54 protein-coding genes and 1 pseudogene (1 of these 55 only partly in view) are annotated in these 55,604 nt (G+C 65.7%); 34 read left to right on the top strand and 21 right to left on the bottom strand.

Annotated features, from left to right (window positions below; genetic code table 11):
- The first annotated feature begins 36 nt into the window (after positions 1-36).
- The 8 genes from ACVIJ6_RS00525 (at position 37) to ACVIJ6_RS00490 (ending at position 8,328) form a co-directional block, all read left to right on the top strand.
- Positions 37-1,488, top strand: a complete 1,452-nt coding sequence (locus tag ACVIJ6_RS00525) for a 6-hydroxynicotinate reductase (RefSeq protein WP_456771017.1) — start codon at positions 37-39, stop codon at positions 1,486-1,488.
- Positions 1,485-2,372 (top strand): UPF0280 family protein, encoded by an 888-nt coding sequence (locus tag ACVIJ6_RS00520; protein WP_456771016.1) that lies wholly within the window; start codon positions 1,485-1,487, stop codon positions 2,370-2,372. The genes ACVIJ6_RS00525 and ACVIJ6_RS00520 overlap by 4 nt, the downstream gene beginning before the upstream one ends.
- A 42-nt stretch (positions 2,373-2,414) precedes the next feature.
- Positions 2,415-2,999, top strand: a complete 585-nt coding sequence (locus ACVIJ6_RS00515) for an amino acid synthesis family protein (protein ID WP_456771015.1) — start codon at positions 2,415-2,417, stop codon at positions 2,997-2,999.
- A gap of 42 nt (positions 3,000-3,041) precedes the next feature.
- Positions 3,042-4,229, top strand: coding sequence for an ABC transporter substrate-binding protein (locus ACVIJ6_RS00510; RefSeq protein ID WP_456776853.1), 1,188 nt, complete (start codon positions 3,042-3,044; stop codon positions 4,227-4,229).
- 185 nt (positions 4,230-4,414) lie between these two features.
- Positions 4,415-6,301: an ABC transporter permease gene (locus ACVIJ6_RS00505; protein WP_456771014.1), complete on the top strand. Its 1,887-nt coding sequence runs from the start codon at positions 4,415-4,417 to the stop codon at positions 6,299-6,301.
- Complete coding sequence (locus ACVIJ6_RS00500) at positions 6,298-7,089, top strand: ABC transporter ATP-binding protein (protein ID WP_456771013.1); 792 nt, start codon at positions 6,298-6,300, stop codon at positions 7,087-7,089. The genes ACVIJ6_RS00505 and ACVIJ6_RS00500 overlap by 4 nt, the downstream gene beginning before the upstream one ends.
- Positions 7,086-7,790 carry an ABC transporter ATP-binding protein gene (locus ACVIJ6_RS00495; RefSeq protein WP_456771012.1) on the top strand — a complete coding sequence of 235 codons (705 nt, stop codon included), beginning with the start codon at positions 7,086-7,088 and terminating at the stop codon, positions 7,788-7,790. Before ACVIJ6_RS00500 ends, ACVIJ6_RS00495 begins: the two co-directional genes overlap by 4 nt.
- A gap of 13 nt (positions 7,791-7,803) precedes the next feature.
- A complete protein-coding gene (locus tag ACVIJ6_RS00490; RefSeq protein ID WP_456771011.1) occupies positions 7,804-8,328 on the top strand; it encodes a MarR family winged helix-turn-helix transcriptional regulator in 525 nt (174 codons plus the stop codon).
- Positions 8,329-8,513: 185 nt separating this feature from the next.
- On the opposite strand, the gene ACVIJ6_RS00485 is transcribed toward ACVIJ6_RS00490, so the two are convergent.
- Positions 8,514-9,710, bottom strand: coding sequence for an amidohydrolase family protein (locus ACVIJ6_RS00485; RefSeq protein WP_456771010.1), 1,197 nt, complete (start codon positions 9,708-9,710; stop codon positions 8,514-8,516).
- A 319-nt stretch (positions 9,711-10,029) separates the two neighbouring features.
- Positions 10,030-10,935 (bottom strand): LysR family transcriptional regulator, encoded by a 906-nt coding sequence (locus ACVIJ6_RS00480; RefSeq protein WP_456771009.1) that lies wholly within the window; start codon positions 10,933-10,935, stop codon positions 10,030-10,032.
- A gap of 285 nt (positions 10,936-11,220) precedes the next feature.
- On the opposite strand from ACVIJ6_RS00480, the gene ACVIJ6_RS00475 reads away from it, so the two are divergent.
- The 11 genes from ACVIJ6_RS00475 (at position 11,221) to ACVIJ6_RS00425 (ending at position 21,842) form a co-directional block, all read left to right on the top strand.
- A complete protein-coding gene (locus ACVIJ6_RS00475) occupies positions 11,221-12,018 on the top strand; it encodes a 5-oxoprolinase subunit PxpA (RefSeq protein ID WP_456771008.1) in 798 nt (265 codons plus the stop codon).
- Between the two features lie 3 nt (positions 12,019-12,021).
- Entirely contained in the window at positions 12,022-12,261 is a 240-nt protein-coding gene (locus ACVIJ6_RS00470; RefSeq protein ID WP_012042631.1) for an acetyl-CoA carboxylase, read from the top strand.
- On the top strand, positions 12,258-13,640 hold the full coding sequence (locus tag ACVIJ6_RS00465; protein ID WP_456771007.1) for an acetyl-CoA carboxylase biotin carboxylase subunit: 1,383 nt from the start codon (positions 12,258-12,260) through the stop codon (positions 13,638-13,640). Before ACVIJ6_RS00470 ends, ACVIJ6_RS00465 begins: the two co-directional genes overlap by 4 nt.
- Entirely contained in the window at positions 13,640-14,509 is an 870-nt protein-coding gene (locus tag ACVIJ6_RS00460) for a 5-oxoprolinase subunit B family protein (protein ID WP_456771006.1), read from the top strand. Before ACVIJ6_RS00465 ends, ACVIJ6_RS00460 begins: the two co-directional genes overlap by 1 nt.
- Entirely contained in the window at positions 14,506-15,477 is a 972-nt protein-coding gene (locus ACVIJ6_RS00455) for a 5-oxoprolinase subunit C family protein (protein WP_456771005.1), read from the top strand. Before ACVIJ6_RS00460 ends, ACVIJ6_RS00455 begins: the two co-directional genes overlap by 4 nt.
- Positions 15,478-15,542: 65 nt before the next feature.
- A complete protein-coding gene (gene torT, locus ACVIJ6_RS00450; protein WP_456771004.1) occupies positions 15,543-16,604 on the top strand; it encodes a TMAO reductase system periplasmic protein TorT in 1,062 nt (353 codons plus the stop codon).
- 66 nt (positions 16,605-16,670) lie between these two features.
- Entirely contained in the window at positions 16,671-18,188 is a 1,518-nt protein-coding gene (locus ACVIJ6_RS00445; protein WP_456771003.1) for a sugar ABC transporter ATP-binding protein, read from the top strand.
- Positions 18,185-19,231, top strand: a complete 1,047-nt coding sequence (locus ACVIJ6_RS00440; protein ID WP_456771002.1) for an ABC transporter permease — start codon at positions 18,185-18,187, stop codon at positions 19,229-19,231. The genes ACVIJ6_RS00445 and ACVIJ6_RS00440 overlap by 4 nt, the downstream gene beginning before the upstream one ends.
- A 77-nt stretch (positions 19,232-19,308) precedes the next feature.
- On the top strand, positions 19,309-20,184 hold the full coding sequence (locus tag ACVIJ6_RS00435; protein ID WP_456771001.1) for an aldose 1-epimerase family protein: 876 nt from the start codon (positions 19,309-19,311) through the stop codon (positions 20,182-20,184).
- Between the two features lie 250 nt (positions 20,185-20,434).
- A complete protein-coding gene (locus ACVIJ6_RS00430; protein WP_456776852.1) occupies positions 20,435-20,833 on the top strand; it encodes a hypothetical protein in 399 nt (132 codons plus the stop codon).
- A 187-nt stretch (positions 20,834-21,020) separates the two neighbouring features.
- A complete protein-coding gene (locus ACVIJ6_RS00425) occupies positions 21,021-21,842 on the top strand; it encodes an aldo/keto reductase (protein WP_456771000.1) in 822 nt (273 codons plus the stop codon).
- Between the two features lie 70 nt (positions 21,843-21,912).
- Here ACVIJ6_RS00425 and ACVIJ6_RS00420 read toward each other — a convergent pair whose 3' ends face one another.
- Positions 21,913-22,146, bottom strand: coding sequence for a hypothetical protein (locus tag ACVIJ6_RS00420; protein ID WP_456770999.1), 234 nt, complete (start codon positions 22,144-22,146; stop codon positions 21,913-21,915).
- Positions 22,147-22,290: 144 nt separating this feature from the next.
- Complete coding sequence (locus ACVIJ6_RS00415) at positions 22,291-22,740, bottom strand: hypothetical protein (protein WP_456770998.1); 450 nt, start codon at positions 22,738-22,740, stop codon at positions 22,291-22,293.
- Between the two features lie 180 nt (positions 22,741-22,920).
- Between ACVIJ6_RS00415 and ACVIJ6_RS00410 the strand changes: the two genes are divergently transcribed.
- Positions 22,921-24,201 (top strand): amidohydrolase family protein, encoded by a 1,281-nt coding sequence (locus ACVIJ6_RS00410; RefSeq protein WP_456770997.1) that lies wholly within the window; start codon positions 22,921-22,923, stop codon positions 24,199-24,201.
- Between the two features lie 9 nt (positions 24,202-24,210).
- Here ACVIJ6_RS00410 and ACVIJ6_RS00405 read toward each other — a convergent pair whose 3' ends face one another.
- A complete protein-coding gene (locus tag ACVIJ6_RS00405; RefSeq protein WP_456770996.1) occupies positions 24,211-25,449 on the bottom strand; it encodes an aminotransferase-like domain-containing protein in 1,239 nt (412 codons plus the stop codon).
- A 178-nt stretch (positions 25,450-25,627) separates the two neighbouring features.
- On the opposite strand from ACVIJ6_RS00405, the gene ribB reads away from it, so the two are divergent.
- From ribB to ACVIJ6_RS00390, 3 genes are all read left to right on the top strand, one after another.
- Complete coding sequence (ribB, locus tag ACVIJ6_RS00400; protein ID WP_456770995.1) at positions 25,628-26,704, top strand: 3,4-dihydroxy-2-butanone-4-phosphate synthase; 1,077 nt, start codon at positions 25,628-25,630, stop codon at positions 26,702-26,704.
- A gap of 64 nt (positions 26,705-26,768) precedes the next feature.
- Entirely contained in the window at positions 26,769-27,983 is a 1,215-nt protein-coding gene (locus ACVIJ6_RS00395; RefSeq protein WP_456770994.1) for an acyl-CoA dehydrogenase, read from the top strand.
- A gap of 185 nt (positions 27,984-28,168) precedes the next feature.
- Positions 28,169-29,083, top strand: a complete 915-nt coding sequence (locus ACVIJ6_RS00390; RefSeq protein ID WP_456770993.1) for an MBL fold metallo-hydrolase — start codon at positions 28,169-28,171, stop codon at positions 29,081-29,083.
- Between the two features lie 91 nt (positions 29,084-29,174).
- On the opposite strand, the gene ACVIJ6_RS00385 is transcribed toward ACVIJ6_RS00390, so the two are convergent.
- From ACVIJ6_RS00385 to ACVIJ6_RS00375, 3 genes are all read right to left on the bottom strand, one after another.
- Complete coding sequence (locus ACVIJ6_RS00385; RefSeq protein WP_456770992.1) at positions 29,175-30,041, bottom strand: DUF1499 domain-containing protein; 867 nt, start codon at positions 30,039-30,041, stop codon at positions 29,175-29,177.
- A gap of 131 nt (positions 30,042-30,172) precedes the next feature.
- Positions 30,173-31,402, bottom strand: a complete 1,230-nt coding sequence (locus tag ACVIJ6_RS00380) for an MFS transporter (RefSeq protein WP_456770991.1) — start codon at positions 31,400-31,402, stop codon at positions 30,173-30,175.
- Between the two features lie 134 nt (positions 31,403-31,536).
- Positions 31,537-33,165 carry a fatty-acid--CoA ligase gene (locus tag ACVIJ6_RS00375; protein WP_456770990.1) on the bottom strand — a complete coding sequence of 543 codons (1,629 nt, stop codon included), beginning with the start codon at positions 33,163-33,165 and terminating at the stop codon, positions 31,537-31,539.
- A 127-nt stretch (positions 33,166-33,292) separates the two neighbouring features.
- Between ACVIJ6_RS00375 and ACVIJ6_RS00370 the strand changes: the two genes are divergently transcribed.
- Positions 33,293-34,489: an extensin family protein gene (locus ACVIJ6_RS00370; RefSeq protein ID WP_456770989.1), complete on the top strand. Its 1,197-nt coding sequence runs from the start codon at positions 33,293-33,295 to the stop codon at positions 34,487-34,489.
- 100 nt (positions 34,490-34,589) lie between these two features.
- Here the strand turns inward: ACVIJ6_RS00370 and ACVIJ6_RS00365 are convergent, their stop codons facing one another.
- On the bottom strand, positions 34,590-35,270 hold the full coding sequence (locus ACVIJ6_RS00365; RefSeq protein WP_012042652.1) for a L,D-transpeptidase: 681 nt from the start codon (positions 35,268-35,270) through the stop codon (positions 34,590-34,592).
- 338 nt (positions 35,271-35,608) lie between these two features.
- Between ACVIJ6_RS00365 and ACVIJ6_RS00360 the strand changes: the two are divergent.
- Together ACVIJ6_RS00360 and ACVIJ6_RS00355 are read left to right on the top strand one after the other, a co-directional pair.
- Positions 35,609-36,587 (top strand): annotated as a pseudogene (locus tag ACVIJ6_RS00360) (magnesium transporter CorA family protein).
- 386 nt (positions 36,588-36,973) lie between these two features.
- Positions 36,974-37,210 carry a hypothetical protein gene (locus ACVIJ6_RS00355; protein WP_456770988.1) on the top strand — a complete coding sequence of 79 codons (237 nt, stop codon included), beginning with the start codon at positions 36,974-36,976 and terminating at the stop codon, positions 37,208-37,210.
- Positions 37,211-37,547: 337 nt separating this feature from the next.
- Here ACVIJ6_RS00355 and ACVIJ6_RS00350 read toward each other — a convergent pair whose 3' ends face one another.
- Together ACVIJ6_RS00350 and pdxH are read right to left on the bottom strand one after the other, a co-directional pair.
- Complete coding sequence (locus tag ACVIJ6_RS00350) at positions 37,548-38,303, bottom strand: SDR family NAD(P)-dependent oxidoreductase (RefSeq protein WP_456770987.1); 756 nt, start codon at positions 38,301-38,303, stop codon at positions 37,548-37,550.
- Between the two features lie 137 nt (positions 38,304-38,440).
- Entirely contained in the window at positions 38,441-39,091 is a 651-nt protein-coding gene (pdxH, locus tag ACVIJ6_RS00345; RefSeq protein ID WP_456770986.1) for a pyridoxamine 5'-phosphate oxidase, read from the bottom strand.
- Positions 39,092-39,216: 125 nt separating this feature from the next.
- On the opposite strand from pdxH, the gene ACVIJ6_RS00340 reads away from it, so the two are divergent.
- Together ACVIJ6_RS00340 and ACVIJ6_RS00335 are read left to right on the top strand one after the other, a co-directional pair.
- Positions 39,217-39,621: an RT0821/Lpp0805 family surface protein gene (locus ACVIJ6_RS00340; protein WP_456770985.1), complete on the top strand. Its 405-nt coding sequence runs from the start codon at positions 39,217-39,219 to the stop codon at positions 39,619-39,621.
- 112 nt (positions 39,622-39,733) lie between these two features.
- Entirely contained in the window at positions 39,734-40,696 is a 963-nt protein-coding gene (locus ACVIJ6_RS00335) for a DnaJ C-terminal domain-containing protein (RefSeq protein WP_456770984.1), read from the top strand.
- A gap of 350 nt (positions 40,697-41,046) precedes the next feature.
- On the opposite strand, the gene ACVIJ6_RS00330 is transcribed toward ACVIJ6_RS00335, so the two are convergent.
- Together ACVIJ6_RS00330 and ACVIJ6_RS00325 are read right to left on the bottom strand one after the other, a co-directional pair.
- Complete coding sequence (locus ACVIJ6_RS00330) at positions 41,047-41,817, bottom strand: anti-sigma factor family protein (protein ID WP_456770983.1); 771 nt, start codon at positions 41,815-41,817, stop codon at positions 41,047-41,049.
- A 100-nt stretch (positions 41,818-41,917) separates the two neighbouring features.
- Positions 41,918-42,406: a sigma-70 family RNA polymerase sigma factor gene (locus ACVIJ6_RS00325; RefSeq protein ID WP_456770982.1), complete on the bottom strand. Its 489-nt coding sequence runs from the start codon at positions 42,404-42,406 to the stop codon at positions 41,918-41,920.
- A 205-nt stretch (positions 42,407-42,611) separates the two neighbouring features.
- On the opposite strand from ACVIJ6_RS00325, the gene fabI reads away from it, so the two are divergent.
- The 4 genes from fabI to ACVIJ6_RS00305 all read left to right on the top strand — a co-directional run bounded on the left by fabI (position 42,612) and on the right by ACVIJ6_RS00305 (position 46,484).
- Positions 42,612-43,445: an enoyl-ACP reductase FabI gene (gene fabI, locus ACVIJ6_RS00320; RefSeq protein ID WP_456770981.1), complete on the top strand. Its 834-nt coding sequence runs from the start codon at positions 42,612-42,614 to the stop codon at positions 43,443-43,445.
- Between the two features lie 13 nt (positions 43,446-43,458).
- Positions 43,459-44,058 (top strand): histidine phosphatase family protein, encoded by a 600-nt coding sequence (locus ACVIJ6_RS00315; RefSeq protein WP_456770980.1) that lies wholly within the window; start codon positions 43,459-43,461, stop codon positions 44,056-44,058.
- A gap of 102 nt (positions 44,059-44,160) precedes the next feature.
- A complete protein-coding gene (gene aroC, locus ACVIJ6_RS00310; RefSeq protein WP_012042663.1) occupies positions 44,161-45,246 on the top strand; it encodes a chorismate synthase in 1,086 nt (361 codons plus the stop codon).
- A gap of 62 nt (positions 45,247-45,308) precedes the next feature.
- The gene (locus ACVIJ6_RS00305) at positions 45,309-46,484 is read left to right on the top strand and encodes an adenylate/guanylate cyclase domain-containing protein (RefSeq protein WP_456770979.1); all 1,176 of its coding nucleotides are present in this window, start codon (positions 45,309-45,311) and stop codon (positions 46,482-46,484) included.
- A 9-nt stretch (positions 46,485-46,493) separates the two neighbouring features.
- Here the strand turns inward: ACVIJ6_RS00305 and clpS are convergent, their stop codons facing one another.
- Positions 46,494-46,799 (bottom strand): ATP-dependent Clp protease adapter ClpS, encoded by a 306-nt coding sequence (gene clpS / locus ACVIJ6_RS00300; RefSeq protein ID WP_456770978.1) that lies wholly within the window; start codon positions 46,797-46,799, stop codon positions 46,494-46,496.
- Positions 46,800-47,033: 234 nt separating this feature from the next.
- Here clpS and ACVIJ6_RS00295 point away from each other — a divergent pair, with 234 nt between their 5' ends.
- A complete protein-coding gene (locus ACVIJ6_RS00295) occupies positions 47,034-47,888 on the top strand; it encodes a DUF1194 domain-containing protein (protein ID WP_456770977.1) in 855 nt (284 codons plus the stop codon).
- Positions 47,889-47,933: 45 nt separating this feature from the next.
- Here the strand turns inward: ACVIJ6_RS00295 and ACVIJ6_RS00290 are convergent, their stop codons facing one another.
- On the bottom strand, positions 47,934-48,779 hold the full coding sequence (locus ACVIJ6_RS00290) for a nucleotidyltransferase domain-containing protein (protein ID WP_456770976.1): 846 nt from the start codon (positions 48,777-48,779) through the stop codon (positions 47,934-47,936).
- Positions 48,780-48,985: 206 nt separating this feature from the next.
- Between ACVIJ6_RS00290 and ACVIJ6_RS00285 the strand changes: the two genes are divergently transcribed.
- On the top strand, positions 48,986-49,564 hold the full coding sequence (locus tag ACVIJ6_RS00285; RefSeq protein ID WP_456770975.1) for a septal ring lytic transglycosylase RlpA family protein: 579 nt from the start codon (positions 48,986-48,988) through the stop codon (positions 49,562-49,564).
- A 93-nt stretch (positions 49,565-49,657) separates the two neighbouring features.
- Here the strand turns inward: ACVIJ6_RS00285 and ACVIJ6_RS00280 are convergent, their stop codons facing one another.
- The 6 genes from ACVIJ6_RS00280 to ACVIJ6_RS00255 form a co-directional block, all read right to left on the bottom strand.
- Positions 49,658-50,893 (bottom strand): class I SAM-dependent RNA methyltransferase, encoded by a 1,236-nt coding sequence (locus tag ACVIJ6_RS00280; RefSeq protein ID WP_456770974.1) that lies wholly within the window; start codon positions 50,891-50,893, stop codon positions 49,658-49,660.
- Entirely contained in the window at positions 50,886-51,623 is a 738-nt protein-coding gene (locus ACVIJ6_RS00275; protein WP_456770973.1) for a TlyA family RNA methyltransferase, read from the bottom strand. The genes ACVIJ6_RS00280 and ACVIJ6_RS00275 overlap by 8 nt, the downstream gene beginning before the upstream one ends.
- Positions 51,624-51,998: 375 nt before the next feature.
- Positions 51,999-52,565, bottom strand: a complete 567-nt coding sequence (locus tag ACVIJ6_RS00270; RefSeq protein WP_456770972.1) for a nucleoside 2-deoxyribosyltransferase — start codon at positions 52,563-52,565, stop codon at positions 51,999-52,001.
- A gap of 30 nt (positions 52,566-52,595) precedes the next feature.
- Positions 52,596-54,521, bottom strand: coding sequence for a 1-deoxy-D-xylulose-5-phosphate synthase (gene dxs / locus ACVIJ6_RS00265; RefSeq protein ID WP_456770971.1), 1,926 nt, complete (start codon positions 54,519-54,521; stop codon positions 52,596-52,598).
- Positions 54,522-55,068: 547 nt separating this feature from the next.
- Positions 55,069-55,299, bottom strand: a complete 231-nt coding sequence (locus ACVIJ6_RS00260) for a hypothetical protein (protein ID WP_456770970.1) — start codon at positions 55,297-55,299, stop codon at positions 55,069-55,071.
- Between the two features lie 180 nt (positions 55,300-55,479).
- Positions 55,480-55,604, bottom strand: partial view of an exodeoxyribonuclease VII small subunit gene (locus ACVIJ6_RS00255; RefSeq protein ID WP_456770969.1) — the final stretch only. The gene runs 127 nt beyond the window's last position; the window shows 125 of its 252 coding nt (coding positions 128-252); the start codon falls outside the window, past its right edge — the gene reads right to left on this strand; it ends in the stop codon at positions 55,480-55,482.

Here is a 55,604-nt window from a genome sequence, read left to right as displayed (position 1 = left end):
TCATCGCCGCCTCCGCTTCAAGATGGGCTCCTCTGCATGGTGACTGAGACGGCGAGCGACGGTGCAGGGGACAAGATCCGCTGCGATGCCTGCCCGGTGATGTGCTACATCAAGCCGGGCGCGGCCGGCGCCTGCGATCGCTACGCCAATCAGGATGGTGTGCTGGTGCGCGTCGATCCGCACATCCTGCTGGAGCGCACCGTGTCGCATGGCGGCAAGCTGGTTCCGTTCCAGGCCAGCGGCGACTGGGACGGCAAGATCGTGCATCAGCCGGAGCTGTTCGTCACCGCGATCGGTGCCGGCACCACCTATCCCGATTACAAGCCGGCGCCGTTCATCGTCTCGTCGCAAATCGAAGGTGTGGACATGGTCACGGTCGTGACCGAGGGCATCTTCAGCTATTGCGGTGTCAAGGTGAAGATCGACACCGACCGCTATCTCGGGCCCGAGGCTGCGACGGTGCGTGTCGACGGCGAGGCGGTCGGTCACGTCACGACCAGCGAATATGGCTCGCAGATGCTGTCCCTCGGCGGCGTGCATCATCTGACCGGCGGCTCCAAGAAGGAGGGGCGTGTCACCTGCGATGCGCTGATGGACCTCAGCAACCGCAAGGCCGTCGAACTCACCATTGATGGTGGCGCCAGCGTGATCGTGCAGGCGGGGCAGCCGCCGGTGGTCAACGGCGTCAGGGAAGAGCGCATGCGGGTCGGTTGCGGCTCGGCCACGATCGGCATGTTCGCCAAGCAGTGGCAGGGCAAGGTCGACGAGGTCGTCGTGGTCGACGACCACATCACCGGCGTGCTGTCGGAGCACCAGGCCGGCAAGCTGCTCGACATTCCCGCCACCGGCATCAAGATGAAGGGGCGGCGTTCGACGCCGGGCCGCTACTTCCAGGTGGCGCAGCCGGGCACCGGCTGGGGCGGCACCGACATCTCCGATCCGCTCGCGATTCTCGGGCCGTTCGATCCGAAGACGGCGAAGCCCGGCACGACGCTGCTGATGGTGTCGACCACCGGCGAGCATGCCGGCTACTATGTGCTCGACGAGGCGCTGAAGCCGGTCCAGCGCGACATGCCGCCGGAGCTGCAGTTCTCGGTCGAGCGCATCCAAGAAAATTGCGAGCCGGCGCTGTGCACCGTGCTGTTCATGGCCGGCGCGGGCGGATCTCTGCGCGCCGGCGTCACCGACAATCCGGTGCGGCTGACGCGTTCGGTCAAGGATGCGCTGACGCGCGTCACCTCGGGCGGCGCGCCGGTCTATGTCTGGCCGGGCGGTGGCATCACCTATATGGTGGACGTGACGCAGATGCCGGCCGGCGCCTTCGGCTATGTGCCGACGCCGGCGCTGGTGGCGCCGATCGAGTTCACCATGAAGCTGTCCGACTATGAGGCGCTGGGCGGCCATATGGATTACGTGCAGCCGCTCGCGTCGCTCAAGGATGTCAGCAAGGATATCCGCCAGTTGCCGTGGCCGGGGCAGGGCGCATGAGTCGTCAGCCCCAGATCGCGCTGTTGCCGGACCGTCGGCTGCATCTGCAGGATGGACCGATCGATCTGATCATCGGCGCCGAGGGAGCGGAGGCTGATATCCGCGCCGCCTATCAGGCGGCCGCGGAACGCTTCACCGGTCTGCTCGATGAGCTCTGCTCGGAACTGTCCGAACTGCGCAAGGCCGCGGATGAGGGTCGTTGTGTTGTGAATGGCGTCGTCGCCCGTCGCATGCATGCGGCCGTGGCGCCGTTCGCGGCCGGGATGTTCATCACGCCGATGGCCGCCGTGGCCGGAGCGGTGGCCGAGGAGATTCTCGGCGCGATGCGCGGCGCGGCGAAGCTTGCGCGGGCCTATGTCAACAATGGCGGCGATATCGCGCTGCATCTGGAAGGCGCCGCGACCTTCACGGTCGGATTGATGGACCGGCCGGATGCGGCCGGCGTCATGCGTCGGATCACGCTCCATGCTGCGGACGCGGTCCGCGGCGTCGCCACGTCGGGACGGCATGGCCGCAGTTTCTCGCTCGGCATCGCCGATGCGGTGACGGTGCTTGCGGCAAGCGCGGCGCAGGCGGACGCAGCGGCGACGGTGATCGCGAACGCGGTCGATCTGCCCGGACATTCCGCGGTGACCCGCCGTCCCGCCTGCGAGCTGCAGCCGGACAATGATCTCGGTCATCGGCTCGTCACATGCGATGTCGGCGCGCTGAGCGAAACCGACGTGGCAAGGGCGCTGGCCGCGGGCGAGCACTGCGCCCAGGCGTTGCTGTCGGATGGCCGGATCGAAGGCGCCGTGCTGCAGCTCCACGGCGCCATCCGCGCCGTCGGCGCGCGTCCGATCGAGATCATTCGTCCGTCCCGGTTGCGGGCCGCGGCCGCGTGAGGTTTGATGCATGATGGGCTGGAACATGAGGGACTGTCGTCGATGAGCGCCGTCATCCGCAAGATCGTGACCGTGGTCGAGGAAGTTCATCAGGAGATGGGCAAGCCGATCTCGCCGCCAACGCGGCGCGCTGCGGCGGTCGCCGTGATCGAGAACCCGTTCGCCGGGCGCTATGTGGAGGACCTGTCGCCGCTGATCGCGATCGGCGAGGAACTCGGCGAGATGCTGGCCAAGCGCGCGGTGGCTGCGCTCGGCATCGAGGGGCCGGCCGCGCACAGCTACGGCAAGGCCGCGGCGGTCGGCAGCGACGGCGAGCTGGAGCATGCCGCGGCCATCCTGCATCCGAAAATGGGCGCGCCGGTGCGCAAGGTGCTCGGCAAGGGCGCAGCGCTGATCCCGTCGTCGAAGAAACGCGGCGGCGTCGGCTGCACGCTCGACATTCCGCTCGGGCACAAGGACGCCGCCTTCGTGCGCAGTCATTTCGACGGCATGGAGGTGCAGATCAACGATGCGCCGCGTGCTGGCGAGATCATGGTGGCGCTGGCGGTCACCGACAGCGGTCGTCCCCTGCCGAGGGTGGGCGGGCTCACGGTCGCCGAGATCAAGGGCGACGACGGTTTAAGGTAGTTCGAGTCAACATTGGAGGCTGAAGGGATGCGACGGAGAACGATGCTTGCGGCAGGCCTGGGCCTTGCCGTCGCAGGACTTGCGGGCGCGGCGCGCGCCGAGGACGTCATCAAGATCGGCGAGATCAACAGCTACTCGCTGCTGCCGGCCTTCACCGAGCCCTATCGCAAGGGCTGGCAGCTGGCGGTCGAGGAGGTCAATGCGGCCGGCGGCATCAACGGCAAGAAGCTCGTCGTCGTTTCCAAGGACGACAGCGGCAAGCCGGCCGACGCGCAGACGGCGGCCAACGAGCTGGTGTCGAGCGAGAACGTCGCGATGCTCGCCGGCACCTTCCTCTCGAACATCGGCCTTGCCGTCAGCGACTTCGCCAACCAGAAGAAGGTGTTCTTCCTGGCGGCCGAGCCGCTGACCGACGCCATCACCTGGGCGAAGGGCAACAAATACACCTTCCGCCTGCGTCCGTCGAACTACATGCAGGCGGCGATGCTGGTGGAAGAGGCCGCCAAGCTGCCGGCCAAGCGCTGGGCGACGATCGCGCCGAACTACGAATATGGCCAGTCGGCCGTCGCGGTGTTCAAGAAGCTGCTCTCCGAGAAGCGCCCGGACATCCAGTGGGTCGACGAGCAGTGGCCGCCGCAGGGCAAGATCGATGCGGGTCCGGTGGTGCAGGCCGTCGCCGCCGCCAATCCGGAAGCGATCCTCAACGTCACCTTCGGCGCCGATCTCGTCAAGCTGGTCCGCGAGGGCAACACGCGCGGCCTGTTCAAGGACCGCAAGGTCGTGAGCTTCCTCACCGGTGAGCCGGAATATCTCGATCCGCTCAAGGAGGAGACGCCGGAGGGCTGGATCGTCACCGGCTATCCCTGGTACTCGATCAAGACGCCCGAGCATGATGTGTTCCTGAAGGCCTACCAGGCCAAGTACAACGACTATCCGCGGCTCGGCTCGATCGTCGGCTACCAGACCATCAAGTCGGCGGCCGCCATTCTCGCCAAGGCCGGTTCGACCGATGCGGACAAGCTGATTGCGGCGGCCGAGGGCCTGTCCGTGCCATCGCCGTTCGGCGAGATCACCTTCCGCAAGATCGACCACCAGTCGACGCTCGGCGCCTACGTCGGCAAGACCGCGCTGAAGGACGGCAAGGGCATCATGGTCGACACTGTCTATCGCAAGGGCTCGGACTATCTGCCGAGCGATGAAGAGGTCGGCAAGCTCAGGCCGAAGGACTGATCCACACGATCCTGCCTCCTCCTCCCGCGGAGGAGAGCGGGCGGGGTGAGGGAGCACGACGCCTGATCTACAGGTTCAGGCCGAGATCCCTCACCCCACGCCGGCTCGCTGGCTCTCCGCGAGGAGAGTAGTCCGGGCTCGAATGCGGCTCATCAAGACAGACGACCTCCTGACGCGGACCGCCCATGGCCTTCTATTTCGTCCAGTTCCTGACCGGCCTTGCCAGTGCAGCCTCGCTGTTCCTGGTGGCGTCGGGACTGTCGATCATCTTCGGCGTCACCCGCATCGTGAATTTCGCCCATGGCGCGTTCTACATGCTCGGCGCCTATATCGCGTTCTCGCTCACGGAACGTCTGTCGGGGGCTCTGGGCTTCTGGGGCGGCATCGTCGTCGCTGCGCTCGCGGTGGCTGTGATCGGGGTGATCGTCGAGATCGTGCTGCTGCGCCGGATCTATCACGCGCCCGAGCTGTTCCAACTGCTCGCCACCTTCGGCTTGACGTTGATGGTCGAGGATCTCGTCGTGCTGATCTGGGGCCCGGACGATCTGGTCGGCCGCCGCGCGCCCGGCTTCAAGGGCGCGGTGGATTTCTTCGGCCAGAATATCCCGAGCTATGACCTGTTCCTGATCGTGCTCGGTCCCGTCGTGCTCGGCGCGCTCTGGTTGCTGTTCCAGCGCACACGCTGGGGCATCCTGGTGCGCGCGGCGACGCAGGATCGCGACATGGTCGCGGCGCTCGGCGTCAATCAGAAATGGCTGTTCACCTCGGTGTTCGCGGTCGGCGTCTTCCTCGCCGCGCTCGGCGGTGCGCTGCAGATCCCGCGCGATGCCGTGCATCACGCGATGGACCTGCGCATCATCGTCGAGGTGTTCGTCGTCGTCGTGATCGGCGGGCTCGGCAGCATCCTCGGCGCCTTCGTGGCGGCAGTGCTGGTGTCCGAGCTCAACGCCTTCGGCATCCTCATCTTCCCGACGATCTCGCTGATCCTGGTGTTCCTGGTGATGGCCGTGGTGCTGGTGGTCCGTCCCTGGGGCCTGTTCGGCAAGAAGGAGGCGCCGGCGCGCCGCACGCCGGGGCTCACCGTCATTCCCTGGCGCCCGCTGACCTCCGCCGAGCGGCTGGCCTCTGTGGTCGCGCTGGCGCTGGTGGCGATGCTGCCGTTCATCGCCGGCAACTATGCGCTGACCGTCGGCGCCGAGATCGCGATCTTCGTGATCTTCGCGGCCTCCTTGCATTTCCTGATGGCGGTCGGCGGGCTCGCCTCGTTCGGCCACGCTGCCTATTTCGGCCTTGGCGCCTATGGCGTCGCCTTCCTCGCCAAGATGGCGGGACTGCCGATGATCGTCTGCCTTTTGCTGGGGCCGCTGCTCGGCGCGCTCGGCGCGGCCGTGTTTGGTGCTTTCGCGGTCCAGCTGTCCGGCGTCTACTTCGCGATGCTGACGCTGGCTTTCGCCCAGATTGTCTGGTCGATCGCGTTCCAATGGGTGGCCGTGACCGGCGGCGACAATGGCATTCTCGGTCTCTGGCCGGAAAAGTGGGCGGCCTCGCCGTCGCACTTCTATTGGCTTGCACTAGGCGTGTCGGCGCTCGTGGTCAGCGTGCTCCGGCTGATTACCTTCTCGCCCTTTGGCTACGCACTGCGCGGCATGCGGGACTCGCCGTTGCGCAGCGAGTCGATCGGCATCAACGGCAAGCGCATCCAATGGACCGCCTTCATCATCGCCGGCACCACGGCCGGCATCGGTGGCGCGCTGTTCGCTTACCTGAAGGGCAGCGTCTTTCCTGATAATATGGGCATCTCGCTGTCGGTCGATGCGCTCGTGATGGTGCTGCTCGGCGGCGTCGAGACGGTGCCCGGCGCGATCTTCGGCGCCATCGTCTACAAGGCGCTCAATATCTGGCTTGTCAGCCAGACCGATTGGTCGAAGCTCGTGCTCGGCATCTTCATCATGCTGATCGTCGTCGTCTTCCCCAAGGGCATCGTCGGCGTGGTCGAGAGCGTCATGCAGCGTCGGCGTGCGGCGGCGCCCAAGGCGCCCGCTTTGTCGGCCAAGATGGAGGGCGCCCAATGAGTCTCGGCGTGTCGCTGCTCTCGGTCGAGGGCCTGTCGAAATCCTATGGCGGCATTCACGCCGTGCGCAGCGTGTCGTTCATGCTGCAGGCCGGCGAGATTCTCGCGTTGATCGGCCCAAACGGCGCCGGCAAGAGCACCTGCTTCGACATGCTCAACGGCCAGAACGTGCCGGACAGTGGCCGCATCACCGTCATGGGCGAGGAGACCACCGGACGCAAGCCGCGTGAGGTCTGGCGGCTCGGGGTCGGCCGCACCTTCCAGATCACCGCGACCTATCCGACGATGACGGTGCGCGAGAACATCCAGGTCGCGCTGGTCTCGCATCACCGCCGACTCTACGATTTCTGGACGCCGATGATGTCGATCGAGCGCGGCGAAGCGGATCGTCTGCTCGATCTCGTCGGCATGGCCGGCTATGCCGAGCGCCCTTGCGGCGAGCTCGCCTATGGGGATCTCAAGCGGCTGGAGCTCGCGATCGCGCTCGCCAACCAGCCGAAGCTGCTGTTGATGGATGAGCCGACCGCCGGCATGGCGCCGCGCGAGCGTGTCGAACTGATGCGGCTGACCGCCAAGATCGCGCGCGAGCAGTCGATCGGCGTTCTCTTCACCGAGCACGACATGGACGTCGTGTTCGAACATGCCGACCGCATCCTCGTGCTCAATCGCGGCAGTCTGATCGCGCAGGGCTCGCCGGCCGAGGTGCGCGCCAACCGCGAGGTGCAGGCGATCTATCTCGGCGAAGGCCTGCTGTACGACGCGCGGCATCGCGATGGAGCCTCGGCATGAAGCTGTCCGTCTCCAATCTCAACAGTCATTACGGTCCGGCGCATATCCTGTTCGACATCGGCCTCGAGGTCGGCGAAGGCGAAGTCGTGGCGCTGCTCGGTCGCAACGGCGCCGGCAAGTCGACGACGTTCCGCTCGATCGTCGGCCTCGTCGCGCTGCGCGAGGGCCAGATCCAATTCGAAGGCAAGGACATTTCAACGGCGCCGACCCATGAGATCGTCCGCGCCGGTCTCGGTTACGTTCCCGAGGAGCGGCGGATCTTCACCGATCTGACGGTCGAGGAAAATCTCGAGGTCGGCTGGCAGAAGCCGCGGCGAGGTGCGCCGCAATGGACGCGCGAGAAGCTGTACAAGCTGTTTCCCAATCTCGGCGAGATGAAGAATAGGCCGGGCGGGCGCATGAGCGGCGGCGAGCAGCAGATGTTGACGATCGCCCGCACCTTGATGGGCAATCCGTCCCTGGTGCTGCTCGATGAGCCCTCCGAGGGCCTGTCGCCGAAGATCGTCGAGCAGATGGTCGACGCCATCCTGACGATGAAGAAGGAGGGCGTGTCGCTGGTCGTGTCCGAGCAGAACCTGCATTTCGCCAGGCTGATTTCGGATCGCGCCTATATCATCGAGCGCGGCCGCATCTGCTTTGCCGGCACCATGGCCGAACTCGACGCGCGGCCCGACATCCGCGACGCGCATCTGTCGATCTGAGGCAAGGGCTATCATGGCAAAGACCGCCACGTTGAAGCGGCCGGCAAAGGCAGCGAGCAAGGTCGCGCTGAAGCCGCCCAAGGCTGCTGCGAAGGCGGCCGCGAAGTCTGCGGCCAAGCCGGCGAAATCGAACTACGTGCTGGACGATCAGATCGGCTTCATCCTCCGCCAGGTCTGGCAGCGCCATACCATGATCTTCGCGCGCGACATCGGCAGCAATCTGACGCCGACGCAATGGGCGGCGCTGTCGAAGCTGGTCGAGACGGGTCCGTGCTCGCAAAACCAGCTCGGCCGACTCACGGCGATGGATGTCGCGACCATCAAGGGCGTGATCGACCGGCTGACCGCGCGCGGTCTGACGGAGACCAGCGCGGACCCGCAGGACGGACGGAGGCTGCTCGTGAGCCTGACGCGTGCCGGCCAGCAGCTCGCTGAAAAGACCGCGCCGCTGGCGCTTGCGATTTCGAAGGAAACGCTGGCGCCGCTGGATGCGAAAGAGCGCGAGACGCTGCTGGGATTGTTGAGCAGGCTCAGATAGTCGCCGCGAGCAGAGAGCTTGTGGGGTGGGCAAAGCAAAGCGTGCCACCCTGCGCAATCTTCGTCAAACTCACGTCGTCATTGCGGGGTGCCCTTGCGCCGAAGCAATCCAGAGTCGCGTGCGCGGTCCTGGATTGCTTCGCTTCGCGCTTCGTTCGCAATGACGGCGGAGAGAGCAGGGGAGGCCTACTTCGCCACGATCTCCGGGATCTTCGTCGCCGGCGGTGTGTTGCGGCTGCGCTGGGTGCGGACGATGCCGTCGATGATGGTCATGCCGATGCCCGGGAGGTCGCCGAGCTGGACGCTGTCGAGCAGCGTCTTGGCCGGCGAGTGCTGCGCCTTGTCCATGATGACGAAATCGGCGGAGCGTCCGACCTCGATCAGGCCGCAATCGAGCTCCCGCATCCGCGCGGTGTTGCCGGTGGCAAAGCAGAACGCGATCTCGGCCGGGACGTCGCCGAGCGAGGAGAGCAGCGACACCATGCGGAGGATGCCGAGCGGCTGCACACCGGAGCCGGCCGGCGCGTCGGTGCCGAGGATGACGCGGTGGAGATCGTTCATCTCGCGGACGGTGCGCAAGGTGAACAGGGCCGAGCGCTCATTGCCGTTGTGCACCAGTTCGAGGCCGGCCTTGCAGCCTTCGCAGATGCAGCGGATCTGATCGTCCGGCAAAGCGGTGTGGCCGCCATTGATGTGTCCGATGACATCGGTGCCGGCTTCCAGCACCACGTCCTTGTCGATCAGGCCGGAGCCGGGAATCGAGGGGCCGCCGGTGTGGATGGTGCTCTGGATGCCGTATTTGCGTGCCCAGCCGACCATCTTGCGCGCGGTCGGGCCGTCCTTGACACCGCCGAGGCCGACCTCGCCGAGCAGCTTGACGCCGGCGGCGGCGAGCTCCTTGAAATCGTCCTCCACCATCTCGCATTCGATGACAGGGGCGCCGGCATGCACCTTCACGCCGCCGGGGCGGAGCGTCCAGAACGCCCGCTGCGCGAAGATCGCCATTGCCTTCAGGCCGACGACGTCGCGTGGACGGCCGGGCATGTGCACCTCGCCGGCGGAGATCATCGTGGTGACGCCGCCGTGGAGATAGGAGTCGATCCAGTTGGTCTGGTTCTGCCGTGGCGTCCAGTCGCCGGCGACGGGGTGGACGTGGCTGTCGATCAGGCCCGGAGCGACCGTCGTGCCGTGGGCATCGACGATGGTGGTCGCGCCCGAGGTGTCGACGTCCTTATAGCGGCCGATGGCAGTGATCTTGCCGTTCTCGGCGACGATCGTATCGGCATCCAGGATCGGCCGTTCCAGCGCGCCGGACAGCATCAGGCCGATGTTGCGGATGACCAGCTTGCTGGGACCGGTCGCTTGCGGCGCGTCATGGGCCATCGGAATGTCCTTCTCTCCAGACGAAGCATTTGGCGGCAGTTTGCGCCGACATGCGGCGCAGCATCAAGCCGGTTATGGTCATTCGTACACGAATGATCTCGGTCGGCAAGCGGCGGTGTTGCACGAAGATTCGGCGGGGGTGCCTGTATCGGCTTCGCGAGCCTCATGGTTCGAGACGCGCCGCAAGGCGGCGCCCTCGCCATGAGGGTTGAGGTCTGGCCGCGAACTGATCCCTCGTCCTGAGGAGCCCGCCGCAGGCGGTCGTCTCGAAGGACGGGCAAGCAGGAGCTGTAGCTCCAGCGGTGGCCGAAAGACCTGTCTACCGCAGCGTCGGAATATAGAACGCCTGGCGGAAATAGGAGCGGAACACCTCCATCGCCGGCGTGAACTCGATGTTGCGTCGCCAGGCGAGGCCGACATCCATCGCCGGCACCGGATCGCTCAGCACGATGGTCTCGATCCGCCGGCCCTCCAGCGACCAGGGCCGCAGCACCATGTCGGAGAGGATCGCGACGCCCTGGCCGTTGGCGACCATCGACCGCACGGCTTCGACCGAGGACGTCCGCAGCACGACGTTCGGTTGGAACGCCGTCTTGTTCCAGTATTTGAGCGATGTGTGCGCAGCCTCGTCGACCGTCAGCATGATGTAGGGCTCGGCGGCGACGTCCTTCAGTGAAACGGATTCCCGCTGCAGCAGCGGGTGTTTCGACGGCACCCAGAGCCGCCTCCGCGAGCCGATCAAGGTCTCCATCGTGAGATCCGGGTTCTGCACGTTCGACGTCAGCAGCACCGCAATGTCGTAGCGGTTCGACAGCAGGCCTTCCTCGATCGCCTCGCGCGTCAGCTCGAACAGCTGGATGTTGAGCCGCGGATAATGCCGCTTCAGCCGCTCGAGATGGTTCGGCAGGAAGTAGCCGATCACCGTATAGGTCGCCGCCAAGGTGAGGCTGCCTTCGACGTCGCCGGCGGGGACCCGCAGCGACGTCGCTTCCTCGACCTTGTTGAGGATGTCATAGGCGTGAAACAGGAATTGGCGCCCGATCGGCGTCAGCTCCATGCCCTGTGGCGATCGGCTGAACAGCTCGGCGCCGACGATTTCCTCGAGCTCCTTGATCGAGGTGGTGATCGCCGATTGCGAGATCGACAGGGCCGAGGCAGCCTGGGTGATCTGGCCCTGTTCGGCGGTGGCGACGAAATAGCGGATCTGACGCAGGCTGATCGCCACGCAAAACTCCATTGAAAAATCAGATCTATGATACATCAATATTCTTAAAAACGAAATCGAACAAAGCTTGTGCATACTGCACTGCAAACGGGCGGCAGTATTTACGATGCAAAAACAGAAGGTTGTTCTGATGCGGCGCGTAATCGCTGTTCAATGGGTAATCTAAAAAACTGAAAATGAGTTTCCAACAATAATAATTTTCAATGGGAGATTGGACCCCTAACGTCCGGTTCATCGCCCGTCGCGGTTTCGCGTGATGGAGCGATGCCAGTGAGGGGAGCATCCGTGCCGCTGAAGACTGTCGATATCAATTGCGATCTGGGCGAAGCGTTCGGCTCCTGGCGGCTGAGCGACGCCGAGGACGCCAAGCTGATGGAGCTGATCAGCTCGGCGAACATCGCTGCCGGCTTTCACGCCGGCGACCCCAACCTGATGGACACCACGGTGCGGCTTGCCACCCAGCATGGCGTCGGCATCGGGGCCCATCCCGGCTATCGCGATCTCCAGGGTTTCGGCCGCCGCCGCATCGATGGTTCGGCTGACGAGTTGATCAACGACATCGTCTACCAGGTCGGCGCCATCCGCGAATTCGCCCGCCGGCACGGCGGCACCCTGCAGCACGTCAAGCCGCATGGCGCGCTCTACATGGAGCTCGCCGCCAACGAGCAGCTGTCGCGTTCCTTCATCAAGCTGATGCGCACCGTGGCGCCGAATTCCTTCGTGTTCTGCATGGACATCTCGGTGACCTATCGCGTCGCCGTCGAAGCCGGTCAGCCGGTCATCCGCGAGTTCTATGCCGACCGCGACTACGACCGCTCCGGCTCGATCGTGTTCACCCGCCACGGCAAGAAGCTCGATCCGCAGGGCGTCGCCGACAAGGTGCTGCGCGCATGCCAGACCGGCAAGGTCCGCACCATCGACGGCGACGACATCGACATCGCCTTCGAGTCAATCTGCTTCCACTCGGATACGCCAGGCGCTTTCGAGATCGCCAGCGCGATGCGCCAGAAGCTGATCGCCAACGGCATCCGCATCGCGCCCGTCTCCGACATCGTTCCCCAGAAACCGCAGAGCGAATCCTGACCCATGAGCATCGAGATCAAGTCCCCGCTGCCTGGCGTGTTCTACCGCAAGCCCTCGCCGGAGAGCGCGCCGTTCAAGAATGACGGCGACGCGGTCGCGGCCGACGACGTGATCGGCCTCGTCGAGGTGATGAAGTCGTTCCATGAGGTCAAGGCGGGGGTCGCAGGCAAGAACATCCGCTTCAGCGTCGATGATGCCGATGCGATCATGGCGGGGCAGGTGATCGCCGAGGTCGAGGCATGACCTTGCGTTCGGTCCTGATCGCCAACCGGGGCGAGATCGCCGTGCGGATCATTCGCGCGGCGAAGGCGCTCGGCCTGCGCACCGTGCTCGCGCACAGCGTCGCGGACAAGGAGTCGCTCGCCGCACGGCTCGCCGACGAGACGGTGGAGATCGGGCCGCCAGCCGCGAAGAAATCCTATCTCAACATCGAGGCCGTGGTGAACGCGGCCAGGTCGGCCAACGTAGACGCCGTGCATCCCGGCTACGGCTTCCTGGCCGAGAATGCTGAATTCGCCGAGGCCGTCACGGCAGCCGGCATCGTCTTCGTCGGTCCGAGCGCGGAAGCGATCCGGCTGCTCGGCGACAAGGTGATGGCGCGGCAGGTTGCGGCGCTGGCCGGCGTGCCGACGGTGCCTGGCTCGGATGGTCGCGTCACCGATCTCGACGCAGCGATCACCATCGCCAACAGCATCGGCTACCCCGTGATGATCAAGGCCGCGGCCGGTGGCGGCGGGCGCGGCATCCGCATCGTCGGCGACGCCGAGGAGTTCGCGCGGCAATTCCCGCAGGCCTCGAGCGAGGCGGCGGCCGCCTTCGGCGACGGCGGGCTCTATATCGAGAAGGTCATCGAACGCGCCCGCCATGTCGAGGTGCAGATCCTCGGCGACGGCCGTGACGTCGTGCACTGCTACGAACGCGAATGCTCGCTGCAGCGGCGGCGCCAGAAGGTCTGGGAAGAGGCGCCGGCGATCGGGCTTCCCGACGATGTCCGGCAGCGGCTCTGCGCCAGCGCCGTCGCGCTCGGCTGTGCCGTCGGCTACAGCGGCGCCGGCACGGTCGAATATCTCTACGACGACGCGACGAGCGCGTTCTACTTCATCGAGGTCAACACCCGCATCCAGGTCGAGCATCCCGTGACCGAGATGATCACCGGTATCGACCTGGTGCAGGAGATGCTGAAGATCGCCGGCGGCGCCAGGCTGTCGGTCGCGCAGGACGACATCCGCATCCAGGGTCACGCCATTGAGTGCCGGATCAATGCCGAGGACCCGCACAAGGGCTTCATGCCGGCGCCCGGCACGATCGAGCGGCTCGTCGTGCCGGATGGCGAAGGCATCCGCTTCGATACATTGCTGTTCGAAGGCTATGCGGTGCCGCCGTTCTACGACTCGCTGCTCGGCAAGCTGATCGTGCGCGGCGCCGATCGCGCCGACTGCCTCGCGCGTCTGCGCACCGCGCTCGACGGTCTCGTGATCACCGGCATTCCCACGACGATTCCGCTGCATGCCGCGCTGGCGCGTGATGCCAGCGTCGCCGATGGCCGCACCCACACCCGCTTCCTCGAGCCATGGCTCGAGACCGATTTCGCGCAGCTTGCCCGCGCCAGGGAGGACGCCTGATGACCACCCGCTACTCCTTCGGGGGTGACGAGCATCTCTTCGTCGAATGCGACGAGGCGATGTCGCTCGACGCCTTCTTCAAGAGCCTGTCGATGACCAACGCGATCCGCGACGCCGCCATCAAGGGCGTCACGGAGATCTGCCCGGCCAATGCCTCGTTCCAGATCAAGTTCGATCCGGACGAGATCAAGCCGGGCGACATTCTGAAAGAGGTGCGGGGGATTGAGAGCGCGGCCGCGAAGACTGAGCCCGTCATCAAGACCCGCATCATCGAGATCCCGGTGTTCTATCAGGACCCGTGGACGCACGAGACCCTGATGCGCTTCCGCGAGCGGCACCAGGACCCGACCGCGACCGATCTCGAATATGCCGCCCGCGTCAACGGCCTCGCCGATGTCGACGCCTTCATCAAGGCGCATAGCGGCTCGCCCTGGTTCGTCTCGATGGTCGGCTTCGTCGCCGGCCTGCCGTTCATGTACCAGATGGTCGAGCGTCAGAAGCAGCTCCAGGTGCCGAAATATCTGCGCCCCCGTACCGACACGCCGAAGCTGACGATCGGCCATGGCGGCTGCTTCTCCTGCATCTATTCGGTGCGCGGCGCCGGCGGCTACCAGATGTTCGGCATCACGCCGATGCCGATCTTCGATCCCGAGCAGAGCATCTCGTATTTGCGCGACTTCATGGTGTTCTTCCGCCCCGGCGACATCGTCAAGTTCAAGCCGATCAAGCAGGACGAATACGACCACGCGCTCGGCGAGGTCGCCTCCGGCCGCTTCGCGCCTGTCATTCGCGACGTCACCTTCGACTTCCGCGACTTCCAGAAGGACATGACCGGCTACAACGCCAAGCTGGAAGGAGCGCTGGCATGACCATCAAGGTGCTTCACCCGGGCCTGTCGACCACGGTGCAGGATCTCGGCCGTCCCGGCTACTTCCATCTCGGCATTCCCGTCGGCGGCGCCATGGACCGCCTCGCACTGCGCGCCGCCAATCTGCTGGTCGGCAATGATGAGGGCGCGGCGTGCCTCGAGGCCGTGTTCATCGGGCCGCAGCTGGAGTTCACCGCGCCCGCGCGCATCGCGGTGACCGGCGCTGACATGCCGATCAAGCTCGACGGCGTCGAACAACCCGGCTGGACCGCGCTCGAGGTCAAGGCCGGGCAGGTGCTCAGCTTCGACTATCTGAAAAGCGGCGCGCGCATCATCATCGCGGTCGCGGGCGGCATCGATGTGCCGCTGGCGCTCGGCAGCCGCTCGACCTATCCGATCGGTGCGCTCGGCGGCTTCAAGGGCCGGCCGATCGCGGCCGGCGACGAATTGCCGGTGGGGGCCGCCTCGAGCGGCAAGGTCGGCGCGAGCGTTCCGGACGCGTTGCGCCGCAAGCCCGGCCATCCGGCCGAGCTGCGCGTGCTGCCCGGGCTGTATTGGCATCGCATTCTGCCGGAGTCGCAACAGAGCTTCTTCGCCGACCAGTGGAAGGTCGCGCCCGAGGCGGACCGCATGGGCTATCGCTTCCGCGGCGGCCAGGCACTGAAATTCGTCGAGCGCGAGCAGCCGTTCGGGGCCGGCTCCGATCCGTCCAACATCGTCGACAGCTGCTATCCCTACGGTTCGATCCAGGTGCCCGGCGGCAAGGAGCCGATCATCCTGCATCGCGACGCCGTCTCCGGCGGCGGCTATTTCATGGTCGGCACGGTGATCTCCGCCGACATGGACCTGATCGGCCAGCTGCAGCCGAACATGCCGACGCGTTTCGTCGAGATCGACATGGATGGCGCGCTGGCCGCCCGCGCCGATCGCAAAGCTCTTCTGCAGAAGATCCGGGCGGCATTGGCCTGACCGCACGCGGGTGCGGGCAGGCAGGTGCCGGGTTTCCACAAGTGAGATGACAAAGGGGTAGTTCAATGAAGAGTTTGGTTCGTGTTCTCTTGGCCTCGTCGGCGCTGGTGCTGTCGGCCGGCGCCCATGCCGCCGAGTGGTATCCATACGATGCCGCCAAGATCGATCCGCCCTTCGCGGCGGACGGCAAATCGTCCGACGTGAAATATGTGCCGCTGGAGAAGGCCTCCAAGCCCTGGAAGCTGTGTGTCTCCTTCCCACACATGAAGGACGCCTATTGGCTCGGCGTGGACTACGGCGTGGCCGAAGAAAGCAAGCGCCTCGGCGTCAAGATGAACCTGGTCGAGGCCGGCGGCTACACCGAACTCAACAAGCAGATCTCGCAGATCGAGGATTGCGTGGCATCCGGCACCGATGCGGTCATCATCGGCGCGATCTCGGCCGATGGCCTCAACAAGGTGATCGGCGAGATCGCCAAGAAGAAGATCCCGGTGATCGATCTCGTCAACGGCATCTCCTCGCCGGATATTTCTGCCAAGTCGCTGGTGTCGTTCTACACGATGGGCGCGGAGACCGGCAGCTATCTCGCCAAGAAGCATCCCGCCGGCACTCCCGAGGTCGTGGTCGGCTGGTTCCCAGGTCCGGCCGGCGCCGGCTGGGTCGAGGCCGCCAACAAGGGCTTCATGGATGCGGTCAAGGGCTCGGCGATCAAGGTGCTGGAGCCGAAATATGGCGACACCGGCAAGGAGGTGCAGGCCAAGCTGGTCGAGGACGCGCTGCAGGCCGCGCCGAACATCCGCTATGTCGCCGGCACGGCGGTCACCGCCGAAGCGGCGCAGGGCCTGATCCGCGAGCGCGGGCTGAAGGGCAAGGTCGACCTGCTGGCCTTCTACATGACGCCCGGCGTTTACGAAGGCATCAAGCGCGGCCTGATCATGGCGGCGCCGGCCGACTCCATGGTGATCCAGGGCCGCATCGCGGTCGACCAGGCGGTGCGCATCCTCGAGGGCAAGGACTACGTAAAGCATGTCGGTCCGAAGATCTTCGTGGTCGACTCCGCCAACATCGCCACCGTGCCGCAGGCGAACATCCTTCCCCCGGACGGCTTCAAGCCTGTCTTCAACTGAGCGGGGAAAGGTGCGGCTCTGCCTTTGTTCCCTGACGGGGCAGGGCCGCATCGCGGGGGGCAGATGATGAGTAGCGTTGCTGCACCGCTGGTCGAGATGACGGGAATCTCCAAGGAGTTTCCCGGCGTCAAGGCGCTCAGCGGCGTCCATCTCAAGGTCGAGCGCGGCGAGGTGCATGTGCTGTTCGGCGAGAACGGCGCCGGCAAGTCGACCTTGATCTCCATTCTCTCCGGCGTGTTCCGGCCGACTGCCGGCGCCATCCGCATCGCTGGCGACGAGGTGAGCTTCCACTCGGTGCATGATGCGGCCAAGGCCGGCATCGGCACCGTGTTCCAGGAATTCTCGCTGGTGCCGACCTTGCCGGTGTTCGAAAATCTCTATCTCGGCCGCGAGCTGATGCGCGGTCCGCTGACCGACCGCCGCGCCATGCTGGCCGGCGCGCAACGATTGTTTGCCGAGCTCGATTTCGACATCGATGTGACGCGCCCGGCGTCCAGCCTGTCGCGGGCGCAGCAGCAGATGGTCGAGATCGCCAAGGCGTTCCTCTCCAATGCGCGCGTGCTGATCCTCGATGAACCCACGGCGTCGCTGACCGAGCGCGAGACCGAGCGGTTGTTCGGCTTCATCGGCAAGGCGGCTGCCTCCGGCGTCGGCATCATCTACATCTCGCACCGGATCCAGGAATTCCAGAAGATCGCCGACCGCATCTCGATCCTGCGCGACGGCCGGCTCATCGCCACCGTGCCGGCACGCGAGACCTCGGAGCGCGAGCTGATCGAGCTGATGACCGGTCGCGCGGTCGACCAAGTCTATCCGAAGATCGCCCACCGCGCCGATGGTGCCGTCGTCATGACGCTGGAAGGCCTCCGCACCGCAGGTGTTCACGGCGCCAGTCTTGAGGTCCGCGCCGGTGAGGTGCTCGGCTGCGCCGGCCTCGTCGGCAGTGGCAAATCGCGGATCTGGCGCGCGGCGATGGGACTGCAGCCGCTGCAGTCAGGCAGGATCACGTTGAAGGGCCGTGACGTCACCGGCGCCGCAACACGGGCGCTGCTCAATGACGGCGTGTTCTTCCTGCCCTCCGACCGCAAGAGCGAGGGGCTGCAGATGACCGCGACCGCACGCGGCAATATCGAGCTCAGCCTGCTCGACCGCGCCGATGTCGCCGGTCCCCTCGGCTTCGTGCGGCCGCGGCGCAGCCGCGCCCTGACGGACGCCATCGGCGACAAGGTCGGCATCGCCAAGCCCGCCATGGATCGCGCGGTCTCGAAGCTGTCCGGCGGCAACCAGCAGAAGGTGCTGTTCGGCAAGGGATTCGGCGACGACCGCGACGTCTACATCTTCGACGAGCCGACCGTCGGCGTCGACATGGGCACGCGCATGGCGCTGTACCAGCTGATCAAGGACATCGCTGAGGCCGGCAAGGCGGTGGTCGTGATCTCCTCGGATCTGCCCGAGGTGATGAACCTGTCGCACCGGCTCTTGGTGTTCGCCAAGGGGCGCATCGCGGCCGAGCTGTCCGGCAGCGCCATCGATGAAGAGAACGTCTTGAAACATTTCTTTGCTGAAACGGAGGGCTCGGCGTGAGCATGCCAACCACGACTATCGCCGAGGACACCGTTGCGCCGCGCCGCTCAAACGCGCTGCTGGTCGGCCTGCGCGCGGTATTTCTGCGCGTCGGCGTCCTGCCGTTCTTCCTGGTCGCCACCTTGATCGCGTTCTCGCTGGTGTCCAAGGAATTCCTGGCGCTGCAGAATCTCACTAATGTCGCGCGGCAGTCGGTCTATCTGATCCTGGTCTCGCTCGGCCAGATGCTGGCGCTGGTCACCGGCGGCTTCGACCTGTCGGTCGGCACGGCCATCGCGCTGACCTCGGTGGTGTCGGCGCTTGCGATGGTGACGCTGTCGCACATGCTGTCGCCGGACATGCTGTGGCTCGTGATCGTGCTCGGCTGCTGCGCCGGGCTCGCGGCCGCGCTCGTGGTCGGCAGCATCAACGGGCTCGGCGTCGCCGTGTTCGGCGTCTCGCCCTTCATCATGACGCTGGGTGTGCAGTCGGTCGGGGCCGGCATTGCGCTGTTCCTCACCGGCGGCGTCCCGGTCTCTGGGGTGCCCTATGAATTCGGCGATATCCTCGGCTTCGGTCGCGTGTTCGACATTCCCGTGCCGGTGCTGGTCGCGATCGTCGCGGCCACCACGATCTGGCTGGTGATGAACCGCACCCGGCTCGGCAAGCACATCCAGGCGGTCGGCGGCAACGCCAAGGCGGCGAGACTGTCGGGCGTCAACACCACCAAGGTGCTGTTCATCGCCTATGCGCTGTGCGCGCTGCTCGCGTCGGTCGCGGGTCTGTTGCTGACGGCCCGCGTCGGCTCCGGCGAGACCAATCTCGGCGGCACCATTGCGCTGGAATCCATTGCGGCCTGCGTCATTGCCGGCGTCTCGCTCCATGGTGGCATCGGCCGGGTCGAGAACGTCGTGCTGGGCGGCTTCTTCATCGTGCTGCTGCAGAACGGCATGAACATCGCGCAGATCGGCTCCTACATGCAGATGGTCCTGCTGGGCTCGCTGCTGGTGCTGGCCGTCATCCTGGATCAGTTCCGCTACCGGCTCTTGGTCGGCGAGCGCTGATCGCGCTGGGCAGGGGTCTGGACGTGGCCGCTGCAATCCGGCATCACCGGCGCGATCGACGAACGGGATGATGCGAGATGAGCGACGACCTCCATACGATCAGCGCCGGCGGCGTCACCGCATCGATCAAGGCCATCGGCGCCGAACTGTGCTCGCTCAAGACGACCGCTGGATTGGAGCTGCTGTGGCAGGCCGGCCCGGCCTGGCCGCGTCATGCTCCCTGGCTGTTTCCGATCGTTGGCCGGCTGAAGGATGACCAGCTGCGCCATCGCGGCCGCACCTTTCCGATGACCCAGCACGGCTTCGCCCGCGATCTGCGCTTCACCTGGCTGGAGCGGACCGCCGAATCCTGCGTGCTGCGCCTGACCGACGACGAGACGACGCGGGCGCGCTACCCGTTCGCCTTCCGGCTCACCTTGACCTACCGAATCACCGCCGATCGCCTCGACATTGCGGTGGAGATCGCGAACGCAGGAGACGAGGTGCTGCCGGCCTCGTTCGGCGCGCATCCGGCATTCAACTGGCCGCTATTGCCTGGAGAGCCGAAGGAGAGCTATCGGCTGCTGTTCGCCGAGCCGGAGCCTGCTCCCATTCGCCGCCTCGCCGGTGGGCTGCTGCGCGCCGCGGCCGAGCCCTCGCCAATTCGTGGCCGCGACTTGGCATTGTCCGAACGGCTGTTCGACGATGACGCCATCATCCTCGACCATCCGGTCAGCCGCTCGCTTGGCTTCATGGGCGACAAGGGGCCGGCGCTCGTCCTGGCCTGGGACGGCTTCCGAGAGCTCGGCATCTGGTCCAAGCCGGGAGGTGCCTCCTTCCTCTGCATCGAGCCATGGCGTGGCTATGCCAGCCCCATCGGCTTCGATGGTGAGTTCTCCGACAAGCCGGGCGTGATGCAAGTACCAGCCGGGGCGGCGGAGATGTTCAACTACCGAATAACCGTCGCAGAATGACGCCACGCCCCGCTGCGAGCGCCCAGCGGCGTGCATTGCGCTAACCGTGAATTCCAGATCTGGGTCTGGAAACGGCATCTTCATGTCCTAAATGAGAGACGTCGGCTTTGCCCTGGCTATGATGCGGCAACGGCCGGCAGCCCGATGATTTTCGTCACCGACTGACAACGGCCGAACACATCATCGGGTATCGGCGATGCCGTGATCTCGAGTGGGGGCGCGCCAGCATCGGCGTGTGCGGGAGAGGGCCATGGAGCTGAGGAATCTGTTTGGCATCTTGACATGTGCGACGCTGGTCTGCGGCACCGCCGTCTCGGCGGCTGACTATCAGCCGGGCGAGGTCTTCCGGCTCGATCTGTCCCGGGCGGTGCTGTCGCCGCGTCCTCTTGGACCCGAAGCGCATTTCGAGCCCGTTCCGATCGAGGCCAGAGTCGAATCGGCGGTTGTCGCCGCGGCCCAGGACAAGCCTGACCTGCCGCGGAACGCCGCGGCGTCGAAGCGCCGGCCCATCATGCGGTCCGCCGAACGCCCCCGCGCGACGCGCGAAGCGACGCACCGCCGCAGCCTGCTCGACGCGCAAGCGATGGACACCCGTGTTCAAACCTGGCCTTGCCGCCCGGACAGCGGCGGCATCTGCAACTGGCGCTGAGAACTCCATCGGTCGCGGATCGGAACTGTCTCCCGACTTCGTGATTGTCGGTGCTGCGGAGCTGCTTGAACTCGCGCAGCGACCGCGGGATGATTTCAGTGCATCCCGCCATTCACCTTGACACGCAAGGCTCGTCGCCGCCTGCCAGATCACGCCGGATCGGCGCGAAGCCTTGGCAGGAGATTTTATGGACGCAATCGACACCCAAGGCATCCGTCTTCCTAAGCTCGGGCTCGGCACGTTTCGCATGCAGGGCACGGTCTGCCGGGAGGCGGTCGAGAGTGCGCTCGCGCTCGGGTACCGTCACATCGACACCGCCGAAATGTATGCCAATGAGGATGCGATTGGCGCGGCGCTCGCGGCGGCGCAGGTGCCGCGAGCTGAATTGCACGTCACGACAAAGGTTTGGCCGGAGAACCTCGCACCCGATGCGATCCGCCGCGCGTTCGACACGAGCTTGAAGAAGCTCAGATTGGATGTCGTCGATCTCTACCTCATTCATTGGCCGGCCAAGGGGATGAACCTGCCGGCGGCGCTGGAAACGCTGATCAAACTGAAAGACGAGGGACGCACCCGCGCGATCGGGGTTGCGAATTTCACCGTCGCGCTGCTGCGGCAGGCGATCGAGGAGATCCAGGCGCCCATTGCCTGCAATCAGGTCGAGTACCACGTCATGCTCCATCAATCGAAGCTGATGGGTTACATGGCGAGCCGATCGATTCCCTTGGTGGCCTATTGTCCGCTGGCGCAAGGCCGCGCCGCGGCCGACGCGACGCTGGCCGCGATCGGCAGCAAGCATGGCGCGAGCGCCGCCCAGGTCGCGCTGAAATGGCTGTTGGATCAGGACGGCGTGGCGGCGATTCCCAAGGCCGGCCGCAAGGAGAGTCAGCAGGCGAATTGGGACGCGATGAAAGTTCAACTGGATGATGAGGATCGCGCGACCATCGCCGCGCTTCCGAAGGACAAGCGCTTCGTCAATCCCGGCTTTGCGCCTGACTGGGATCGCTGACAGCGCTTCACGGTGATCCGCACTCAGGGAAATGGCCCCTTGTGGGGCCATTTCGGTTTCGTCTGGTCGATCAGTAGCCGCGCCTGATGATCACAGTGCGGTCGTGATGGCGGTGATAGGGCCGGATGTCGCGATGCATACGGTACTCGGCGCGGGACCGATCCCAACCGCCATGGCCGCGATCCCAGCCGTGATGATAATGATGACCGCCGCGCTTGATGATGACGGTCTCGGCACTGGCCATCGACGGAGCCGCGAGTGCGAGCGCCGTCAGCGACGCGAGTGCAAGAGCAAGTTTCTTCATGTCGTCCTCCAGGTAAATTGCGCGAGGTCAACTTGAAGTGTGGCAGAACGTTCCGGAGGAACTTCCGCGAAGTTGCTGAATACGCGTTCAGATTCCTGCTGACCGGTTCAGGCGAGCCATCTCCCGGCCGTCGGGCGCCGATGTTCAGTCACAGCGTTTGAGGACAGGCGTCGGCTTGCCATTGGCGACGAAGCGGGACTCGCGAATGGTGTAGCTGCCATCCTGACCACGATTGAACACCGAGCGGATGCCGCCATCGGTCGTCCTGATGATCCCGTTCTCGCGCGTCTGGCGCGCCTTGGGCAGTACGATCGAGAGGACCAGTGTCTCGTCCGGCTCGACCCGTGCGCTCGCGACCTCGTTGATGTCGGACGGATCATGATCGCGGCGGTAGATCAGGTTGCCGTCCGGCGAGACCTCGTAGGAGATGATGGCGCCGCGGCCTTTGACCGGCGCTGCAGCGCAGTCGGCGGCCCAGGTTCCGAGCAGTCCCCAGGAGCGCGCGACGTCGACGGCCTCGTCTGCCGCAGCGGCCGACGCCAATGATGTGGCAAGCAGGGCGATCGCCAGCAGGCGTTGAGAGCTCAAGGTCATACGGTCTCGCAGTGATCTGCCGGGTCATCTTCATTTAGTGCACCGCGTCAAGCGCGCAACGTCGGATCGGCAATTTCGACGTCGGCGTGTGAACCGGATCTGACACCCTATGGTCTTGTCGGATCGGCGGACCGAGCGCATGCTGTTGGCCAACTACAAACAAGCATCGGGGAGGCGACCATGTCCGCGCTGTCGCGCCGCGAGTTCCTGTTGTCTGCCGGAGCGGCCAGCATGGCCGTGGTCTCATGGGCGGCCCATGCGGCGATGGGCCCGGCCGACAAATTCGATCTCATCATCAAGGGAGGCGACCTCATCGATCCCAGCCAGTCCCTGCGGGCCAGGCGCGATATCGGGATCCGCTGGGGCATCATCGAGGCCGTTGACGCTGAGATCCCGGTCGAGCGCGGGCTGCGGTCGATTGACGCCGCCGGGCGGCTGGTCATGCCGGGCCTCGTCGATCTTCACAGTCATGTCTATCCCTACGGCTCCGCGATCGGCATCCCGCCGGACGAGCTGGTGCAGTTCCAGGGCACTACGACAGTCGTCTCGGCCGGCGATGCGGGCGTCAACAATCTGGCGGCATTGCGGCGCTTCATCGTCGCCCAGTCGCGCGCGCGCATCTATGCCTTCGTCCATATCGCCAATAATGGCCTGTCGGCGTTTCCCGTCGCCGAGCTCTACAATATCGACAACGCGCAGGTGGAGGCCTGCGCCATGGCGCTGGCCGAGAACCCGGACTTCCTGCTCGGGGTCAAGGTGCGGATGTCCGAGAACGTGATCTTCAAGCACGGGCTCGAGCCATTGAAGCGAGGCATCAAGGCCTGTGAGCTCTGCGGCTGGCCGGCGCGGATGATGGTGCATATCGGTGGCGTCGAGACCGGCGAATTGATGTCGCAGATCCTCGACCTGCTGCGGCCGGGTGACATCCTCACCCACGCTTATTCAGGTGCGCCGAACCTCAATGGCGCCTTCACCAACATCGTGCAGGACGGCCGGCTCCTGCCGGCGGCGCTCGCGGCCAAGCAGCGCGGCGTGCTGTTCGACGTCGGTCACGGCGGCGGCAGCTTCGACTTCACCGTCGCCGAGGTCGCGATCCCCGGCGGCTGTGGCCCGGATACGATCTCCTCGGACATTCACGTATTTTCGGGCAATACGCCGGGCATGCCGTTCCTGCCCAACGTCATGGGCAAATTCCTGGCGATGGGATTCTCGCTGGAGCAGGTGGTGAGCATGACGACCTCGGCGCCCGCCAAGATCATCGGTCGGGCGCCGAAGCTCGGCACCCTGCAGCTCGGGGCACCGGCCGATCTCGCGATCATGGATCTGGTCGAAGGCCCCGCCGGTTTCGTCGACACGCGCGGCAACAAGCGCGACGGCAAGCTGCAGCTCAAGCCGGTGCAGACCGTGATCAACGGCGTGCCATTCGGCAGGCCGTATCAGTCGCCGTTTTCGGTGCGGTGAGCCGCGCCGTCAGTCGGCCGCGCTGCTGCGCTCGACATTGGCGGATCGCTTGGGCACGCCGAACTCCTCGTGGCAGACCTCCGCGAGCACGGCGATGCCCTCGCGGATCTCCTGATGCGAGGGGCTAGCGAAGCACAGCCGCAGCCGGCTCCGCGCATGCGTGGCGTCGGTCGACCATTCCGGTCCCGGATTGATCGACACGCCGCGCTTGAGCGCGGCCTGCGACAGCTTCATCGCGTCGACCTGGTCAGGCAGCTTGACCCAGAGGAAGATGCCGCCCTTCGGCGCTTCGAATTCGGCCGCGGTGCCGAACTCCGCATTGAGCGCCTCGATCAGCGTGTCCAGCTTGGCTCGCAGCCCCTTGACCAGTTGCGGCACATGGGTGGCAAAATGCGGCTTGCAGAATTCGGCCAGCACCATTTGTTCGAGCGCGCCGGAGCCGGCGTCGGTCTTGAGCGCCAGCAGCACCGACATGATCTGCCAGGGGGCGACGAGGAAGCCGACGCGGAGCGCCGGCGCGACCGACTTCGAGAACGAGCCCAGATGGATCACGCCACCATGGTCGGACATGCCGTGGATCGCGCGCGGCCGCTTGCCGTCCCAGATCAGGTCGGCATAGCAGTCGTCCTCGAACACCGGCACGCCATAGGCCCGCGACAGCCAGAGCAACTCGGCCCGGCGGCTCTCCGGCATGATGGTGCCGGTCGGGTTCTGCACCGTCGGAATGGTATAGATGTATTTCGGCCGGATGCCGCGATCCTTGAGATCGGCCAGTACCGTGGCCAGCACATCCGTCCGCATGCCGTCGCGGTCGAGCGGAATGGCGATCGGCTTGACGCCGAGCCGCGCCAGCCGGGTCAGAGCGCCCTGGTAATTGTCCTGCTCGACCAGCACCGTGTCGCCGCGCGTCAGCAGCGCCTGGTTGACGAGATCGAGGCCCTGCAGCGAGCCAGACAGGATCATGATGTCATCGGCGCGGACCGACATGCCGGCGTCGCGCGCCAGCTTGGTGGCCAGGAAATCGCGCAACGGACGATAGCCCTGCGGGCCATGCGCGAGGCCGTAGGTGGCCAGCGCCCGGCCTTCGCGGGCGAGCACGGCATCGGCAGCCGCGCGCAGGCCCTCCACAGGGACGGCGTCGGCGTCATTGTTGCCGCCGACGAAGCTGTATCTCGCAAGCCCGCTCCAGCGCGCGGCCGGAGCCGGTAGACCAGGGCCGAGGAGCGGTGCAAAATCGAATGCGGCCATGAGGCGCGGCTCCCTTGTTCTCGATGGGAGGCGACTTTAAACAGATACCAGGGTGCTTGTCCCGGCAGGACAGGCTCTTTTCCCGGGGAAGGCGACTTTCGAACGGCGGTTCCGCTGCTCTGGCGCGCGCCTGCGATCCCGGCTAAAGCACGCCCCGGAAAAGCAGCGAGACTTGCAAATGGCCGACTCGATCCAGGAAGTTCTGTACGCCTTCGCCAAGGGCGAGATGGTCGTCGTGACCGACGATGACGATCGCGAGGGGGAAGGCGACCTCATCGTTGCGGCCTCGCTCTGCACGCCCGACAAGATGGCGTTCATCATTCGTCACACCTCCGGCATTGTCTGCGCTCCGATCACGGCAGACGACGCGCGCCGGCTGCGGCTCGACCCGATGGTGGCGCACAACGACTCCAACCACACCACCGCGTTCACGGTCTCGATCGACTACAAGCCGGACGGCGGCACCGGCATCTCCGCCGAGGAGCGCGCCTCCTGCTGCCGTGCGCTTGCCAATCCCAATGCCGGCGCCAATGACTTCGCGCGCCCCGGCCATATCTTCCCGCTGATCGCGCGCGACGGTGGCGTCCTGCTGCGCTCGGGCCATACCGAGGCGGCTGTCGATCTCTGCAAGTTGTCGGGCCTGCCGCCGGTCGGCGTCATCTCCGAGCTGATGAATGACGACGGCACCGTCATGAAGGGCGAGCAGGTCGTCCGTTTCGCGGCGGCCCACAATCTCAAGCACGTCACGATCGCCGATCTGATCTCCTATCGTCAGGCGCGCGAGAAGCTGATCGAGCGGGTGTCGACCTTCACGACCGAAAGTCCGATCGGCCCGCTGCAGGGCTTCGCCTACCGCTCTCCGTTCGATCCGATCACCCACGCGGCATTCGTCTACAACGGCATCGGCGACGGCAAGAACGTGCTGACACGGCTGCACAAGCCCAACATCGTGAAGGACCTGATCACGGGTCCGCAGCGCATTCAGGCGGTGCTGCAGCACTTCAAGAAGGCCGGCCGCGGCATTCTGATCTATCTGCGCGACGGCGCAGCCGGCGTCCCGGTCGAGCCGGTCACGGAGCCGCACACCGCCGAGGCCGATCGTCACCGGCAGTGGCGCGAGGTCGGGGTCGGCGCGCAGATTCTGCGTGATCTCGGCGTGACGTCGATCCGGAACCTCACCTCGTCGGCCCATGACTACAAGGGCCTGTCGGGTTTCGGCATCGAGATCGTCGCCAACGAACGGCTTGAAGGCTGAACTTCCAGGACTTAACCTCTCAACTGCTGCGACCCGTGCGCAGCGAGACGCGAAAGGATCATTCATGAGCGCGCGCCCTCAGGCAAAGGACAAGCCGGCCCAGTCGAGCTTCCAGTGGGACGATCCCTTCCTGCTGGATGATCAGCTGACCGAAGACGAGCGCATGGTGCGTGACACCGCGCGCGCCTATGCCCAGGACAAGCTGCTGCCGCGCGTGACCAAGGCCTATCTCGAGGAGAAGACCGATCGCGAGATTTTCAACGAGATGGGCGAGCTCGGCCTGATCGGCATCACCTTGCCAGAGGAATATGGCTGCGCCAATGCGAGCTACGTCGCCTATGGTCTCGTGGCGCGCGAGATCGAGCGCGTCGATTCCGGCTACCGCTCGATGAACTCGGTGCAGTCCTCGCTGGTGATGTATCCGATCTATGCCTATGGCGACGAGAACCAGCGCAAGAAGTATCTGCCGAAGCTCGCCAGCGGCGAATGGGTCGGCTGCTTCGGCCTCACCGAGCCGGATGCCGGCTCCGATCCGGCCGGCATGAAGACGCGCGCCGAGAAGGTCGCCGACGGCTATCGCCTGACCGGCAGCAAGATGTGGATCTCGAATGCGCCGATCGCCGACGTGTTCGTGGTGTGGGCGAAGTCGGCCGCGCATGACAACCAGATCCGCGGCTTCATCCTCGAGAAGGGCATGAAGGGCCTGTCGGCGCCGAAGATCGGCGGCAAGCTGTCGTTGCGCGCCTCGATCACCGGCGAGATCGTGATGGACGGCGTGGTGGTGCCGGAAGAGGCGCTGCTGCCCAACGTCTCCGGCCTGAAGGGTCCGTTCGGCTGCCTCAACCGCGCCCGCTACGGCATCTCCTGGGGCGTGCTCGGCGCCGCCGAGGACTGCATGCATCGCGCCCGCCAGTACACGCTCGACCGCAAGCAGTTCGGCAAGCCGCTGGCTGCGACGCAGCTCGTGCAGAAGAAGCTCGCCGACATGGAGACCGAGATCGCGCTCGGCCTGCAGGCGAGCTTGCGCGTCGGCCGCCTGATGGACGAGGGCAAGATGGCGCCGGAGATGATCTCGATCGTCAAGCGCAACAATTGCGGCAAGGCGCTCGACATCGCCCGCGTCGCCCGCGACATGCATGGCGGCAACGGCATCCAGATCGAGTATCAGGTGATGCGCCACGCCGCGAACCTCGAGACGGTCAACACCTATGAGGGCACGCACGACGTCCACGCGCTGATCCTCGGCCGCGCCATCACCGGCATTCAGGCGTTTTTCTAGTTCGTGCCGTCGTCTCCGGCACCTGCCACGCCCTAAACTGTCATCGTCCGCGAAGGCGGACGATCCAGTATGCCGGGACGACAGAGGTCAGCCGAGACGTCACGGCGTACTGGATGCCCCGCCTGCGCGGGGCATGACGTCGGAGGAAGCGGGCCGTTCAAGTGCCCGTACAGAGAGGGCAGCAGATGGCCGAGGAAGACGTCCCGTTCAACCGCAACTTCCCGCTGTCTGCGGGTGTCGTCGACGAGGTCCGTCCGGGCATTCGCCGCGTCCTCTGCAAAAATCCGAGTCCGTTCACCTTCACCGGCACGGTCAGCTACATTGTGGGCCGCGGCAAAGTCGCGATCATCGATCCCGGCCCGGACAACGCTGATCATGCGCAGGCGCTGCTCAATGCCGTCAGGGGGGAGACGGTCACGCACATCCTCGTGACCCATACGCACCGCGACCACTCGCCGAACACCGGCCGTCTGAAGGCTGCGACCGGTGCGACCGTGTATGCCGAGGGCCCGCATCGCGCCTCGCGGCCGCGCTATGAGAGCGAGAAGCACAGCCCGGAATCCGGCGTCGATCGCGATTTCGCGCCGGACGTCATCGTTGCCGATGGCGATGTCATCGAGGGCGACGGCTGGCAATTGGAAGCCGTGGCCACGCCCGGCCATACCGCCAACCATCTCGCTTTCGCCTGGACCGGGCGCAGCACCATCTTCGTGGGCGACCACGTGATGGGCTGGGCGACTTCGATCGTCGCGCCGCCCGATGGTTCGATGGTCGACTACATGGCGTCACTGGAGCGGCTCGCCGGCCGTCCGGAGGAGCTGTATTTTTCAGGCCATGGCCCCGAGATTCCGGAAGGGCCGCGCTACACGCGCTTCCTGATGCGGCACCGCCAGGCGCGCGAGGCCTCGATCCTGCATCGCCTCGCGAAGGGCGAGGCGGACATCCCGACCATGGTGCGCGCGATCTATATCGGGATCGATCCGCGGCTCACCACTGCAGCGGGCTATTCGGTGCTTGCGCATCTGGAGGATCTCGTCGCCCGCGGTGTCGTCGCGACAGACGGTGATCCGGTGATCGGCGGGACATATCGATTGGTATAGCGAATAGGGAGTAGCGAATAGGGAGTAGGGGGGCAACGTCTGCGCCGCCGAATTCCCCCTATTCGCTACTCCCTATTCGCCATTCGCCCCCTCACTTCTTCACTGTCTTCGCATTGCCCTGGCCCTTCGCCGCCACCGGCGGCGGCGTGACCTTCTTCACCGGCTTCTGCGCCTCGGCCTCGCCGGCGCTCGACAGGTCCTCGAGCAGCTTGGTGACCCGCGCGGCGTTGCTGCCGAGATCGGAATCGAAATAGCGCGAGGCGGAGCGCACATCGATGCGGGACTCGTCGCCATCGGGCTGGACACGGATCGAGATGTCCTCGCGGAAGCCCATGATGGGGGTGCGCGCCACGGCCTCGATACGGCCGATCCGGCGCGGCGGCTGCGGCGCGCGCTCGTCGACGATGAACCATTTGCGCCGGTTGACGAGCTTCAGCGCGATCGCATAAGCGCGGTCGGGCGGCAGCTCGATCTGCACCGGCTCGATATCGGGATAGAATGTCCGCTGCTGTTCGGCGGAATAGAGGCCGGCATAGACCGCGGTATTGGTGCCGTCGCCGTTGCGCAGCGGCGCCAGCGCCTCGAAGCGCGGCGGGTCGATCGGATCGGTCGTGATGTCGTAGATCTTGGGCAGCTTGCGATATTGAAGCGCGAGATAGGCCGGATAAGCGAGCACCACGGCATCGATCATGAACGCCAGCAGCACCCGGCTCATGCCGCGGCTGCCATTGCGCCAGATCGCGACGAAGGCGGCGAGCCCGAGCAGGATCGAGAGCGCGGCCAGCCCCAGCGCTCCGAAGAAGGTCGCCAGCGCGGGCTTCATCTCCAGGAAGTCGAAACGGAGGATCAGGATCGAAACCAGCACGGCGACGACGGAGAACACCGCCATATTGCGCGTCCAGGTCGCGAGGCTGGAGACGGGCTCCGAGAGATAGGAAGCGTGGAACCTGCGGGCCATCGTATCAGGAGCTGCCGTGTTGGGCCGCTGCTGGCGATAAGCCGGGCGGCCGGTTCATCCGTGTGAGACCACGCGGATACGCTAAATTCAAGGGGCGTTTGGCCAAAGGGAACGGTCCCTGCATACCGCATTCAGGCGCTCGGGTCCGGACGGGTCCGCAGCGCCGTCATCATCAAGACGAGGGTGGCAAGCGAGAACCCCGCACCGGCCATGAACGTCGCTTGCGGCCCATGGGCGTGCCACAGCCAACCCGCGAGCAGGCTTGCCATGAGCAGCGCGCCGCCGGTCACGAGGTTGAACAGGCCGAAGCCGGTGCCCCGCAGCTCGGGCGGCGCGGTATCCGCGACCAGTGCGGAGAGCAGGCCCTGCGACAGGCCCAGATAGAGGCCCCAGAGCGCAACGCCGACCGCGGTTCCGACGAGGCCGGGCACGAAGGCCAGCGTCAAGTCGGCGGCCGTCAGCACGACGAGGCCGCAGGTGAGCACATTGCTGCGGCCGATACGGTCGGAGAGGATGCCGGCGGGCATGGCAACGCCGGCATAGATCAGGTTCATCAGCACGTAGACCAGCGGGATCAGGGAGAGAGCGAGACCGTCGGCCTGTGCCTTGAGGACCAGGAAGGCCTCGCTGAAGCGCGCCAGCGCGAACACCGCGCCGATCGCGACCACGATCCAATAGGCACGAGGCAGCCGGCGCAGCTCGCGCGCATGGATCGGCCAATTGCGCCGCGGCTCGGGGGCGCTCGTCCGCGGCTCATGAACGCCGAACAGGATCAGCAGCACGGCAAGCAGGGCTGGAAGCGCCGACCACCAGAACACGGCGCGGAAATCGTCGTCGTAGAGCGCCATCAGTGCCACTGCGAGCAGCGGACCGGCGAAGGCGCCGATCGTATCCAGCGACTGGCGCAGGCCGTAGCTCGCGCCGCGGATGCCCTCCGGGGTTACATCGGCGATGAGCGCATCCCGCGGCGCTTCGCGGATGCCCTTGCCAATGCGGTCGACGAACCGCGCAGCGAGGATTTGCCCGGACGTGCTGGCGAGCGGAAACACCGGCTTGGTCAGGGCGGCGAGCCCATAGCCGATCCCGACCAGCAGCTTGCGCTTGCCGATCTGGTCCGACAGCGCGCCGGAAAACACCTTGGTGATGGCTGCGGTCGCCTCGGCGACGCCTTCGATCAGCCCGATGGTGACGGTGCTGGCGCCGACCACGCTTGCAAGAAAGACCGGCAGCAGCGCGTGCACCAGCTCCGAGGAGATGTCCATCAGGAGTGACACCAGCCCCAGCGTCAGCACGGTCGAGGGCACCTCGCGCCACGTGGCCCTCGGCGATTCTGGTCCCGGCTGGTTCGCGTTCGTGCCCATGATGGCCGTCGAATCTCCTCCTCACGTTCGGTCGGAATGGTGGTTCAGGCCGATGCCGCTGTCCAACGCCCAAATGCAGAAGCGGCCTCTCTGGTCGGAGAGGCCGCCGGTCGCGTTCAACGATGATCGGGCGTTCAAGCGGCCGCGTTGGGGAAACGATAGGCCTTGAACTGGTCGCGCAAGGCCGTCTTCAGGATCTTGCCCGTGGCGGTGTGCGGGATACCGTCGACGAAGGCGACGTCATCGGGCATCCACCATTTGGCGATCTTGCCTTCCATGTATTTCAGGATGTCCTCGCGCGTGGCGGTCTGGCCCTGTTTGAGCTGCACGATGAGCAGCGGCCGCTCGTCCCATTTCGGGTGATAGACGCCGATCACGGCCGCCTCCGCGACGGCCGGATGGCCGACCGCGAGGTTCTCCAGATCGATCGAGGAGATCCACTCGCCGCCGGATTTGATGACGTCCTTGGAGCGATCGGTGATGCGCATGAAGCCGTGAGGATCGATCGTCGCGACGTCGCCGGTGTCGAAGAAGCCTTCGCCATCGAGGATCTTGGTATCGACCTTGTAGTAGGCCTTCGACACCGCGGGGCCGGAGACCTTGAGCCGGCCGAAGGTCTTGCCGTCCCAGGGCAGCTCCTTGCCGGCATCGTCGGTGATCTTCATCTCGACGCCGAACGGCGGGAAGCCCTGGGTCTGCAGCACGTCGAGCTTGGCGTCGCCCTCGGCGTCGAGGAACGGCGGCTTCAAGGTGGCGAGCGTGCCGATCGGGCTCATCTCGGTCATGCCCCAGGCGTGGCGCACGCCGATGCCCATGTCGAGGAACGCCTGGATCATCGAGCGCGGCATCGCCGAGCCGCCGCACACCACCATCTTCAGATGCGGCAGTTTGAGGTTATGCGCCTGCATGTGCTGCAGCAGCATGAGCCACACCGTCGGCACGCCCGCGGTGTAGGTCACCTTCTCGGTATCGAGCAGCTCGTAGACGGACGCGCCGTCGAGCTTCGGACCGGGCATCACCAGCTTGGTGCCCATCGAGGGCGCGGAGAATGCGATGCCCCAGCTGTTGGCATGGAACAGCGGAACCACCGGAAGCATTGTGTCTGCGGCCGAGGTGCCGAGCGAATCCCTGGAATTGGCCATCAACGCATGCAGCACGTTGGAGCGATGCGAATACAGCACCCCCTTCGGGTCACCCGTGGTGCCGGACGTGTAGCACATCGCCGCCGCGGTGTTCTCGTCGAACGTGCCCCAGGCGAAGTCGCCATCGGCCTCGCCGATCCAGGATTCGTAGGCGACCGCGTTCTTCAGCGTCGTTTGCGGCATGTGCGCCGCATCGGTCAGCACGACGTAGCGCTCGACGCTGGGCAGCTTGTCGGCAAGCTTCTCCAGCAGCGGCACGAAGGTCAGGTCGGTGATGACGACTCTGTCCTGGGCGTGGTTGATGATCCAGGCGATCTGCTCAGGAAACAGCCTTGGATTGACGGTGTGGCAGATCGCGCCGATTCCCATGATGCCGTACCAGACCTCGAGATGGCGGCCGGTATTCCAGGCAATGGTGGCAACGCGATCGCCCAGCTTGATGCCATGACGCGTCAGCTGCTGTGAAACCTTGAGGGCGCGCTTGTGGATCTCGCCGTAGGTGGTGCGAACGATGGGACCTTCGACAGAGCGCGTCACGACCTCCTGGGAGCCGTGGATTGTCGCCGCATGTTCGATGATCCGGTGACAAAGCAGGGGCCAGTCTTGCATCAAACCAAGCATCAGGTCGTTCCTCCGGTGGTATTCGCTTTAGGACAGCGAGGGTCTTTTGGTCTGTTCCGTGAATTTTAGCGCGCGCCGCGGCGCGCGCAAATGGCCTTGTGCGGGCCACGACGTCGCGCAGGGGCCGATGGTTAGCGCGGCGCTGGCGGTGATTGCATTGAGCTGGCTCATGGCTGCCGCGCCGGCGGCCGCAAGGTCGCGCGAGGCGGGCCACCCCCATGCCGTACCCGGGCCGTCGCGGAATGAGCCCGCGATGGCGACGGTGCCGCTGCCGCAGCCGCGCCCCGAAGCAGCGCCGCCGCGTGTCCGGGCCGGCGCTGCGGCAGCTGATTCGACCGGGACTGACAGGGAGCCCGCCGCGGCAAAGGGCGAGCCGGGAGCTGCGCGGCAGGCGCAGGAGAACGCTGGGAACGAGGCCGGGACCGACGCCAAGTCGAAAGCCAAGCCCGACGCCAACGCCGATCCCAGGGCCCCGCAGGTGCCGCAGCCATCGGCCTGCCGCCTCGCTTTGACCGAGGAGATCGCGGTGGCGCCATCAATTCCGCCGATCAAGGGACCGGGGGCTTGCGGTGGCGACGATCTGGTGCGCCTGGAAGCCGTGGTGCTGCCGGACAAGCGGCGGGTGGCCGTGACGCCTGCGGCCGTCATGCGCTGTCCGATGGCGTCGGCGATCGCGTCCTGGGTCCGCTCCGATGTCGTGCCCCTCCTGCAATCGCTCGGCAGCCCGCTCGCCGTCCTGGATAATTTCGATGCCTATGAGTGTCGCGGCCGCAACCGCGTCAGCGGCGCCCAGCTCTCCGAACATGGCCGCGCCAATGCGATCGATGTGCGTGGCTTCAGGCTGGCCGACGGCCGCTTGTTCGAGCTGACCGACCGGACGCAGCCGCGGGAGCTGCGCGAGGCCGTGCTGCATTCCGTGTGCACGCGCTTCACCACCGTGCTGGGGCCTGATTCCGACTGGTATCACGAGGACCACATCCATCTCGACCTCGCCGAGCGGCGTAGCAATTATCGCATCTGCCAATGGGACGTACTGGATCCGCTGCCGCAGATCGCGCCGTTGATGCCGGCAGTGCGTCCCGACGGGGCGCCGCCGCGGGAGACGGCCGAGGGAGCCGAGGAGGGCAATGTCGGCAAGCCTGCGCGCGGAGCAGCGGCTGGTGGAGCAACGCCCGCCGAGCCGCAGAGAGCGGTGCCGTCAGAGCCGGGCTCAGCCGATGCCGCCGCGGCGGACGCCGAAGAGGCAGAGACGGCGACACCCCCGCCAGCGCCCCAGCCCGCGCCTGCGAAGGCGGGCAAGAGAAAGCATCGGAGCCGGTCGTGACGGGCGGTCGAAACAAAAAGGCGCCGGAGGACCGGCGCCTTTGAAAGGGTGCTAAACGCGTTTCTCGGCTTTTGTGATGTCGTGGACCGCCGCCGTAGCCTTACTGCATCGCGGCGAAGGTTGCTCCGCCCTGCAGTGCCATCTGCGGCTTGTAGGGCGAATCGCCCTTCTTCGGATCCAGCACCACGACAATGGTGCCGACCTTGACCCGGTTGTAGAGGTCGATCGCGTCCTCATTGGTCAGGCGGATGCAGCCCGACGAGATCGAGGCGCCGATATATTCCGGCTGGTTGGTGCCGTGGATGCGGAACAGCGTGTCCTTGCCGTTGGCATAAAGGTACATCGCGCGCGATCCCATCGGATTGTCCGGGCCGGGAGCCACGAAGGTCGGCACGCCCAGGCGCTCGATCTCGCTCTTGGTCGGATGCCAAGCCGGCCACTCGGTCATGGCGCCGACCTTGGCGATGCCCGACCAGGCCATCGCCTCCTCGCCGACGGTGATGCCGTAGCGAATCGCCTTGCCGCCCTCGAGCACGTAATAAAGGTAGTGGCTGTCCGAATCGACGACGATGGAGCCCGGGGCTTCCTTGCGGTGATAGTCGACGATCGCGCGCCGATAGGGTTCGGCCACCGGCGTATTGGCGTAGCGGATCTTCGACAGAAGTTCCTTGTCCTTCGGCTTGAAAGCCTGGGTGTTGGTCGCCTCATAGGTCGTAGCCTGCATGCAGCCCGACAACATCAGGCCCGCGGCCAAGAGTCCAAGTTTCACCTTCAGCGACATGTCACCGATTTTCCAAGTTGACAATTGACGTTGCAAGGGCACGGCGGTGCCACCGCAGCGTGATTCCATGCGTCCCATTATCGTCAAAATTGGCCTCGACTCCAGCCGATACACGCACACTCCGCGCTGCAGCGCCGCGATTGTTGCCTTTTTGCCGCAAAAATGCTGCCGGCAATCCCCAACTGTGCTCCGGATGGCACGGTCTGCCCTGTTCCTGAGCAGATGCAAACGAGCGTTTGCGAAAAAGGGCGATGGACCGTAACGGCAAGCTGCGTCACAAGGCAGCAGCATCCCGCCGCTAAGCCCCCAAAACCACGTTTCGTGATTCGGAGTTCTTCATGTTCTCGGTGTTCGTCCCGTCCGAGTCCTCGCTGAAGAAGGCGGCGGTCACCGATCCTTCGGCTCTGCCTGACAATGCGGTCTGGGTCGACCTGGTGAATCCGAGCAGCGCCGAGGACCGCGCGGTCGAGCAATTGGCCGGAATCGCCGTGCCGACCCGGGAGGGACATGCAGGAGATCGAGATCTCCAGCCGGCTCTATATCGAGAACGGCGCCCGCTACATGACCGCGACGCTGATGTGTCACTCCGACACCGACATGCCGAGGACCACGGCGGTGACGTTCATCCTGGCGGGGCACCGCCTGGTGACGGTGCGCTACGACCAGCCGCGGCCGTTCGCGGTGGTCGAGGCCAAGCTCGCCCGCAGCTGCGCGCCGGGGATCACCGGCGAGATGGTGCTGATGGAATTGCTCGATGCGGTGATCGACCGCTGCGCCGACATCCTCGAGCGGGTCGGCGCCGACATCGATCAGGTCAGCCACGAGATCTTCGAGCCGAACAATGAGCGGCACGGCCACGCCAAGCAATATTCGCAGATCCTGATCGCGATCGGCCGCAAGGGAGACCTCACCTCGAAGGTGCGCGAAAGTCTGGTCTCCATCGGGCGCCTTGTCACTTTCCTGTCGGCGGTGGTCGAAGGCGTGAAATGGTCAAAGGACATGCGCGAGCAGCTCAAGACCATGCAGCGCGACGTTGCCTCGCTGACTGATCATGCGTCCTATCTCGCCGGCAAGATCACCTTCGTGCTGGATGCAATGCTCGGCGTCGTCAATCTCGAGCAGAACAACATCATCAAGCTGTTCTCCGTCATGGCCGTGGTGCTGATGCCGCCCACCTTGATCGCATCGATCTACGGCATGAATTTCAAGAGCATGCCGGAGCTCGAATGGGCGCACGGCTATCCGATGGCGCTGGTGCTGATGCTGATCTGCGCGATCGTGCCGTACTACATCTTCAAACTGAAGAAGTGGCTCTGACTGAGCGCACCGCAGATCGGCGCCACGGTCGCCGTCTCATCTGACTTGACGTGGCTGCATCATGCTCGGCAATTCTTGCCTTGCTCACGCGCCGGTGCCGTCAGTTGTTAGTGATGTGGCTCATCGAAGGGCGTCACCGGCATGCCGCTATGCACGGCATGAGTCGGACGCGGTATTGACTGGAAATACTTGTTAGGCCGGTTGCAACGCCGCTGCAAAGCCGCCTCAATTCCTCAGGTAAAATTTGACGGGAACGCTGAACGTTTGATCGAAACTTCTCTGCGATAAAACCTGCTCATCAGGACCACCAAAGAGCGCTTCGGCGCGTGGCCTGCGAGACAGAGCTTGAGGGGCGTGTTGATCGCGTCCATGGCCAAGAGGCGGCAATGGTTGAAAAACGCATAACGGCATCAAACAACGTGGTCGAGCTCGCGAGCTATCAGCGCGGCCGCGCCGGTACCGTCGTGGCTCGCGCGCTGTCGCCGCGCACCTGCCGCTATTGCGGCGCCGAGCTCGAGGAGGACGAGCGCGATGATGATTGCTCCAGCGCGCTCAACGTCGAATCCGCCCGTCTGCGCTGGCGCGCCGCGCAGATTCTCCGCAACCTGGTGTGCGAAGGCTGAACCGACGTTCTCGGTGCGCGTGGTCATTCGACACGGCAGCCGGTGATCTGAAATCAGGTATGCAAGATCGACAGCGCTCCCTTCCGGGGGCGCTATTTGTTTGTAGTGCGATCGTTTGCACCCGTCTTCCCGAGTGTCGTTCTGAAAAGAAGAAACAGATCTTCCGAGAAGATCATGCTCGAACAAGAAATAAGATCATGATGCGTTTCTGTGGAACGCATCATGATCCAGCCGGCGTTAATCGCAACTTCGCGGGTTGCCCCTGGTTTCGTCGTGAGCTGAAAGCCGGCGTGAACCAAGTCAGAGGCGGGTCTCAGGTCCGGTTTAGCGGCTCGCCTCAGACGTGCTGGCCGCCATTGATGTGGATCTCGGCACCGTTCACGTAGGAACTGGTCTCGCTGCAGAGCACGTAGATGATCTTGGCCACTTCGTCCGGCGTGCCGAGGCGCTGCATCGGGATCTGCTCCTTCACGATCTTCTCGGTGCCCGGCGACAGGATCGAGGTGTCGATCTCGCCGGGGGCGATCGAGTTGACGCGCACGCCGACCCGGCCGAAATCCGACGCCATCTCGCGGGTCAGCGCCGCCAGCGCCGCCTTGGAGGTGGCGTAGGCCGCGCCTGCAAACGGATGCACCCGCGAGCCGGCGATCGACGTGACGTTGACCACCGAGCCCTTGGCCGCCTTGAGCTCGTTGATCAGGCCGCGCGCCATCATGATGGGCGCGAAGAAGTTGACACGGAAAACGTGATTCCAGGTGTCGAGGTCGGTGTCGACGGTGCCGAGCCGGGCGCCGCCCGCGCCCTTTGGTGAGATCGCCGCGTTGTTGACCAACGCGTGAAGCTCGCCACCATCGATCCGCTGCTTGATCTCGGCGATGGCGCGCAGCGTGTCCTGCGGGTCGGAGAGGTCGACCTGGACGTGGTCCTCGGGGCCGGCGCCCCAGGGGCATTCCTCCGGGAAGGGATGCCGCGAACAGGTGAGGACGCGCCAGCCGGCTGACGAGAAGCGGATCACGGTAGCATGGCCGATGCCGCGGCTGGCGCCGGTCAGCAGCATCGTGCGCCGCGGTTGGTTGGACGAGGAGGTCGGCATGAACAGGGTCTTTCACGATCCACGCGGGATCAGTTTACCACAATGGTTGGGTGTTCGGTGCGCGATTCATGCGCATCGAATTCGGATGGCAATTATTGCTGGCAGGAGCGGAGGCGTGCGGGCCTGAACGCGCGCCGCTACGGATACATCCTCACCTTTGTCCACGGCTGGCCGCCCGCGTCGCGCCGGAATTCGATGCGGTCGTGCAGACGGAATGGCCTGTCGTGCCAGAACTCCATGCGCACCGGGGTAATGCGCCAGCCGCTCCAACCCGGCGGCCGCGGGACCTCGCCGATGATGTATTGCGCAGCGACTTTGGCGATCGCCTGCTCGAAGGCGAAACGGCTTTCCAGCGGCTGCGACTGTTTGCTGGCCCAGGCACCGAGCTGCGCCTGCTTCGGCCTCGTCGCGAAATAAGCGTCGGCCTCGACGTCGGTCACGGGCGTCACCAAGCCACGGATGCGCACCTGCCGGCGCAGCGACTTCCAGTGAAACAGCAGCGCGGCCTTCGGATTGCCGGCGAGCTCCTGGCCCTTCTGGCTGGCCTTGTGGCTGTAGAACACGAAGCCGTCCTCGTCATAGCCCTTCATCAGCACCATGCGCACATCGGGCAGCCCGCTGTCGTCGACCGTCGCCAGCGCCATCGCATTCGGATCGTTCAGCTCACTCTTGCTGGCCTCGCTGAACCACTCGGCAAACAGGGCAAACGGTTCGCTGGCCTGGGTAAAATCGGCCGATGTACCGGATGTTAAGGTTGTCTGGTGTTTGATGCTCGTGGGGTCGGTCATGAGTATGGGGAGTCCGAGTTTTGCGTTCACCGGCGGCCAGGCGCACGCACGTCCATGTCGTTACGGCCCTATATAGGACATCGGTCCGGCTTGGCCTATCCGCGATTGGTCATGCTGGCGCCGCTTTGACACTCATTCTAATCGGACTGTCCGGCGGTGGCTGCAGCCTGTCGCGCCCCGAATCAGCCTTTGCCAAGATGGAGGAGGCGGAGATCACGAGCGCGATCAGGCCGGCGCCGGAGCGCGAGCCGACCGAAGCTGATCTCGCTTTCGCCCGCAACGCGGCGTCCGATGTGCTGACCAAGGGCGACAAGGACTCCAGCCAGCCCTGGCAAAATCCGCAGACCGGCGCCCGCGGCTCGGTGACGCCGATTGCCAAGACCTATACCGGCGACGATGGCCGGACGTGCCGCGACTTTCTGGCGAGCTACGTCAATGGCAAGACCGAGCGTTGGCTGCAGGGCTCGGCGTGCCGGATCGAGCGGGGGCGCTGGGATATCCGCGCGCTCAAACCCTGGCAGCAAAGCTAGGAGAAGGGCTCTGGAACCCGTTGCAAAAATACAACGGACTCACCAGATGAAATGCAAAGCGGGCGGGGAGCCCATAGGTTAATATCTCATTTTCTGTAAGGAGACGTGACGGATGCGTGACCCCTATGAGGTCTTGGGGGTGCCGCGAAGCGCCAGCGCTGCGGCCATCAAGAGCGCCTATCGCAAGCTCGCCAAGAAGCACCATCCCGACAGCAACAAGGATGACCCGAAGGCATCGGCGAGGTTTGCCGAGCTCAATACGGCCAACGAGATCCTGGGCGATGAGGAAAAGCGCAAGCAGTTCGATCGCGGGGAGATCGACGCCGAGGGCAAGCCGCGCTTCCAGGGCTTCCCGGGCGGCGGTGCCGGTCGGGGCGGGCCGGGGGGCTTCGAAAGCTACACCTTCCGCAGTGGCGGGGGCGGCCCCGGCTTTGGCGGCGGCGGCGGTTTCGAGGACATCCTGAACAGCATGTTCGGCGGTGCGGGCGCTCGTGGTGCCCGGGCCGGCGGCGGCAGCCCGTTCGAGTTCGATACCGGCGGCGTCGGTCTCGACCTCGACCTGAAGGTGGCGATGTCGGTGACGCTCGAGGAGTCCGTCAAGGGCGGCGAGAAGCGGGTGCGGCTGCCCTCGGGCAAGGAGCTCAACGTCAAGGTCCCCGCCGGCGTGACCGCTGGTCAGCAGATCCGGCTGAAGGGGCAGGGCGAGAGTGCGCCGGGACACCGGCCCGGCGACCTCCTGATCACGATCCAGGTTGCACCGCATCCCTTCTTTAAGGTCGAGGGCAGCGACATCAGGCTGGATTTGCCGATCACGCTCTACGAGGCGGTGCTGGGCGCCAAGGTCCGCGCGCCGACGCTCGGCAGCGCGGTCGAACTGTCGATCCCCAAGAACACCTCGAGCGGCCGGACGTTCCGGCTCAAGGGCAAGGGCCTGCCCAAGGGCGACGGCTCGATGGGGGACCTGTTCGTCACCACGCGCATCGTGCTGCCGGACGGCAATGATTCCGAGCTGGAGGCGCTGATGACCAAGTGGCGCGACCGCCATCCCTACAATCCGCGCAGCAACCTCTCGTGAGGCTGCGCGTTGCCGGCGGGCTGTGAAGCGATGAGGAGAAAGTGCGGCCTCGAAAGGGGGACCAGCGCGGTACAAAACCCCGATCGAGGCCGCTGGTGTGTCGATCGGCGGATCGAACACTTCTCATTTTTTCGTGAATGTTTGGCGCGATATTGAGACCGGCTGGTGGCCTGATTCCAGATTTTCAGTGACCGAATTGGGGTCTCGCCGCTTGCGTGCGGGTCCGGCGCCCCGAAGCGCGGCCTCCTGCGGCGCCAGCCGCGATCTCGGCGGTCGGCTCAAGCGCCTGCAAGCCCAGCGAAAAAGCGCGCGGCCGTGGTGAGCTTCGTCCGCTTCTGCGCCATCGGGCGCTATCCGCCCGACCGTTCAGCCTGGTCATAAACAAGGCGCGCAACCTGGGTGAGACGGGTGCGGTCGGTTCCTCCGGTGACGACATAGCCGACGCCGCGCTCCGCCCAGGACAGCGCCGCGGCATTGTCCTGGGTCGTATAGCGCATCTGGGCCGCCTCGATCGCGGTCTTGGTGGCGTAGACGGTGAAGCGCTCGCCGGACGCGCTCTCATACATCAGGAACGAGGCCGGGCCGGTCGGACCGGGCAGCAGCCGTCCGCCCACCAGCTTGAGTCCCGTGGCCTCCAGCTCCGGTGCCTGCACGGTTCGGCCACAGCGCCGCGTCAGCCATTGCTGCAGATGGGCCTTCTCGTCCCCGGGGACCTCGACCGGATGGCGGACCTCGACGACATAGAGCCGATGCGCGTCGAGCGCCTCGCCGGTCACATTCTGCAACAAGGCTGGCGATGACGCGGCGCCATGCGCGACCCAGCCGGCCGCGCCGCCGGCCAGGAAAGCGGCGAGGCTGGCCGCGGCCGCGCCGAGGATCCAGCGCCGCGGCTTGCGATCCAGCCGTTCCAGATCGAGGCGCGGCGGCACCGGCTCGTTCGCCACCGTGTCGTAGCGGGCATGCAGCGCCTCGGCCATCCGGCGCCAAGCGGCCACGCGCTCGGCGTCGGCCGGGTGAGCCGCCAGCCAGCTCTCGACGTCGCCGCGGCGTTCGGCCGGCAGCTCATCGTCGACATAGGCGTGCAGTTCGTCCTCGGTGACGGGAATCGTCGGATCGGTCATGATCTGGATCTCGTTGCAGTCGTGCAGTCGCGCGGCGCGACAGCCCTTGCGCGCGGCAGGCCAGCGCGCCGGCGCGGCTTTTGTGCGGTGGATCGTCGGGTCATTTCACCCTCCGCAGGGCCGGCCGTTCACCTTCGATCACGGCGCGGACATGGGCGCGGGCCCGGGCGAGGCGGGACATCACGGTTCCGATCGGCACGCCCTGGATGTCGGCCACCTCGCGATAGCTCATCCCCTCCAGGACGACGAGCAGCAGCACGGCGCGCTGCTCCTCGACGAGCGTCGCCAGCGCGCGTTCGATATCGCGGCCCTCCGCCTCGGTGCCGCTAGCGTCGGGGTTGTCGTCCTGGAGCGGCATGAGCAGCGGCCGGCGGGCCAGCGAGCGCCGGCGGTTCTTGTTGAGGTTGGTCAGGATCGTGTACAGCCAGCTCCTGATGTCGCCGCCGAGGAACAGCCGTTCCGACCGGAGCGCGCGCACCAGAGTGTCCTGGACGAGGTCGTCGGCCGCGTCCATGTCGCGCGCCAGCGCCCGCGCATAGCGGCGCAGTGCCGGAATCATGGCCTCGACGCTCTGGCGGAACGCGCTCATGGAATGTCCTGCGGCCGTTCGCTGCTGGGACAAGGGTGGGCCGCAACCACCCCCTTGCACCGATCATAACACCGCAGTGGCGGGCCTATTCCGGTGCGGGCCGACCACTGCCTGCAGTTTGCCACAGAGTGGGCGGAATGGGGCTGTACCGGGCCAGACCGGTGGTGTACGTCCACAGTTAATAATCAGTTCTATGGGAAGCCGCATGGCGCAGATTTCAGGTTTGATGCAGGGCAAGCGCGGAGTGGTTCTCGGCGTGGCCAACAACCGCTCGATCGCCTGGGGCATCGCCAAGGCGGCGCGCGCGGCCGGAGCTGAGATCGCGCTCACCTATCAGGGCGACGCGCTGAAGAAGCGGGTCGAGCCGCTCGCCGCCGAGCTCGGCGGCATTGTGCTCGGCCATTGCGACGTCACCGATCCCACGACCATCGATGCGGTGTTCGACGTCCTGAAGGAGAAGTGGGGCAAGATCGATTTCGTCGTCCACGCGATCGCCTTCTCCGACAAGGACCAGCTCGACGGCCGCTACATCGAGACCACGCAGGACAATTTCTCCAAGAGCATGCTGATCAGCTGCTACTCGCTGACCGCGATCGCGCAGCGCGCCGAGAAGCTGATGACCGACGGCGGCTCGATCATCACCTTGACCTATTACGGCGCCGAGAAATGGATGCCGCACTACAACGTCATGGGTGTCGCCAAGGCGGCGCTGGAGGCCAGCGTGCGCTATCTCGCCGCCGATCTCGGCGAGAAGAACATCCGCGTCAACGCGATCTCGGCAGGCCCCATCAAGACGCTGGCCGCGTCCGGCATCGGCGACTTCCGCTATATTCTGAAGTGGAACGAGTACAACGCCCCGCTGCGCCGGACCGTGACCATCGAGGAGGTCGGCGACAGCGCGCTGTATCTGTTGTCCGACCTGTCGCGCGGCGTCACCGGCGAGGTGCACCACGTCGATTCCGGCTATCACGTCGTCGGCATGAAGCGGCCGGAGGCGCCCGACATCTCGCTCAGCAATTCCGTCGGCGCCAAGGAGTAGCGTTTCAACCGCAATGCCCCGGCCCACGATCTACTACATCCGCCACGGCGAGACGGAATGGAATGCGCTCGGCCGCCTGCAAGGCACGCAGGACATTCCGCTCAACGCGCTCGGCCGGGTCCAGGCCGTGCAGGCCGGCAACATCCTTAGCCAGCTGGTCGCGCGCAACGGCCATGACGCGGCACGGCTGCCTTACGTCGCGAGCCCGCTCAGCCGTGCCCGCGCCACCATGGAACTGGTGCGCGGGACCTTGCAGCTGCCGGTCGAGGATTACGCGCTCGATGCGCGGCTGCGCGAGATCGGCTATGGCAAATGGGAGGGCGCGACCCTGCCGGAAATGCAGGCCGCCGATCCGGTTTTCTACGCCAAGCGGCTGACCGAAAAGTGGACGCTGGCGCCGGAGGGCGGCGAGACCTATGCCGATGTCGAGCGCCGCGTGCGCGACTGGTATGATCAGCTCACCGGCGATATCGTCGCCGTCGCCCATGGCGGCACGGCGCGGGCGCTGATGGTCGCGCTCGGCTTCGAAACGCCGAACCGCGCCGTAGACCTGCCGATCCAGCAGGGCGCGGTGTATGTGTTCGGCGAGGACGGCGTCGAGAAGTTCAGTTAGCTTGTCCCGTCAGTCCGGGACGCCTTGCAGAGGCGAAGCCGGAACCTCGCGATCCCGGGCTTCATCCCGGAATGACGGTTTTCCCGATCGGGTGATCAACTCATGTCCTTCAACACCTTCGGCCACATGTTCCGCGTCACCACCTTCGGCGAGAGCCATGGCGTGGCCATCGGCTGCGTGGTGGACGGCTGTCCGCCGCGCATTCCGCTGGAGCCTGCGGAGATCCAGGTCGATCTCGACCGCCGCCGTCCCGGCCAGTCGCGCTTCACCACCCAGCGCCAGGAGCCGGACCAGGTGAAGATCCTGTCCGGCGTGATGCCCGATCCCGACACCGGCGCGCAGGTCACCACGGGCACGCCGATTGCGCTCTTGATCGAGAACACCGACCAGCGCTCGAAGGACTATTCCGAGATCAAGGACAAGTTCCGCCCGGGCCATGCCGACTTCACCTATGAGGCCAAATATGGCCTGCGCGATTACCGCGGCGGCGGCCGTTCCTCGGCGCGCGAGACCGCCACGCGCGTTGCGGCGGGTGCGATCGCGCGCAAGATCCTGGCGGGCGTCAAGGTGCGCGGCGCGCTGGTGCAGATGGGGCCGCACAAGATCGATCGCGCCAAGTGGGACTGGGACGAGATCGCTCGCAACCCGTTCTTCTGCCCCGACAAGGACAAAGCGGCGTTCTTCGAGGATTATCTCGACGGCATCCGCAAATCCGGCTCCTCGATCGGCGCGGTGCTGGAGATCACCGCCGAGGGCGTGCCGGCCGGACTCGGCGCGCCGCTCTACGGCAAGCTCGATGCGGATCTTGCGGCGGCGATGATGAGCATCAACGCGGTCAAGGGTGTCGAGATTGGCGCCGGCTTCGCGGCGGCCGAGCTGACCGGCGAGGAGAACGCCGACGAGATGCGCTCGGCCAATGACGGCACGCGCTTTCTCTCCAACAATGCCGGCGGCATTCTCGGCGGCATCGCCACCGGGCAGCCGATCGTGGTGCGCTTCGCGGTCAAGCCGACCTCGTCGATCCTCACCCCGCGCCAGACCGTCGATCGCGCCGGCCACGAGACCGAGATTCTGACCAAGGGCCGTCACGACCCCTGTGTCGGCATCCGCGCCGTGCCGGTCGGCGAGGCGATGATGGCCTGCGTGCTCGCCGATCATCTGCTGCGCCATCGCGGCCAGGTCGGTTGAGGGGCAGCCGAGAGGCGCTGCGTGGGCTACCCTAGGTGTTCGCGCTGACCTAGTCTTTGTCGATGGACCCATCGAGCCTGACTGCGCTGATCAACTGGCTCATCGACGGCGCCCGGTCGTCGGAACAGCCGAGCCAGACCATGTCCGAGGCCTGCGGACGCCTCGTCGCGCTCGGCGTTCCCCTGTGGCGCGCCGGCGTTTTCGTCCGCACGCTGCATCCGGAAATCTTCGGCCGCAGCTTCGTCTGGCGGCAGGGAGGCGAGGTCGAGATCGGCAGCGTCGACTACGGCTTCCAGGACTCGCCGACCTATTGGGACAGCCCGCTCGCGGTGGTGGTGCGCCAGGGCGTGGCGTTCCGGGCCGATCCGCAGTCACCGGCCGCCGAGCGCTACCCGATCCTGATGGACCTGCGCGCCGAGGGCATCACCGACTATCTGGCGCTGCCGGTGACCTTCCTCGACGGGGAGGTGCATGCGACGAGCTGGACGACCAAGGCGCCCGGCGGCTTCACCGACGCGCAGGCCGACGCGATCCGCGCGGTGATCCCGGCATTGTCGCGCTACATCGAAATCATCGGCTTGCGCCGCATCGCCTCGATGCTGCTCGACACCTATGTCGGCAACAGCGCCGGCGCCCGCATTCTGGGCGGCCAGATCCGCCGCGGCCACACCGATACGATGCATGCCGCGATCTGGCTGTCCGACCTGCGCGGCTTCACGCCGTTGTCGGACCGGCTGCCGGCCGAGACCGTGGTCGACATCCTCAACCTCTATTTCGATTGCCAGGTGGAGGCGATCCGCGCGCAGGGCGGCGAGGTGCTGAAGTTCATGGGCGATGGCCTGCTCGCGGTGTTTCCGATCGCGGCGCAGGATGGCGACCCCGCGGAGGTCTGCAGCCGCGTGCTTGCAGCGGCGCGCGCCGCGCGCAGTCGTGTCCACGCCCTGGAGTACGTGAGCGGCGATGCGCGCGAGCGCTTCCGCTTCGGCGTGGCGCTGCATGTCGGAGAGGTGCTGTACGGCAATATCGGCGGCGGCAACCGGCTCGATTTCACCTGCATCGGGCCGGCCGTCAATCTCGCGGCCCGGCTGGAGAAGATCGCCGCGCGACTGGCGCGCACCGTGGTCGCCTCGGAGACGTTCGCCGGGGCCTGTGCCGAGCCATGGACCGATCTCGGCGCATTCCCCATCGCCGGCCTTGCGACCGAGCAGCGCGTGTTCGGGCTTCACGAGGAGGATTAGTTCTTCGGTCTATGTCTCAGGCTCGGTGGTGAACAGCAGCGGATAGCCCTTGGCACGGCCGGCATCGGTCGCGCGCGTCGCCTTGGTCTCGGCGACGTCCTTGGTGAACACGGCCACTACGCAGACGCCGAGCTTATGGGCCGTGATCATCACCTTGTAGGCCTGGTCCTCGGTCATGCGGAATTCCGACTTCAGGATCATCACCACGAAATCGCGCGGCGTGAAGTCGTCATTGACCAGGATGACCTTGTAGAGCCGCGGCTGCTCGACCTTGGTACGGACCTTCGTCTTCGGCTTGGTAACGGCGTCGTTCATGTGCGGCGCGCCCGTGTGTTCCTGATGCGGCGGAGCCGCCACAATACAGCCTTCGGTCTCTCCGGGAAACCACGGGCTGCATGCCGTCGTCGCGCAACGCGCGCGGCTCCGTGCCTGACCAACATCCGGGCAGGTCGCCGGGGACTAACTGGAAAGTGAATGGAGGCGTGCGTTCCTGCTTTGCTGACCGCGGATTGCGTGTCACCATTATATGACGCGATTGGAGGGCAGCTTATGCGCTGGTGGATCTCGATCGGGGTGGCGTGTCTGGCGGGCGCCTTGGCCGGCGGCGACGTGGCCAGCGTCGCGGCGGCGCCCGGCGCCCAGGCGGCGCAGCAACTGAGCGACAAGGAAGCCTCCGTCGATGTCGAGCTGATCCTCGCCGTCGACGTGTCCTACTCGATGGATCTCGACGAGCTCGCGATCCAGCGTGAAGGCTATGCGCAAGCGCTCAGCTCGCGCGAATTCCTGCAGGCTCTGAAGAACGGCGTGCATGGCCGCATCGCCGTCACCTATTTTGAATGGGCCGCTTCGAGCGATCAGAAGATCATCATTCCCTGGCGCCTGATCGACGGCCCGGAAAGCGCCGATGCGGTCGCCGCCGAGATCATGAAGACGCCGATCCGCCGCGCCTCGCGCACATCGATCTCGGGCGCGATCTACTTCGCGATGCCGCTGTTCGACGAAAATCCCTATCGCGGCCTGCGTCGCGTGATCGACATCTCCGGCGACGGTCCAAACAACAACGGTCCTTCGCCGGTGACGATGGCGCGCGATGAGGCCGTGGCCAAGGGCATCACGATCAACGGCCTGCCGATCATGGTCAAGGAGCCGTCCTACTCGACGATGGATATTGAGAATCTCGACCTCTACTACAAGGATTGCGTGACCGGTGGTCGCGGCTCGTTCGTGGTGACGATCAAGAGCCGCGACGAATTCAAGGAGGCCATCCGCACCAAGCTGCTGCTGGAGGTCGCCGGACGGACGCCGCCGGCCAAGATCGTGCCGGTCGCCGACGATGCCAACAAGGAGCCGCGGGTGTCCTGCCTGATCGGCGAGAAGATCTGGCAGGACCGCTGGGGCCGGTGATCACGCTGATCGCGCCTCGGCGAGGACGCGGGCTGGGGCCGGGCTTCAGCCGCTCTCACAAGCCGCCCGCATGATTTGCGTAAGGTCGGCGTCGAGCGCCTTCAAGGCCTCGATCGCATCCCCGAATTGGCTGCAGCCGATCGCCTGCCACACGGACTGCACGCGTGCCTGCAGACCGGCAGGGGCGATCGGGAAGTGGGCCGCCTCCGTGAGCGCTGCTTTTTCATTGATCAGGTAGCGGGCGTTGATGGCAAACAGCACCTGTGCCAGGCAGGCGAGCGCGCGATACGCGCATCCTGCCATGTGCGTGTCATCGCCACGCGAGACGGCCAGCGCCGCATTGTCGATGCTGAACGTGATCTCCCATCGGAAGCGACCGAGCAGCGCATCACGCAGCGGGCGCGGATAAAGCGCGCAGCGTGATTTCAAATCGGCAAGCACTTGTGCCGGATCATGTAGCACGCGGCACAGCGCGACCTCGCCCATCCAGATCGCCGAGACGAAGCCGTGCGGATGACCCGGCTGGTAATCGATTTCGATCCGCCCGTCGCTACAGTCGGCGATCACCCGGCCGACGGCGTCGATCTCGCGATAGAGCAGGTCGACCTTGTGGCCCGCGATCCGCAGCCAGCCGCCGCCCACGATCCAGCGGCCCCAGCCGCCGACCTCCGTCAGCTCGGTCTGTTGCGGGGCATCGAGCAGCGGCGCGATGGCCTCGCGCAACGCATTGGTATCGAGCCGATGACCCGGCGCGACATACACCCCGATATCGTAGTCCGACGCGGCGTGCGCCGTGCCCCGCGCGCGCGATCCGCCGAGTGCGATCGCGCCCAGTCCGGGGCATCCGGCGAGGCTGGCGACGATGCGCGTGAGCATCCGCTCGTCCTGCATGAGGCTGCTCTCCTTGCGCGGCTTGCAAAGGTAGGCCGATCTGCTGTGGAAAATCTCGCTCCGTCATCGATCCGCCGAATCTGTGACATCGAGGCCACACTTGGTCCAAAAACCAGGAGTTGCAGATGGTCGAGGTTCACTTTTGCCATGGTGCCGCCGCGATTGGGCCGCGACCATAAAAGGGGTGAGGCAGAGGCGCACAGAACATGCGTATCACCGATCGGACAGCAGGTCCCGCGCAGCGCACCGCGCGCTGCTCATTGGTCCCCGGCGACATCGCGGGATCTGCCCGCAAGCTGGTGACCGCCACGCTCGTGTTGGCCGCCGCGGCGTCGCTCGCCGCCTGCGCGCAATCCTCGGCTGTCCGGCAGGCGCGCCTGTCGCCGCCGACCAGGCAGGCCGCGGTCGAGGTCGAAGTCCGGCCCACGATCCAGCGGGCCGAGAAGGCGCCGGAGTCGGTGGTCCGCGTGCGGCCGGCCGAGCCCAGCCCGTCGCCGGCACGCTCGGGGTCGTCGGGTCTCGCCAGCTACTATTCGGAAGGTCAGAAGACCGCGAGCGGCGAGCGCTTCAATCCCTCCGAGCTGACGGCGGCGCATCGCAGCCTGCCATTCGGCACCCGCCTGCAGGTCACCAACGTCAAGACCGGACGTTCGGTGGTGGTGCGCGTCAACGATCGCGGACCGTTCGTGCAGGGGCGCGTGGTCGACGTGTCCTACTCGGCCGCCCAGGCGCTCGGCATGGTCAACACCGGCGTCGCGCCGGTGAAGGTCAACGTGATCAGGTAGAACGTGCCCTCGTCATCGCGAGCGAAGCGACGCGATCCAAGACGGAAGCCTGGATTGCTGCCGCTCGCAATGACGCAGTGGAAGGCGATCAGCTCACCGCACCAATCTCGCCACCAGCTCGACATGCGGCGTGTGGCGGAACTGGTCGACGGGCACCACCGTCTCGAGCTTGTAGCCGCCGTCGATCAGCAGGCGCATGTCGCGCGCGAAGGTCGTGACATTGCAGGACACCGCGACGATCACCGGCACCTTGCTGGCGGCGAGCTGCTTGGCCTGCGCCTGCGCGCCCTGGCGTGGCGGGTCGAACACGACGGCGTCGATGTCGCGCAGCTCCGGTGGCATCAAGGGACGCCGGAACAGGTCGCGGGCCTCGGCCTTGATCGGCTTGAGACCGGGGCTGCCGGCGGCCTTCTGCAGCGCTGCGATCGAGCCCGCGTCATTGTCCATCGCGGTGACGCGCGCGCGTGCCGCCAGCCGCAGCGCGAAGGGCCCGACGCCGCAGAACAGGTCGGCGACGTGCTTGGCCTTGGCCGTGCGCTCCAGCACCAGCTGGGCCAGCGTCTCCTCGCCCTGCATGGTGGCCTGCAGGAACGAGCCCGGCGGCAAGGTCACCTGCGCCATGCCCATGGTCACGGTCGGCGCATTGCGCATCAGCACCAGCTCGCCATGGCGCGTCAGCCGCGCCAGGCGGTGCTGCTCGGCGAGGCGCGACAGCGCCGCAACGCGCGCCGGCGGCAGCGGCCCGGAGCCGCGGACATCGATGTCCAGGCCGTTGCGGGTGGCGGTCGCCTGGATGTCGAGCGGCTTGCCGGTCGGCTTCAGCGCTTCGGCCAACGCCCATGCGGCTTCCAGCGCGCCATCCAGGGCAGGGTCGAGGATCGGGCAGCGGTCGATCGGAACGATGTCGTGGCTGCCGGTCGCCGAGAAGCCCACCCTGAGGATCTCGTGGGTGCCCATCCGCGCGTGGAAGGTGGCGCGGCGCCGGCCGGCGCCGTGGGCGTCGATCAGATCGGCGACCTCGCAATCGACCTTCGTTGCGCGCAAGGTCTCGACGACGATGTTGCGCTTCCATTGCTGATAGGGTTCGGTCGCCCAGTGCTGGATGGCGCAGCCGCCGCAGACGCCGAAATGCGGGCAGAACGGCGCGATCCGCTCGGCGCTGGGGGTCTCCACTGCGAGCAGCTTGCGACGGTCGGGATGACCGGGAATCGCCGCGGCCTCGACGGTCTCGCCGGCCAGCGTGTAGGGCACGTACAGCGTTTCGCGCGAGGACAGCGACACGCCGTCGCCGCGATGGCCGACATGGTCGATGACGAGACGGTCAACCATGGAGGCGTGCTCCCAGGAAGAATTCGGCGTTGCCGTCGCCGCCCTTGATGCAGGATGGAAAGATCTCGATGTCGCTGCAGCCGAGCGCGGCCGCGAAGGCCGCGACATCGTCGCAGACCGCCTTGTGTACGGCGGCGTCCTTGATGATGCCGCCCTTGCCGTGCTTACCCTGCGCCTCGAATTGCGGCTTGATCAGCGCCAGCAGGCTCATCGGCGACGCAGCCAGCGACAGCGCCACCGGCAACACCGATTTGAGCGAGATGAAGCTGCAGTCGATCACCACCAAATCGGGCCGCTGTGGCAGGCGCTTGCCCTCATAGCTGCGGATATCCGTTTGCTCCATCGATACGATCCTGGAATGGTTGCGCAGCGACGGATGCAACTGGTCACGGCCGACATCGACCGCGAATACGAGGGCCGCGCCATGCGCCAGCAGCACCTCGGTGAAGCCGCCGGTAGACGCGCCGACATCGAGGCAGACATGGTCCTCGACCTCGATGCCGTAATGCTCCAGCGCCGCCGCAAGTTTGACGCCGCCGCGCGACACCCAGGGATGCGCCGGCTCGGCCTGCAGCACGGCGTCGGCGGGAACGGTCTCCGACGCTTTGGCCACCTGCTTGTCATTGGCGAACACCAGTCCCGCCTCGATCGCCGCCTGCGCCCGCGCGCGGCTCTCGAACAGGCCGCGTTCGACGAGGAGGACATCAGCGCGTTTGCGGGGAGGGGACATGGGGCTAGAGAACTGATGAGTTGTGTGGAGATCGGGCTTCAGAATTCGGTGTCGTCCCGGGCAAGCTCCAACGCGCAACGCGCGTTGGAGCGCCGACCCGGGACCCATATCCACAAGAGGTCGTTGGTACGACGATTCTAACTACGAGTCTGCCCAACACGACGTCCTGTGGGTATGGGTCCCTGCGTTCGCAGGGACGACAGCGGAGATTGTGGCGAGCAGCATGCGTCGACGCGAGATCTGTAGGGTGGGTAAAGGCGCGTGCGCCAGTCTTCCCGCACGCTCGTAGCGCAATTGACGCGCCGTGCCCACCATTCCGATGGAATGCGCGGAGGGACGGTGGGCACGCCGCGCCTGACGGCGCCGCTGTCACTCCTACGCGGCCGCGTCGCCTGTCAACAGCCGCTCCGCTGCAAGCCGCACGCACATCTCGAACGCTGCGAGGTCATGCCAGACATCCGCCGGGCGCTCGCGCGGGACGACGAGCGGCGAGCCGTGCAGATCGAGCGCGTGGATCATCATCAGATTGTCGGACAGGCCGAAATCCTCGACTGTCAGGCCCTCGGCATCGACCAGCCGTCCGTCCTGCTCCGCGACGCTGGTGAAACGCCGCACGCGATCGGCATAGACAGAAGGATCGTTGCAATAACCGAGGCACAGCTTGCCCCGGCCGGCCATGTAGCCGAGCTCATAGACCGTGCCGGCATCGGCGCCCGGGCCGCGAAACGGCGTGAGGTTGGCGATGATCGCGTCGGCGTGGTCCATCATCGCCTCGTTGCCGTGGAAGATCTGGCGCGAGGCGTCGGAGCTGCCGAGATCGACGCTGTTGTCGAGCGGATAGAGGCCGATCAGCCCGTGGCGGTCGCAGATCGCGACCTTCCGCCGGCCCATCTCAACGGCGTCCGGCAGGAACACGTCGGGACCCGCCAGATAGATCTTCATCGATCACCCTGAGGGCTGGCAAGCCCGCCCTCAGGCGAGCTTGACGACCTCCGCGGTGTAGTCCTTGCCGAGCGCCTCGAACACCTTGCGGACGATGCCCTTGGCGTCGAGGCCGGCGCGGGCGTACATCGCCGCGGGCGTGTCGTGGTCCTGGAACTCGTCCGGCAGCACCATCGAGCGCATCTTCAGGCCGCCGTCGAGCATGCCCTGGTCGGAGAGGTACTGCATGACATGCGAGCCGAAGCCGCCGATCGAGCCTTCCTCGATCGTGATCAGGATCTCGTGCTCGCGGGCCAGCTTCAGCACCAGCTCCTCGTCGAGCGGCTTCATGAAGCGCGCGTCGGCGATCGAGGCGGAGAGGCCGTGAGCGGCGAGCTCGTCGGCCGCCTTCTCGCACTCGGCGAGGCGGGTGCCGAAGGAGAGCAGGGCGACCTGCTTGCCCTGGCGGATCATGCGGCCCTTGCCGATCGGCAGGGGCACGCCAACTTCCGGCATCTCCACGCCGCGGCCTTCGCCGCGCGGATAGCGCACCGAGCTCGGCCGGTCGTTGATCGCGACCTGGGTCGCCACCATGTGCACCAGCTCGGCCTCATCGGAGGCGGCCATGATCACCATGTTCGGCAGGCAGCCGAGATAGGCATTGTCGAACGAGCCGGCATGGGTGGCGCCGTCGGCGCCGACCAAGCCGGCGCGGTCGATCGCGAAGCGGACCGGCAGGCTCTGGATGCAGACGTCGTGCACGATCTGGTCGTAACCGCGCTGCAGGAAGGTCGAGTAGATCGCACAGAACGGCTTGAAGCCTTCGGCGGCCAGGCCGGCGGCGAAGGTCACCGCGTGCTGCTCGGCGATGCCGACGTCGAAGGTGCGCTTCGGGAACGCCTTGGCGAAGATGTCGATGCCGGTGCCCGAGGGCATCGCGGCGGTGATGCCGACGACCTTGTCGTCCTTCTCGGCTTCCTTGACCAGGCTCTGGCCGAACACGTTCTGATAGGCCGGCGCATTCGGCTTGGCCTTGGCCTGGGTGCCGGTGGCGACGTCGAACTTGACGACAGCATGATACTTGTCGGCGGACGCTTCCGCCGGCGGATAGCCCTTGCCCTTCTGGGTCACGACATGGACCAGGATCGGGCCGGTCTCCATGTCACGGACGTTCTTCAGGACCGGCAGCAGGTGGTCGAGATTGTGACCGTCGATCGGGCCGACATAATAGAAGCCGAGCTCCTCGAACAGCGTGCCGCCGTCCATCATGAAGCCGCGGGAATATTCCTCGACCCGGCTGGCGCGGTTGGCGATCACCTTGGGCAGATGCTGGCCGAGCTGCTTGGCCGCATCGCGCAGGGTGCGATAGGTCTTGCCGGAGTACAGGCGCGACAGATAGGCCGACATCGCGCCGACCGGCGGCGCAATCGACATGTCGTTGTCGTTGAGGATCACGATCAGGCGGGAATTCATCGCGCCGGCATTGTTCATGGCCTCATAGGCCATGCCGGCGGACATCGCGCCGTCACCGATCACGGCGATCACATTGTTCTTGCCGCCCGACAGATCGCGGGCCACCGCCATGCCGAGGCCGGCGGAAATCGAGGTCGAGGAGTGCGCGGCGCCGAACGGATCGTAATCGCTCTCGGTGCGCTTGGTGAAGCCGGAGAGGCCGCCGCCGGTGCGCAGGGTCCGGATCCGGTCGCGGCGACCGGTCAGGATCTTATGCGGATAGGCCTGGTGGCCGACGTCCCAGATCAAGCGATCGCGCGGCGTGTCGAACACATAATGAATGGCGGTGGTCAGCTCGACCACGCCCAGACCCGCGCCAAAGTGGCCCCCGGTCACCGAGACCGCATCGATGGTCTCCTGGCGCAGTTCATCAGCGACCTGCCGGACCTGCTCGACCTTCAGCCGGCGCAGATCTTCCGGAGTCTTGATGGTGTCGAGAAGCGGCGTCTTACTAAATGTGGTCACGGTGACATTCCAATTTTGCAGGTCGGGTTCAAGGGCCGACGTCTGAGAGGTTCATCGTAACGGGCGGCGAAACCTGGTGTCTTGAAGGTCACATCCGCGCGGATCGAAGCCGCAGACCGGAGCCTAGCCGGCCTTTGGATCGATCTATGTGATGTAAGTCACTCTTGGTGGCCTTGCCGTCCTCGTTTGTCGCCCAAGATCGCCAAGTCGTTCAGCCAAGTCAGTTTTGCTAGCTCTTGCAAGTGCTTGGCTCCAATCGTCGGAGGAGAATGAGCACTTCCAAAAACCCGCATTCGCGAGAAGCTTTACACCAAAGCGCGTCTTAAAGCCAACCCGGCGGAAGATGGCAAGCCCGCAAACAGTTCCTTGGCGCCAAATCTCAACCCCGTCGGCCCACCGGCGGTTCCCTTGCACTGCTCAAATCGCTGGCAGACGCGGCCCCGAAATAGACCGGAGAGGCAAGCCCGGTCCAGGGTTTTTCCCGTGATGCAGAATCCGTTATGGCCGCAATCGGCAGCGCTGCGGCGGGATGAGCCATGCGTTCGCGTCAGGGGAGCCGTCCGCAAACCATCATGAAGAAGTCATCGGCATGCGGCGTTTCATTGGCCATCACGAATGCGACGCGCGCGCGAAAAACGCCTTGCTCAATGCGGCGTGGGCGCCGGCCCGCTGATCGCGGACTGAGCCTGAAGAAGCTCGTCACGCCGTTGCTGTCGTGGCGATCGATCACGCCCACCTGCGGTGTGATGGCGATCGAGGGGCGCCGGTTGCGCAGCAATCGTCGCGACGCGAAGCAGAAACCGTCGTGGAATAACGTTAACGGGGTCCTGATGAGAAATACGGCTGAGATGCACGATCGGCAGGCGGTTCGCCCCTTGGTCTCGCTGCGGACCCCCGACGCGAAAATAATTTTGGCCTTAACCCGGCCAATGAGGTCAGGGGTACGGTGTGATCGCCGCTATTGGACGTCCAGCGGGGCAACTCCCGCCGCCCGCCCGCTGGCGTCGGTCGTGATCTTCTCGACCCTCGCCTCGGCTTGGCGCAACAGCTCCTCGCAACGACGCTTCAACGCCTCGCCGCGCT

The organism is Bradyrhizobium sp. USDA 4369, from assembly GCF_054056435.1.
This window is presented reverse-complemented; position numbering and strand designations above follow the sequence as displayed.

Coding starts and splice junctions, on each gene's coding strand:
- ACVIJ6_RS00295 (WP_456770977.1), top strand. CDS start 47,034: ATGCGCTGGTGGATCTCGATCGGGGTGGCGTGTCTGGCGGGCGCCTTG.
- ACVIJ6_RS00335 (WP_456770984.1), top strand. CDS start 39,734: ATGCGTGACCCCTATGAGGTCTTGGGGGTGCCGCGAAGCGCCAGCGCT.
- ACVIJ6_RS00330 (WP_456770983.1), bottom strand. CDS start 41,817: ATGACCGATCCGACGATTCCCGTCACCGAGGACGAACTGCACGCCTAT.
- ACVIJ6_RS00435 (WP_456771001.1), top strand. CDS start 19,309: ATGAGCGACGACCTCCATACGATCAGCGCCGGCGGCGTCACCGCATCG.
- ACVIJ6_RS00370 (WP_456770989.1), top strand. CDS start 33,293: ATGGTTAGCGCGGCGCTGGCGGTGATTGCATTGAGCTGGCTCATGGCT.
- ACVIJ6_RS00285 (WP_456770975.1), top strand. CDS start 48,986: ATGCGTATCACCGATCGGACAGCAGGTCCCGCGCAGCGCACCGCGCGC.
- ACVIJ6_RS00275 (WP_456770973.1), bottom strand. CDS start 51,623: ATGTCCCCTCCCCGCAAACGCGCTGATGTCCTCCTCGTCGAACGCGGC.
- ACVIJ6_RS00270 (WP_456770972.1), bottom strand. CDS start 52,565: ATGAAGATCTATCTGGCGGGTCCCGACGTGTTCCTGCCGGACGCCGTT.
- ribB (WP_456770995.1), top strand. CDS start 25,628: ATGGCCGACTCGATCCAGGAAGTTCTGTACGCCTTCGCCAAGGGCGAG.
- ACVIJ6_RS00325 (WP_456770982.1), bottom strand. CDS start 42,406: ATGAGCGCGTTCCGCCAGAGCGTCGAGGCCATGATTCCGGCACTGCGC.
- ACVIJ6_RS00445 (WP_456771003.1), top strand. CDS start 16,671: ATGAGTAGCGTTGCTGCACCGCTGGTCGAGATGACGGGAATCTCCAAG.
- ACVIJ6_RS00430 (WP_456776852.1), top strand. CDS start 20,435: ATGGAGCTGAGGAATCTGTTTGGCATCTTGACATGTGCGACGCTGGTC.
- ACVIJ6_RS00425 (WP_456771000.1), top strand. CDS start 21,021: ATGGACGCAATCGACACCCAAGGCATCCGTCTTCCTAAGCTCGGGCTC.
- torT (WP_456771004.1), top strand. CDS start 15,543: ATGAAGAGTTTGGTTCGTGTTCTCTTGGCCTCGTCGGCGCTGGTGCTG.
- ACVIJ6_RS00465 (WP_456771007.1), top strand. CDS start 12,258: ATGACCTTGCGTTCGGTCCTGATCGCCAACCGGGGCGAGATCGCCGTG.
- ACVIJ6_RS00485 (WP_456771010.1), bottom strand. CDS start 9,710: ATGGCCCATGACGCGCCGCAAGCGACCGGTCCCAGCAAGCTGGTCATC.
- ACVIJ6_RS00505 (WP_456771014.1), top strand. CDS start 4,415: ATGGCCTTCTATTTCGTCCAGTTCCTGACCGGCCTTGCCAGTGCAGCC.
- ACVIJ6_RS00420 (WP_456770999.1), bottom strand. CDS start 22,146: ATGAAGAAACTTGCTCTTGCACTCGCGTCGCTGACGGCGCTCGCACTC.
- ACVIJ6_RS00350 (WP_456770987.1), bottom strand. CDS start 38,303: ATGCCGACCTCCTCGTCCAACCAACCGCGGCGCACGATGCTGCTGACC.
- ACVIJ6_RS00470 (WP_012042631.1), top strand. CDS start 12,022: ATGAGCATCGAGATCAAGTCCCCGCTGCCTGGCGTGTTCTACCGCAAG.
- ACVIJ6_RS00500 (WP_456771013.1), top strand. CDS start 6,298: ATGAGTCTCGGCGTGTCGCTGCTCTCGGTCGAGGGCCTGTCGAAATCC.
- ACVIJ6_RS00490 (WP_456771011.1), top strand. CDS start 7,804: ATGGCAAAGACCGCCACGTTGAAGCGGCCGGCAAAGGCAGCGAGCAAG.
- ACVIJ6_RS00395 (WP_456770994.1), top strand. CDS start 26,769: ATGAGCGCGCGCCCTCAGGCAAAGGACAAGCCGGCCCAGTCGAGCTTC.
- ACVIJ6_RS00280 (WP_456770974.1), bottom strand. CDS start 50,893: ATGGTTGACCGTCTCGTCATCGACCATGTCGGCCATCGCGGCGACGGC.
- ACVIJ6_RS00515 (WP_456771015.1), top strand. CDS start 2,415: ATGAGCGCCGTCATCCGCAAGATCGTGACCGTGGTCGAGGAAGTTCAT.
- ACVIJ6_RS00510 (WP_456776853.1), top strand. CDS start 3,042: ATGCTTGCGGCAGGCCTGGGCCTTGCCGTCGCAGGACTTGCGGGCGCG.
- ACVIJ6_RS00315 (WP_456770980.1), top strand. CDS start 43,459: ATGCCCCGGCCCACGATCTACTACATCCGCCACGGCGAGACGGAATGG.
- ACVIJ6_RS00380 (WP_456770991.1), bottom strand. CDS start 31,402: ATGGGCACGAACGCGAACCAGCCGGGACCAGAATCGCCGAGGGCCACG.
- ACVIJ6_RS00355 (WP_456770988.1), top strand. CDS start 36,974: ATGGTTGAAAAACGCATAACGGCATCAAACAACGTGGTCGAGCTCGCG.
- ACVIJ6_RS00385 (WP_456770992.1), bottom strand. CDS start 30,041: ATGGCCCGCAGGTTCCACGCTTCCTATCTCTCGGAGCCCGTCTCCAGC.
- clpS (WP_456770978.1), bottom strand. CDS start 46,799: ATGAACGACGCCGTTACCAAGCCGAAGACGAAGGTCCGTACCAAGGTC.
- ACVIJ6_RS00455 (WP_456771005.1), top strand. CDS start 14,506: ATGACCATCAAGGTGCTTCACCCGGGCCTGTCGACCACGGTGCAGGAT.
- ACVIJ6_RS00520 (WP_456771016.1), top strand. CDS start 1,485: ATGAGTCGTCAGCCCCAGATCGCGCTGTTGCCGGACCGTCGGCTGCAT.
- ACVIJ6_RS00405 (WP_456770996.1), bottom strand. CDS start 25,449: ATGGCCGCATTCGATTTTGCACCGCTCCTCGGCCCTGGTCTACCGGCT.
- fabI (WP_456770981.1), top strand. CDS start 42,612: ATGGCGCAGATTTCAGGTTTGATGCAGGGCAAGCGCGGAGTGGTTCTC.
- ACVIJ6_RS00415 (WP_456770998.1), bottom strand. CDS start 22,740: ATGACCTTGAGCTCTCAACGCCTGCTGGCGATCGCCCTGCTTGCCACA.
- ACVIJ6_RS00525 (WP_456771017.1), top strand. CDS start 37: ATGGTGACTGAGACGGCGAGCGACGGTGCAGGGGACAAGATCCGCTGC.
- ACVIJ6_RS00375 (WP_456770990.1), bottom strand. CDS start 33,165: ATGCTTGGTTTGATGCAAGACTGGCCCCTGCTTTGTCACCGGATCATC.
- ACVIJ6_RS00495 (WP_456771012.1), top strand. CDS start 7,086: ATGAAGCTGTCCGTCTCCAATCTCAACAGTCATTACGGTCCGGCGCAT.
- ACVIJ6_RS00290 (WP_456770976.1), bottom strand. CDS start 48,779: ATGCAGGACGAGCGGATGCTCACGCGCATCGTCGCCAGCCTCGCCGGA.
- ACVIJ6_RS00305 (WP_456770979.1), top strand. CDS start 45,309: ATGGACCCATCGAGCCTGACTGCGCTGATCAACTGGCTCATCGACGGC.
- ACVIJ6_RS00365 (WP_012042652.1), bottom strand. CDS start 35,270: ATGTCGCTGAAGGTGAAACTTGGACTCTTGGCCGCGGGCCTGATGTTG.
- ACVIJ6_RS00460 (WP_456771006.1), top strand. CDS start 13,640: ATGACCACCCGCTACTCCTTCGGGGGTGACGAGCATCTCTTCGTCGAA.
- aroC (WP_012042663.1), top strand. CDS start 44,161: ATGTCCTTCAACACCTTCGGCCACATGTTCCGCGTCACCACCTTCGGC.
- pdxH (WP_456770986.1), bottom strand. CDS start 39,091: ATGACCGACCCCACGAGCATCAAACACCAGACAACCTTAACATCCGGT.
- ACVIJ6_RS00410 (WP_456770997.1), top strand. CDS start 22,921: ATGTCCGCGCTGTCGCGCCGCGAGTTCCTGTTGTCTGCCGGAGCGGCC.
- ACVIJ6_RS00390 (WP_456770993.1), top strand. CDS start 28,169: ATGGCCGAGGAAGACGTCCCGTTCAACCGCAACTTCCCGCTGTCTGCG.